The organism is Avibacterium sp. 21-594 (genome assembly GCF_026226815.1).
GTDB lineage: Bacteria > Pseudomonadota > Gammaproteobacteria > Enterobacterales > Pasteurellaceae > Avibacterium > Avibacterium avium.
Window position 1 is genome coordinate 461373 of record NZ_JAKKOC010000001.1, and the last position, 57671, is coordinate 519043.

The window sequence follows — 57671 nt, forward strand, 5'->3', positions numbered from 1 at the left end:
GCAGCCTGAAAAACTGGTGAATGCTTATGCTGCTTATGCGGGGGTGGCTCCTGAAAATGTACTTGTTACACGTGGGGGCGATGAAGGCATTGAGCTGATTATTCGCGCCTTTTGCGAAGCAGACGATCAGGTGCTTTATTGTCCGCCAACTTATGGAATGTATGCCGTGAGCGCAGAAACCTGTGGTATCACAGCAAAAACCGTGCCATTAACGGCAGATTTTCAGTTAGATTTAGCTAATATTGCAAATAATCTTGCCAAGGTGAAAATTATTTTCGTTTGTAGCCCAAATAACCCCACAGGCAATCTTTTAGGCCGTGCGGATTTAATCCAATTATTAGAAATGACCCAAAACCGTGCAATCGTAGTGGTGGACGAAGCCTATATTGAGTTTTGCCCTGAAAGCACGATGGTACAAATGCTGACAAACTACCCACATCTTGCCATCATTCGCACCCTTTCCAAGGCCTTTGCTTTGGCAGGATTGCGTTGCGGTTTTACGCTTGCTAATCAAGAGCTTATCGGCGTATTACAAAAAGTTATCGCCCCTTATCCAATTCCCGTGCCGGTTTCGGATCTTGCCACGCAAGCCTTGTCTGCACAGGGTTTGAACGAAATGCAAAATAATGTCGCGCAAGTAAAAGCTCAACGCCAATGGTTGATTGAACAATTAAAACCATTGCCACAGGTAGAGGATATTTTCCCAAGCGAGGCCAATTATATTTTAGTGAAATTTAAAAATGGCAACGACATATTTAGATCACTTTGGGAACAAGGCATTATTCTACGCAATCAAAATAACGCCTTAGGGCTAGAAAATTGTATCCGAATTACCGTGGGAACAGCCGAGGAAAATTTACGGGTGGTTGAGGCGATTAGCTCGCAAAAATAATAAAAAAACCACCGCACTTATTTATTACAAATAAAAGGAAAACCAAAATGACACAGCAATCAATCTTATTTATCGACCGTGATGGCACATTAATTGATGAACCGAAAACAGATTTTCAAATTGATCGTTTAGAGAAATTAAAATTTGAAAAAAATGTGATTCCTGCGCTATTAAAATTGAAAAAGAAATATCGCTTTGTGATGGTTTCAAATCAAGATGGCTTAGGCACGGATTCCTTTCCTAAAGAGGATTTTGATAAACCGCATAATGCAATGCTTGATCTTTTCCGTTCACAAGGCATTGAATTTGACGATATTTTAATTTGTCCGCACAAGCCTGAAGACAACTGCCAATGTCGCAAACCAAAAACGAAATTGCTGAAAAAATATATTGAAAAGCAGTTATTTGATCCTGCCACTAGCTTTGTGATTGGCGATCGCGCCACCGATGTGCAACTGGCAGAAAATTTAGGCATTCAAGCCTTGCAATATCACCCAGAAAAACTCAATTGGGATCTGATTGCCGAAAAACTGTTGAACGAGCCTGTAACCAATATTGGCGAGCGCCAACCGCGCTATGCTGAAGTGGTACGCAAAACCAAAGAAACCGACATTAAAGTACAAGTTTGGCTAGATGAAACAGGCGTAAATCAAATTCAAACAGGCGTGGGATTTTTCGATCATATGCTTGATCAAATTGCCACCCACGGCGGTTTTAGAATGAACGTAAACTGCAAAGGGGATTTACACATTGACGAACACCACACCGTGGAAGACACCGCTCTTGCACTTGGCACAGCATTAAAACAAGCCATCGGTGATAAACGTGGCATCGCCCGCTTTGGTTTCATGTTACCAATGGACGAATGCAAAGCAGAATGTGCGTTAGATCTTTCAGGGCGTCCTTATTTCAAATTCAAAGCCAAATTTAAACGAGAAAAAGTGGGCGATTTCAGCACGGAAATGACGGAACATTTTTTCCAATCCCTTGCATTTACAATGCAAGCCACCTTACACTTAAAAACCAGTGGCGACAACGATCACCACAAAATCGAAAGCCTGTTTAAAGTATTCGGACGGACATTAAGACAAGCTATTCGCATTGAAGGGAATGAAATGCCGAGTAGTAAGGGTGTTTTGTAATTATTACCTTAAATTTCAAGGAATTAGAAATGCTAACCAACACAACCATCATTACTGATATTAAACAAATCATCGCACAATCACGTGAAAATGCAGTGAGAGCGGTGGATTTTCAGCGTGTGCTGATGTATTGGCACATTGGCAAGCGTATTTTTGAAGAAGAACAGCAAGGACAAGAACGGGCAGATTATGGTACTTACTTAATCAAATATCTTGCCAAACAACTTGAGCCAGAGTTTGGTAGTAATTTTGGTCGCAGACAATTGGAATTATTCCGCCAATTTTACCGCACTTTTCCAATTGCGAACGCACTGCGATCGCAATTGAACTGGACACAATATCGCCAACTTTTACGCATCGGTGATCCTGATAAACGCGAGTTTTATATTGGTGAAAGCATCAAAAATAATTGGAGTTCTCGCCAGTTAGAACGCCAAATCAACAGCAGTTTATACGAACGTTTATTATTGAGTAACGATAAAGAAACCGTGCTTGCGGTGGCGAATAATCAGCTTATCCCTAGCGATCCGAAACAGATTATCAAAGATCCGATGGTATTGGAATTTCTTGGCCTGCAACGTGAAAGTGCCTATTACGAAAAAGATCTTGAACAAGCCATTATTACTCACTTGCAAGAATTTTTACTTGAATTAGGCAACGGCTTTTCTTTTGTGGCTCGTCAGAAACGTTTACATCTTGATGGCGATGATTTTTTCGTGGATCTCGTTTTATACAATCGCTTGCTGCAATGCTTTGTGATTATCGAAATCAAAACCCACAAATTAACTCATCAGGATTTGGGGCAGTTGCAAATGTATGTGAATTATTTTGATCGGGTTGAAAAACTGCCACGAGAAAATCCAACCATTGGCATCTTATTATGTGCAGATAAAAATGATAGCGTGGTGAAATTTTCTTTACCTGAAAATCAACAGCAAATTTTTGCTAGCCAATATCAACTTTATCTGCCGTCAGAAGAATTATTACTGACAGAAATACGCAAAGAAATCGAAAATTTTGAACAAAAACAACAAGAAAGCTAGGAAATTCAGAAAACGATGCAAACCATTACTATCATCAACACAGGCTGCGCTAATCTTTCTTCGGTGAAATTTGCGTTTGAGCGCTTGGGCTATCAGGCGGAAATTACCGATGATTTAGCCAAAATTCAAAGTGCAAAAAAACTTATTTTACCGGGGGTGGGAACTGCGTCAGCCGCAATGCAAAGTATGCAATCTCGACAATTAATTGAAACAATTCAACAGCTTACTCAGCCTGTTTTAGGCATTTGTTTGGGAATGCAGCTAATGACCGATTATTCCGCTGAAGGTGAAATAGAAACCCTTAAATTGATTAACGGCAACACGCAACGCTTGCCAAATAAAGGGCTGCCATTGCCGCATATGGGCTGGAATAAGGTGCATTATCAGAATAATCACCCGCTCTTTAGCGATATTCCTCAAGATAGTTATTTCTATTTCGTGCATAGCTATGCGGTGTTGCCGAATGAAAATACCATTGCCACTAGCGATTATGGCGTGCCATTTTCGGCAGCGATTGCAAAAAATAATTTTTATGGCGTGCAATTTCACCCCGAGCGTTCAGGTAAGGTGGGCGAGCAGTTATTGCGGAATTTTATGGAAAATCTGTAATGAATAAAATCAAAAGTGCGGTGAAAAATCTACTCATTTTTGCCTTATTATTTGGCGCGATCTCTTTCGCAATGGATTATTGGCAGCGACCTAATGCCCCAGAAAATGCTTTGCAACAGACTTTGCTTGCATTGAATGAGGAAAGCGTTCAGTTAGCTAAGCTCAGCAAAGAGAAACCTGTCCTACTCTACTTTTGGGGCAGTTGGTGCAGCATTTGCTCGCTCACTTCGCCAAGCATTGCAAGCCTTGCCAACGATGGCGTGCAAGTGGTGAGCGTGGCTTTAAAATCAGGCAATGATCAAGCGGTACAAGACCACCTACAGCAACACCAATATGATTTTTTGACCGTAAATGATCCACAAGGGACACTTTCCGCCCAATGGCACATTCAGGTTACGCCAAGCATTATCATTATTAAAAACGGTAAAATAGTTCACACTACCACAGGATTAAGCAGCCCGTGGGGCTTGAAATTACGCTTATGGCTTAGTTAATAAAAACAAAAGAGAACACAGCAATGAAAAAAACATCACAAATTATCCCCGCACTTGATCTGATTAACGGCAAGGTCGTGCGCTTATATCAAGGGGATTACGCGCAGCAAACACAATACAGCGACAACCCCATTGCACAATTTCAACATTATTTATCGCAAGGGGCAAAGCAGTTGCATTTGGTGGATTTAACAGGGGCGAAAGATCCAAGCCAACGCCAAACTAAACTTATTGGCGAAATCATTGCCGCCACACAAGCTAATATTCAAGTGGGCGGTGGTATTCGCACAGAGCAAGATGTGGCAGATTTATTATCCGTTGGGGCAAATCGCGTGGTGATTGGTTCAACGGCGGTCAAACAGCCTGAAATGGTGAAACAATGGTTCGCTAACTATGGCGCGGAAAAATTTGTTCTCGCCTTAGATATTCATATTGTGAACGGTGAAAAACGCATCGCCATTCACGGCTGGCAAGAAACCAGCCCGCTAACGTTAGAACAAGTGATTGACGATTTCCGCCAAGTGGGCTTACAGCACGTTTTATGCACCGATATTTCTCGTGATGGCACATTGCAAGGCTCAAATGTCGCCTTATACCAAGAAATTTGCGCTGCTTTTCCGCAGATTGAATTTCAATCTTCAGGCGGCATTGGCTCACTCGCCGATATTGTGGCATTAAAAGAAACTGGCGTGGCTGGCGTGATTGTCGGGCGCGCTTTATTAGAAGGAAAATTTGATGTCAAGGAGGCAATTCAATGTTGGCAAAACGCATAATTCCTTGCTTAGATGTTCGTGATGGACAGGTGGTGAAAGGCGTGCAATTTCGCAATCACGAAATTATTGGCGATATTGTTCCCTTGGCGAAACGCTATGCGGAAGAAGGCGCGGACGAGCTGGTGTTTTACGACATCACCGCCTCATCAGACGGGCGCACCGTGGATAAAAGCTGGGTGGAACGTGTGGCGAAAGAGATCAATATTCCGTTCTGTGTGGCAGGTGGCATCAAAACCATTGCAGATGCCGAGCAAATTTTCACCTTTGGTGCAGATAAAATTTCGATAAATTCCCCCGCACTTGCTGATCCTGATTTAATCTCTCGCTTGGCGGATCGCTTTGGTGTGCAAGCCATTGTGGTGGGGATCGACACTTGGTATGATGCCGAACAAGATAAATACTGGGTCAATCAATACACTGGTGATGAAAAACGCACCCGCCAAACAAACTGGCAAACCCTCGATTGGGTGCAAGAAGTGCAAAAACGCGGTGCAGGCGAGATTGTACTGAATATGATGAACCAAGACGGCGTGCGTCAAGGCTATGATTTAGTGCAACTAAAAAAGGTACGGGAAGTCTGCAACGTGCCACTGATCGCTTCAGGAGGAGCGGGCGAAATGGTGCATTTCCGTGATGCCTTTATTGAAGCCAATGTGGACGGTGCGCTAGCCGCGAGTGTATTTCATAAGCGGATTATTGATATTGGCGAATTAAAACGTTATTTACGCAATAAAAAAATTGAAGTGAGAGGTTAGGAATAAAATGAGCAATAAATTATTAACAGAACAAATTAATTGGCAAAAAGTGGGCGGTTTGCTCCCTGTTATCGTACAAAATGCAAACACTTGCGAAGTGTTAATGCTGGGCTATATGAATGAGGAAGCTCTTGAGAAAACCCTTGCAGAGCGGAGAGTTACCTTTTATTCACGCACCAAACAACGCTTATGGACAAAGGGGGAAAGCTCGGGGCATTTCCTCAATGTGGTGGATATGAGCTTGGATTGTGATAATGATACCCTATTAATTCTTGCCTATCCAATTGGTGAAACTTGTCATACAGGGGCGGAAAGTTGCTTTCATCAATTTGAAAAACAAAGCGAGCCTGATTGGATCTTTTTTAGCAAATTAGAACGTTTGATTGCTAGCCGTAAAGGGGCAAATCCTGAAAGTTCTTACACCGCGCATCTGTATTCCCGCGGCACGAAACGCATTGCGCAGAAAGTGGGGGAAGAAGGCGTGGAAACTGCGCTGGCGGCAACTGTGAAAGATCGCGAAGAAACTATTTGCGAGGCGGCGGATTTGGCCTATCACTTAACCGTGTTATTGCAAGATGCCGACTTGAGCTGGGCAGATATTATCGCTAAGCTGAAAGAACGTCATCAAAAATAAGTCTAAAAAATGGATTTTGAACGTTATCGTCAATTACTCGCTCGCCCTGATTGGCAAACATCAGGGCATTTTGCTGCACCTGAAATTGCCCAGTGGGTGCAATATCACGGCTCGCTAACACAGAAATTACAGCAAGCCTGCCAGCAACTTAGCGTAGGAGTGATTTATCAAGGCTGGCAAAAAAACTTAAGCGAAAAAATTTCGCCAAAAAGCACCGCACTTGAAAAAATTTGGCTACGCGAAGTATTGCTGAAAGGCGATGGCACACCGTGGATTTTTGCACAAACGACACTTCCTGAAACCACCGTGCAGAATGTGGCGCAATATGTGCTTCAACTAGGTGAACAGCCTATTGGTTTGTGGTTATTTAAACAACCTATGCAGCGTGTTTCACTATATTGGCGGCAAGATCCTGAAACGGGGCTTTATGCGCGCTATTCTGATTTTGATCTCAAAGGGTATCCTTTACAAATCAAAGAGTTATTTCTCGCAGAGTTTCCTTTTCCCGCCTAATTTTTCCTTTATATAAAAAAATCAGTGAAAGCACACCGCACTTTTTTCACTGATTTTGCATAATTTCGCTGTTCATTTTCATCACTTTGATTTAGAATTTGTCGATTTTATTTTTACGGGTCGAAATAAGGGGTTACAGATGAAAATTGTTGAAGTCAAACATCCATTAGTCAAACACAAACTCGGTTTAATGCGTGCCGCTGATGTTAGCACCAAAGATTTCCGTGAATTAGCCACGGAAGTGGGTAGCTTACTCACTTATGAAGCAACGGCAGATTTAGAAACGGAAAAAGTCATCATTGACGGCTGGTGCGGCCCTGTGGAAGTGGATCGCATTAAAGGTAAGAAAGTAACCGTTGTACCTATTCTGCGTGCAGGTCTAGGAATGATGGACGGCGTGTTAGAGCATATCCCAAGTGCGAGAATTAGCGTGGTGGGTATGTACCGTGATGAAGAAACGCTTCAACCTGTGCCTTACTTCCAAAAACTCGCCAGTGATTTAGAAGAACGCTTAGCGATCGTGGTAGATCCAATGCTGGCAACAGGCGGTTCAATGATTGCAACCATTGATTTGTTAAAAGAAAAAGGCTGTAATCAAATCAAAGTGTTAGTGCTAGTGGCAGCACCTGAAGGGATTGCGGCGTTAGAAAAAGCACACCCTGATGTGGAATTATACACTGCTTCCATCGATCAAAAATTAAATGAGCAAGGCTACATTATCCCTGGCTTGGGTGATGCAGGCGACAAGATTTTTGGCACAAAATAACCTTTTTTAGAAACGGCATTTATGCCGTTTTTTTCCGCGCGTTTTATGCAAATAAAGCGTTTTTTAAAGTTAATTCAGACAGAGAGTTGAAACTTAAAATGACAAAAACCAATCCAAATGCACCTGTCGAGGTGGAAAGTAAAGCGAAGCAGGCATTTGTCGGCTTGCAAATGTTGTTTGTGGCCTTTGGCGCGTTAGTGCTTGTGCCGTTAATTACAGGGCTAGATGCCAACACCGCCTTATTAACCGCTGGCGTAGGGACATTACTTTTCCAATTATGCACAGGCAAACAAGTGCCAATTTTTCTGGCGTCTTCCTTTGCATTTATTGCACCAATCCAATATGGCGTGGCCACTTGGGGCATTGCGGTAACAATGGGTGGACTTGCCTGCACGGGCTTGGTGTATTTCGCACTGAGTACCTTAGTTAAACTAAGAGGTGCAGAAGCGCTGCAAAAAGTGTTCCCGCCTGTAGTGGTGGGGCCTGTGATCATTATTATCGGTATGGGCTTAGCGCCTGTGGCGGTAGATATGGCGTTAGGCAAAAATTCTGCCTATGAATACAATGATGCGGTACTCGTTTCAATGGTTACCTTGCTGACTACCCTTTCTGTTGCGGTGTTTGCGAAAGGCATTATGAAATTAATCCCGATTATGTTTGGGATCACCGCAGGTTATGTGCTGTGCTTATTTTTAGGCTTAATCAATTTCCAACCTGTACTAGATGCACCTTGGTTCAGCCTGCCAAATATCACCACACCAGAATTTAAACTGGAAGCGATTTTATATCTCTTACCTATCGCTATTGCACCTGCGGTTGAACACGTTGGTGGTATTATGGCGATTAGCTCGGTAGCAGGTAAAGATTTCCTAAAAAAACCAGGGTTACACCGCACTTTATTGGGTGATGGCGTGGCAACCACTGCGGCTTCATTATTAGGTGGACCACCAAATACCACTTATGCTGAAGTGACTGGCGCGGTGATGCTAACACGCAACTTCAATCCAAATATTATGACTTGGGCAGCCGTATGGGCGATTGCTATTTCTTTCTGTGGAAAAGTGGGCGCATTCCTTTCCACCATTCCAACTATCGTGATGGGCGGCATTATGATGTTGGTGTTCGGCTCGATTGCTGTTGTGGGAATGAGTACCTTAATCCGTGGTAAAGTTGATGTTACCGAAGCGCGCAATCTGTGCATTATTTCCGTGGTGATGACCTTTGGTATCGGTGGAATGTTCGTGAACTTCGGCGAAATTTCACTAAAAGGCATTAGTTTATGTGCGGTTGTGGCGATTATTCTTAACTTGATTTTACCGAAAGCGAAAGATCAGGTCGAAATTCAAGAATAAAATTCCACCAAATTCAACGCAGAAAATAGGGGTAGGCTTTATTTATCCCTATTTTTTTTGTATATTCTTACCGCACTTTAGTTTACGAACACATTGGTTATTAGATTTGCAGTTACCGCTTCCCATTCATCAAATTGATGAAGAAACCCTTGAGAATTTTTATGCCGACAATAATTTATTGTTGCTGGATTCCTTGCATAAAAATTTTGCAGATCCGAAACAGCAGTTTTTCTACGTTTGGGGATCGGAAAGTAGCGGAAAAACGCACTTGCTAAAAGCCTGCTCAAATGAATTTTTAGTGCAGCAACGCCCCTCTATTTATGTGCCATTGAGCAAATCGCAATATTTCTCCCCAGAAGTGCTAGAAAATTTAGAACAGCAAGATTTAGTTTGCCTAGATGATATTCAATCGGTGATCGGCAATGATGAATGGGAACTGGCCATTTTTGACCTGATTAACCGTATGCGCGAACAAGGGCGTGGCATTTTGCTCATCAGTGCCAACCAATCTCCCAATGCATTGCCCGTGAAATTACCTGACTTGGCTTCACGCTTATCTTGGGGGGAAAGTTACCAGCTTGCCTCATTAACGGATGAACAAAAAATTAATGTATTACAACAAAAAGCTCATTCTCGTGGCATTGAATTGCCTGATGAAACGGCTAACTTTCTGCTTAAACGCCTTGATCGCGATATGCACACCCTATTCCAAGCGTTGGCAGATTTAGACAAAGCTTCTTTACAGGCACAACGTAAACTCACCATTCCTTTTGTGAAAGAGATTTTGCAGCTATAAATTTGCCACAAAATCTCACCGCACTTTTTGTTTCAGCGTGCTTTCCGCATTTTTAGGCTTGTACCCTTTCTTTAAGATCCACAGCAAAACGTTTTGGCACTAAAAATAACGCAGGAATAACAAAAATTGCCATTAGCACAAAACTCATTTGTGCCGAATAAGGATAAACAATACCTGAAATAAAGGTAAATAACGCCATCATAATACAGCTGGAACTCGCAAAATAAATACTTTGCAATTTTGGAATCATCTCACTTGGTTGAGAAGTAATATAGCGAATGATAGCCAAATGCCCCATTGCATAAGTGAATGCGTGCAGAATCTGCGCAAACATCAACAAACTGAGATCCGTTGTATAAGCAATGGTTAGCCAACGAATAATGGCGGCGGTTGCGGAAAAAATCGTTAAATAATGGATTTTCCAATTTTTCAGTAAGCCTTTAGAAAAATAGAAAAAGATAATTTCCGCAATCACCCCTAAACTCCATAGCAAACTAATTGATGACGTGCTAATACCATTCCCAGACCAATAAATCGTACCATAAGCATAGCAAGCCGCGTGAGATCCTTGAATTAACGCGGTGGCAATCACCATTCTCAACGTGGTTGGATTTTTTAATAGCTCTAAATAGCGTACTGACGAAATATTTTTTTCCTGCTGATCTTCTTGAAAGCGCTGAGTAGGATTAAGGCTAATTCCCAATCCCCAAAATACCAAATAGCCAATAATAATACCGATAATCGCACTCTCACCTAGCCAACCAAGCAAATAGCCTGCAGTCATTGATCCCACCACAAAGGCAAAAGATCCAAAGAGTCGGCTTTTTCCATAATCCATTCCTAACTGGCGATGCCAGCTTGCGGCAATGGTATCGCACACGGGCATAATCGCACCATTTAACATATGAAATACGGCTAAAATCGGCAACAATAGCCAAACAGACTTCACCGCCCAACTCACCGCAAGCAACACCGCCACACTCAACCAAGTAAGCAAGCGTGTTAATGGAATAAGTTGGTCGAGATGACGTAAATTTTTGGTAAATGCGATCGCGCCAGCAAAACGGCATAAATACCCCAATGAAATCAAACTACCAATTAATTCCATATCATAGCCGTATTGCTGCAACCAAATCGGCAAAAACGGAACAATCACGCCATAAGCGCAATAAAAACCAAAGAAATTAAAAGATGACCACTGAAAAGGTGTGAGTTTCAACATAATTCATTATAAAAAATCCAACGTACGCTTATTATACGTTCGACTACGGGATATCTAAAGGGGATTATGATAAGAAAAAAGTGCGGTGAAATTTTTTGCATTTTTTCACCGCACTTTTGCTTTATTATTTAGAAATGAATTAACGCCACGCTTTGTATTGGTTGATTAAGCCGTTGGTTGAGCTATCGTGGCTGGTGATTTCGTTGTTGTTTTCAAGCTCTGGTAAAATGCGGTTGGCGAGCTGTTTGCCAAGCTCTACGCCCCATTGGTCAAAGCTGAAAATGTTGAAGATTACACCTTGAGTGAAGATTTTGTGTTCATACATTGCAATTAATGCCCCTAAGCTAAATGGCGTGATTTTTTGCAATAAAATTGAGTTGGTTGGTTTGTTACCAGTGAACACTTTAAATGGTACAATCTCTTTCACTTCATCAAGGGATTTACCCGCTTTGACAAATTCCGCTTCCACTTCTTCTTTGCTTTTACCGAAAGCAAGAGCTTCAGTTTGGGCGAAGAAGTTAGACAATAATTTCAGGTGATGATCTGAAAGTGGGTTGTGAGTTTGCGCTGGAGCAATGAAATCACAAGGAATTAAAATTTTCCCTTGGTGAATTAATTGATAGAACGCGTGTTGTCCATTTGTACCCGGCTCACCCCAGATAATTGGGCCAGTTTGGTAATCCACCACTTTACCATCACGCCCTACATATTTTCCGTTTGATTCCATATTACCTTGTTGGAAATAGGCGGCAAAGCGGTGTAAATATTGGTCATAAGGCAAAATAGCTTCTGTTTGCGCGCCAAGGAAATTGGTGTTCCATAAGCCCACTAAGGCTAATGTTGCAGGAATATTTTCTGTAAGCGGGGCATTGCGGAAATGTTTATCCATTTCGTGCGCCCCCGATAACAAGGCTTCAAAGTTTTCAAAGCCGATAGAAAGGGCGATAGATAAGCCAATCGCTGACCATAAGGAATAGCGTCCGCCAACCCAATCCCAAAATTCAAACATATTTGCCGTATCAATGCCGAATTTTTCTACTTCTTTTGCGTTAGTTGAAAGTGCGGCGAAATGTTTTGCAATATGCGCTTCATCTTTCGCACTGGCTAAGAACCAATCACGCGCAGAATTTGCGTTGGTCATTGTTTCTTGCGTAGTGAAGGTTTTTGATGCAACTAGCACCAGCGTGGTTTCTGGATTCACTTTTTTCAATGTTTCAGCGATATGTGTGCCATCTACATTAGAGACAAAGTGCATTGTCAGGTGATTTTTGTAAGGGCGTAAGGCTTCAGTAACCATATAAGGCCCTAAATCTGAACCGCCGATACCAATATTAATCACATCAGTAATGGCTTTGCCTGTATAGCCTTTCCATTCCCCTGAAATAACACGATCGCAGAACGATTTCATTTTAGCAAGTACCGCATTCACTTCTGGCATCACATCTTTACCATCCACCAAGACAGGGGTATTTGAGCGATTACGCAATGCGGTGTGTAACACAGCACGGTTTTCAGTGCGGTTAATTTTTTCCCCGCTGAACATCGCTTCCGTTGCGGCTTGCAAGCCACATTCTTCCGCTAATTGACGCAATAGTCCTAAGGTTTCTTGAGTAAGATTATTTTTTGAATAATCCACTAAAATATCCTGATTAAAGGTTAAAGAATAATCTTTAAAACGGTTAGGCTCTTGCGCAAATAATTGTTGAATAGTGGTTTCGCCTAGATTGTTTTTATGTTGTTCTAAGGCTTTCCACGCTTGCGTGCTGGTTGGGTTGATGTTTTTCATTTGAGTTTCCTTTTATTAAGTTTAATTAAAAAATTAATCAATATATTCCGTCAAAACTCGTGGGGTGAGTTTTGTTATTAATTCATAACTTAAAATGCCACTTATTGCTGCGATTTCTTCAATAGGTAATTCCTTACCCCATAAGATTACTTCGTCCCCCACTTGATCCTGGCTGTCTTGACCAAGATCCACAGTGAGCATATCCATTGATACTCTGCCCACAATTGGCACACGACGTCCATTAAGATAAACCGGAGTACCTTGTGGCATATCTCTTGGATAGCCATCTCCATAGCCAATGGCAACAACACCAATTTTGGTATCTTGTTCGCTCACCCATTTTCCACCATATCCTACGGGTTCGCCTTTTTTATGATTACGCACGGCAATCAGCGATGAAGTGAGTGTCATCACAGGCATTAAGCCGTATTCTTGACTTGGTACGTTATTCGGTGAAATGCCATATAAAATAATACCGGGGCGAATCCAATCTAAATGCGCTTCGTGCCAAAATAAAATGCCACCTGATGCCGCAATACTACGCTCCCCTGCTCTATTTTCGGTAGCTTGAAGAAAGGCGTTAAGTTGTTTTTTCGTGTAATCAGATTCTAATTCATCAGCACGGCTAAAATGGCTGACAAAACCAAAGTGCGGTTCAATATTTGGACATTTTTCAAGGGCTTGGCAAAATGCTTCCACTTCATCTAAGGCAACACCAAGGCGGTGCATTCCTGTGTCAATTTTAAGCCAGACTTTAATCGGGTTAGGTAAATCGGCTTGCTGTAAGGCTTCTAATTGTTCTTTGTTATGCACGATAGTTTGGATATTATTTACCGCAATAATCGGCAAATCTTTGGCGCGGAAAAAGCCTTCTAATAATAAAATGGGCTTGGTAATGCCGTTGGAACGCAGCGTCAACGCTTCTTCTAAACGCGCCACACCAAAGCAATCGACCAATTCTTCCAACACGGGCGCCACAAACGCCACGCCGTGTCCATAGGCATTGGCTTTTACCACTGCGATCACTTTGCTATGTGGCGCTTTTTGTTTGATCACTTCGATATTGTGTCTTAATGCGTGCGAACTAATTTTTGCTGTTGCAGGTTTTACATCAATCATAATGCCTACTCGTGAATATATTCTGGTTGATCTTTAAGGTTGTCAAAACGGGAAAATTGTCCGTTAAATTTCAACCGCACTTTACCAATTGGGCCATTACGTTGCTTACCGATAATAATTTCCGCAATGCCTTTTTCTTCCGAATTATCGTTATACACTTCATCGCGATAAATAAACATAATCAAATCCGCATCTTGTTCAATGGAGCCTGATTCACGCAAATCCGAGTTTACTGGGCGTTTATCCGCGCGATTTTCCAAGGTACGGTTAAGCTGAGAAAGGGCTATCACTGGCACTTCCAGCTCTTTGGCTAAGGCTTTCAAAGAGCGTGAAATTTCTGCAATTTCTAAGGTACGGTTATCAGAAAAGGCTGGCGCACGCATTAACTGCAAGTAATCCACCATAATGAGGCTCAAGCCACCGTGTTCACGGTATATCCGTCTTGCACGAGAACGTAATTCAGTTGGCGTTAGGCCTGAAGAATCGTCAATATACAAATTTGGGTTTTGCTTAAACAAACCAACACTGCTAGCGATTTTCGACCAATCTTCATCATCTAATCCCTGTCCAGTACGAATTTTGGTTTGATCAACGCGTGAAAGAGAAGCGATTGTACGCATCATAATTTGTTCTGATGGCATCTCTAAACTAAACACCAACACAGGTTTATCCGATTCTAACGCCGCATTTTCGCACAAGTTCATTGCAAAGGTGGTTTTCCCCATTGATGGACGCGCGGCAATAATAATTAAATCAGAAGGTTGCAAGCCTGCTGTTTTGCGATCGAGATCGAAAAATCCTGTACTCACCCCTGTTACCCCATTATTGTGTTCAGATTGGCTTAAAAGCTGAATTTTTTGTACTGTTCCGCGTAAAATATCCACCACATTTTCTGGCCCTTCACCTTGCGTGGTACGCTTTTCTGCAATGCTAAACACTTCGCGTTCGGCATCATCAAGAATTTCTTTAACATCTCGCCCTTTGGTTTGATAGCTCATTTCAGCAATTTTGTTACTGGACGCAATCAGCTCACGCAAAATGGCTTTTTCGCGTACAATATCCGCATAAGTCAGCACGTTCGCTGCACTTGGCGTATTTTTTGAAAGCTCGGCTAAATAGGCAAAACCGCCCACTTCTTCACTCACGCCAGCGGCTTTCAAGGTTTCATCTAAGGTTAAAAGATCCACAGGTTTATTGTTGCGGATCAAATTCATTATGTGTTGAAAAATTAAACGATGCTCAAAGGTATAAAAATCTTCGGCAATAATACGCTCAGATACGGCGTCCCAATGGGCATCTGTCAGCAACATACTGCCGATGACCGCTTGTTCTGCTTCAATGGAATGAGGGGGAATGTTAATCTGCTCAACTTTTTTATCTTTCGAGCTTGAGGGGTATTGTTTCGCCATAAATCCGTTTTTGATTACGATAAAAATTTATGCCTATCATATACCAAATTGCGGGGAGAATTAAGAAAAAGAAAAGGGGATTTTATTTCTGATCAAAAGAAAACCGCAACCTTGGCTGTTCGCTCAAAGTGCGGTTATTTTTTCTCAAATTTTTATCGTTTGCTTTTTAAGCGAAAGCAAAATGATGGATTATTCCAACGCCAACAAGGCAAAGGTCGCAAGCCAATGCGCGCCGCTGTAATGGCTGCCGACAACGTGATCTAAGCTTGCTTGAAGATGCTCTTGAATGGCATTTTTAAGCATAGTTTGTAAGGCGTGATCCGCTGGTAGCGCTTTCGCGATGTGTTTGAAACACCACGAACGGCTGAGATTTAAGCCATCTAAATGGGCAATTTTTGGATCAGCGCGATCGCTCACTTCTGCTGGACTTAGCAAGGTGTTGAGCTGTTGTTCAGGCAAGAACTCGGCAAACCAAGCTGGGAAATCCGCTAACACTTTGCTCATTAATAAGGCTTCCGTTAATGCGCCTGAAAGATAATCGTCCCCTGCGGGTTCATAATTGGCTGGGTAATTTTTATCTTGGCGATAATAACGTTCAGTTGCCTGTAAAATGGCATTTTCCAATTCTTGATCCTGCATTGCTCTTGCATAATCCAACGCCAAAACAAGCGCAAAGGCGGTGTTAAAATGCGTTCCAACACGAATTGGATAGCTTAATTTACCTAGATAATCGAGTAATTTTTGGCGAATATCCAAGGTGAGCGGTTGCAATAATTCATACCATTGCTCTGCTTGCGGTAAGTCGGATTGTTTAAGCTCTTGAGCAAGTGCCAAGATCCACGCATAACCATAAGGACGTTCAAAAGACGCACGGAATGGTGCGTGAAAATAAGCCAACTCGTGCGCTACATTTTCCACCGTGAAATGTTCGGCGAATAATTTTTCGATCTCCGCTTTGCTGTCTAAATTAGGATAAATTTTTACACAGCGTAATAAAAGCCAATAACCGTGTACCGCGGAATGCCAGTCAAAACAACCGTAAAAAATCGGGTGTAGCTGACGCGGCGATTGCACATCGGCTTCAGAATTAAGCAGGTGCATTATATGATTTGGATATTCTTGACGTAAAAATTGCAAGGGCATATTGGCAAATTCAGCCGCCTGTTGTTGAGTGAGTTTCATACTTGCTCCCTAAAAAATAATGAAATACATCAGAATAATATTGGCAATCAAAATAGATACCGCAGAAGGAATCTGCACTTTGATCACTTGATATTTATCTTTTAATTCTAACAATGCAGCAGGCACGATATTAAAGTTTGCAGCCATTGGGGTCATTAATGTACCGCAATAGCCCGCATACATACCAATCGCAAACAACGGTGCTGGATCAGCATTATGCATCGTCACTAAAAATGGCAAGGCAATCCCCGCACTTAGCACTGGGAAAGCAGCAAAGGCATTACCCATAATCATTGTGAAGAGAGCCATTCCTAAGCAATAAGTGGCAACGAGTAAGAAGCGATTGTTTGGATCGATAAACAAGCTCACCACTTTTTGCACCGATTCTCCAGTGTTCGCCGCCACGAATACGCCGCCTAACATTGCCAACATTTGCGGTAAAATTGCTGCCCAGCCAATGGTGTCCACCAAACGTCTAGATTGGCTAACTGCTTGCAATGGTGAACCGCCGGTAAGTTTCCAACCTGCTAATAATGCGGTGATACAAGCTAAACATAAGGCGGCAAGGGTGAGATATTTTTGATCAAGCAAGAATACCCCACCGATAGACACACCTTTCAGGAAGATCGTTCCGATTACTGTGACCACAGGAATCAACACTGCAGGCAAGAATAACCAGTTTTTCAATTTATTTGAAGAAGCTTCACGTTGCGCATCAGTTGCCATTGGGTATTCCCCTTTACCAACCAAGCCAAATCCAGCCAATAACGCAATAACAATCACAACGGCGCCAACAATGCGGTAAGTGAGAGCTTTTCCTAAGGTTGCGATCATTAAATCGCTAAATAAGAAAATACTACCAAATAAGAACCAGAAAAGTGCGGTGGTAAATCGTTTAGCATTTGCTTTATCGCGTAATGTCATTACCACAAGCATCATCACAATAATGCCAATTAAATAATAAACGGAATTAATGCTGATTAAGGTCATTTGCTCGCCTCCTCTGTTGCTTTACCTGTTTGGGCTTGCCACGCCAATACATCGCGATGAATACTCGCATCAAGGCGTACAAGGCGGAACATATGAATCACTAATGCCGCAATCGCCGTTGGAATTGCCCATAATCCAATGTGTAATGGTTCTACACTGGTGATACCGTTTTCTTTCAAGAAAGCATCAATCAGCAATACCGCACCAAAGGCAATAAAAATATCTTCTCCAAAAAATACGGCAATATTGTCGCAAGCGGCGGAATGGGCTTTGATTTTATCGCGAATATGTTGTGGTAAATCACCATATTTATTGACCGCTGCCCCTTCTGTCATCGGTGCAAGCAAAGGACGAACGGTTTGCGCATGTCCCCCTAAAGACATCAAACCTAATGCTGCGGTGGCTTCACGCATAACAAAATAAAGCATTAAAATACGTGCTGAAGTAACACTTGCCATTTTCGCCACCCAAGCCTGAGCGCGTTCTTTCAAGCCGTAATATTCTAATAATCCAATAACCGGCAAAATAAGTAGAAATGTGGCAAGAGAGCGGCTGTTGATGAATTTCTCACCGAAGGTTTCTAGCAACAAACCAAAATCCATTCCCACCATTAAACCTGTGGCTAAACCTGCAGCAACCACCACAAGCAGGGGGTTAAAACGTAAGGCAAACCCAATAACAACAATGGGAATACCTACAAGAGGAAGTAGCGTTGCGCTATCCATAAATCAGACCTCCATAACATAGGATAAAAAGAAAAAAACGATGAATAATCAATCGTTTCTCAAGCAATATATGGAAATGTAAAAAAATTGTAAACAAAGATTAATGAAATTAGCGATCTAGATCACATTTTTAAACAAAAAAGTGCGGTGAAAAATCACCGCACTTTTTACGATTAAGGCGTATAGTAAGTGGCAGAACCTGGGCCAACAGGTAAGCCAAAGACAAATACCCATACGAAGAACAAGGCTGACCAAGCAATTAAGAATGCAATAGAATATGGTAACATCATTGAAACGATAGTTCCCACGCCCGCATCTTTTCTATATTTAATCACTGTAGCCATAATCAAGCCGAAATAGCTCATCATTGGTGTGATAATGTTGGTAACAGAATCCCCAATTCGATATGCAGCTTGAATCACTTCTGGTGCATAACCTGCTAGCATTAACATTGGCACAAAAATCGGTGCAGTTACCGCCCATTGCGCTGATGCCGATCCAATCATTAAGTTAATGAAAGCACAAATTAAGATAAAGCCGATAAATAATAAACCACCGTGTAAACCTAATTCATTCAAGAAATTAGCGCCTTTAACTGCGATGATCTGACCAATGTTTGTCCAGCTAAAGAAGGCGATAAATTGTGCGGCAAAGAAAATAATTACTAAATAAAGGCCTAATGAACTCATTATTTCTGCCATTGCATTGACGACATCTTTATCGCTACGGATTGTTTTTACCACCACGCCATAAACAATACCCGGAATGGCAAATAATACGAAAATAAATACAACAATAGATTTTAAGAATGGGGAACCCGTCACTAAGCCTGTGGTTGGATTACGCAAAATACCATTTTCTGGCACAACGCTTAACGCAAGTAATACGCAGCAGACTAAGAAAGCTAAACCAGCAAATAATAGCCCTTTGCGTTCTAATGGGGTAACGCTAGCTGAGCGTTGTTCATCAATTTCATCTTGACTTAATGAACCTTTATATTCACCAAGTTGTGGTTCAACCACTTTTTCTGTAATAAGATAACCAATAATCGCAATGATGAACGTACTAACAAACATAAAATACCAATTAGCTTCTGCGCCTACCGTATAATTCGGATCAATTATTTGCGCTGCTTGTTGCGTAATCCCAGCTAATAATGGATCGATGGTACCTAATAGCAAGTTGGCAGAATAGCCGCCCGATACCCCTGCAAAAGCAGCAGCCAGACCTGCTAATGGGTGACGCCCTAAAGAATGGAAAATAATCGCCGCTAATGGAATTAATACTAAATAGCCTAATTCCGCTGCCATATTCGACATAATCCCAGCAAAAACTACCGCTAATGTGGTGAGTTTGCGTGGTGCTTTTAATACCACCAAACGCATTGCCGCAGAAATTAAACCTGATTTCTCCGCAATACCCACACCAAGCATTGCTACTAACACCGTACCAAGTGGTGCAAAGTTGGTAAAGTTTTTCACTAAATTAGTGAGAATTTTGATTAACCCTTCTTGGTTTAGCAAACTCACCACATAGATGACTCCATCAGCACTACGGCCTTTGGCGCCCTCAGGACGAGGATCTAATGCAGAAATGCCAAAATACTCCCCTAATGCGGAAGCGAGCAATAATAAAGTAATTAAAATAACAAATAATGTTACGGGGTGAGGCAGGGCATTCCCTAGCCATTCAACGGTTCGTAGAAACTTACTTCCCTTGGGTGGAGTTTTCGCTACTGTCATATCTTACCTCATCTAGGTTATTAACAAAAAATCAACAATCTTTAACTTAATGATTTTTGAATAAAAAATCTACCCCAATTATAGAACAAAATGGCATAACATATAAAACTAGGGGCTGTAGTAGATTAGCAACAATGCTATACTACAAAAATGAAGATAACATATTGTAAATTAAAGAAATCCATACAGAAAAAACTGCTTGAGTTTTTTGTCGCAGAAGTTACTGCAAGAACAGCAGCAAATTTGCTAGATATTCAACCGAATACAGCCGCTTTGTTCTACCATAAAATCAGGCTTGTGATTGGCTATCATTTATCCCTTGAAGTTAACGAGATTTTTGAGAGGGAAATTGAACTAGACGAAAGCTATTTTGGTGGTCATCGAAAGGGAAAACGAGGACGAGGAGCGGCTGGAAAAGTTGCTGTTTTTGGGTTACTAAAACGACAAGGAAAGGTATTTACTGTTGTGGTTGAAAACACCAAGAGTGAAACATTACTCCCTGTTATTAAAAGAAAAATCAAGCCTGATAGCTGGGTTTATACGGACACTTATCGCAGTTATGATGCGCTTGATGTGAGTGAATTTCACCACGAACGAATCAATCATTCCGAGCTATTTGCGGTGAAACAAAATCATATTAATGGCATTGAAAATTTTTGGAATCAGGCGAAGCGGATACTGCGAAAATATAATGGAATTAACCGAAAAAACTTTCCTTTATTCTTGAAGGAATGTGAATTTCGGTTTAACTTTGGGACACCAAAAGAGCAGTTAAAAATATTGCGAAAATGGTGTGAAATTTAGGGCTAATCTACTACAGCCCCTAAAACTAATATAATATTTAAGAATTTAAAAGCGCTAAACAACAAAAAAGTGCGGTAAAAATTACCGCACTTTTTTCCGTTTAGTAGCCTTCACTTAACATATTTGGCAAAAATTGTTTTTGCGTAATACGTTTAACGCGAGTTTTGATTTGGCCATCAGAATATAACTCTAACTCGCGCCAGCCCGGCTGTAATGTGTCTAGCGCAAAAGTATTACTATCTGGCTTAAATTGAATGCTAGTGGACGGGGTAGCCATTACTTGGTAGCCTTGCCATTGACTATCAACCGCTTGATGAATATGGCCGTACAAAATCCCCTTTACATTCTTAAATGGCAATAGCACATTGGCAAGCTCTAAGGCGTTGCGTAAATTATGCTGATCCAACCAAGCAGAATTAGTCGATAAAATATGGTGGTGCAACACAATTAATGCATAACGTTGTGGGTATGCCTTTAATTTTTCCACTAAAAAATCTAACTGCGCAGGTTCTAATTGTCCGTGTGGAACACCAGATACTTGACTATCAAGCATAATAATCTGCCAATGTTCACCCAATAAAAGATGTTTCGCGGGACTTAGCTGTCCATTATTATGATTGAGTATCTCGAACATTTTCGGCTGAAAATCGTGGTTGCCCGGTATCCAAAATACGGTTTTGCCTAGTTTTTGTACGCTTTGACAAAATCTTAGATAGCCTTCATTACTGCTATCTTGCACTAAATCGCCTGTGGCTAGCACAAGATCGTAATTGAACTCACTTTGTTTAATTTCCTCCAAGACTTGATTAAAACTAGCCTGCGTATTAATCCCTAGTAATTCTCCATTTTCATCATTAAATAAGTGAGGATCTGTGATCTGAATCAAACGTACAACGTCTTCGTTTGTTGAATGTGTATAAGTATCGATCAAAATACCTTCTCCTCTTTGTCAAAATAAATGCAAAAGCATTAATAAGTTACGGATTTGAAAAAAAATTGCACTATAAAAATCCTAAAAATGCTTAGCGGATCATATTTTATGCTGAAATTTCTGTTAAAAACTCGATCCAGCTCACATTTTTTCCCATTCTTTTTGCAAAGAGAGATAATTTAATTGCAACCAAAGTAATCCGGTAACCGCTAATCCGTTATCAATCTTGCCATTACAAACCCACTCGTAAGCAGTTTGACGCGGAATAACGTGAACACGAATATCTTCATTTTCATCAGCCAAGCCGTGAATACCCTGTGCTTTTTGGCTATCTACTTTGCCGACAAATAAATGAATGCGTTCCACAATGCCCCCAGGGCTATCCCAAAAGCTCATCACTTCACGCAAATGTTCTACTTGTACGCCTGCTTCCTCTTGGCTTTCACGCTGCGCCACTTCATCGGGCTGCTCGCCTTCTTCCACCATACCTGCGATCAGTTCTAACAACCAAGGGGATTGGCTAAGCTGTGGATTATAAGCACCAATGCGCACCTGCTCCACCATTACCACGCTGTCGGCATCAGGATCATAAGCCACCACCACAGAAGCTGCGCCTTTCACCAGCAATTCACGGGTTACTACACCGCTTTCACCGCCAGCAAACAGCTTATGTTTAAAATAGACTTTCTTTAAATTAAAAAAACCGTTATAAAGCGGTTCTTCCTTGATAATTTCAATATCCTGTTGGGTAAATTGCTGTAAGTCAGACATCATTTTTCCTCGTATAAAATTTTGCTAAGAATACGCCAGTTTTTTACAAAAAAAAATGTAATTTTTCTGATTTTTGTTGAAAAATTTGACCTTGTTCACAAAACCTGTGAAAAATCGGCTAACTTTTCTTCAGGCGATCTGAGCTAACCAAGAATAACGCGATTACCATTAGCAAAATCGATCCAGAAAAGAGCAAAGTATTTACTGGGCTAGAATGATCCACAATGATTAAGCGCACCATTGCGGTGATCCCAATATATAAAAAATAACGCAATGGAAAGTGATAATCGGTTTTGAAGTATTTCACAATCAAAGCTAAAAACTCAAAATAAAGGAAATACACCACAATTTTTTCCACCAACAGATAAGAGGCTTCTTTTGATTGCTCAAATAACACAAGGGCTAGACCATAAGTTTCTTTCGCTAAAAACACGACCAAAATCAGTGCAAGCACTAAGAGAGAAATATTCAGCACCCATTGCAATAACGCCGAGATGCTTTGTGGAAAGAAACGTTTTTCACTCATTTTATTTTCCTTCTAAATAAAAAATCGCTCGAAAATTTCAGGTAATTGCTTGATTAATGTTGCTTTGCCTGCCACTTCTTGGTCTTGCCAAGATTGCACTAAAATCTCAGGGTTGAAATGCGCGCGCGCCTGCTCTGCCATTGGTAAATAGCTGATATGCCAAGGCTCATAACCAATTTCTAATCTCGCTGGCATTTGTGAAAAAGGAAAGGAAAAATCAAATTTCGCCACATTTTCTTGCAGCCACCCGCTGAGTTCAGCAAAATAACCGCCTTGCGTATATTCCCAAGGCTCAAGTTGTAATTTTTGATCTGCGGGCAATAAATCAGGATCAAAAATATCCACTTCCGTTCCCCAATGATGACGGCTGCCCCCTGGTAAGGCTGACCAACGTAAAATCGCTTGGCATTTTTCCCAATCAGAACAACAGGATAAATCAAGCGCTTGCCCTTCATCATTATGCACTTTACGTTTGCCGGCAAATTTATCATTCCAGATCATTTGCTGACGTTGGAAATCACGAAAGCTACTCGCAGGCTGTAAATTAAAGCCATTTTTCACCGCACTTTGTTGCAAGCCTTGAAATGCCTTTAACGCAGTGACTTCAAGAAAATGCTGATGAGAAAAAGGGCAAGGCAACGCCACTAAATGCTCACGGGATTTTCCCGTGAGTGTCGCTGCGTTAAATGGGCTTTTCATTCGCTATCCTTATCTAATAAATTCACGAGCATTTGCTGATATACTTCGCCTAGCGTAGCCAGATCTTGGCAACTTACACATTCATTGACTTTATGGATTGTGGCATTTAACGGCCCAAGTTCCACCACTTCCGCCCCCATTAAGGCAATGAAACGTCCGTCTGACGTGCCACCCCCCGTTTCAAGTGCGGGGGTAATTTTGGCAATTTTTTCAAGACTATCCACCACGGCATTCACCAGTTTACCCGGTTTTGTTAAAAATGGCTTGCCCGATAAATTCCATTCAATACGATAATCAAGCTGATGTTTTTTCAACATTTGTTCTACGGTTTGCTTGATTAGCTCGTCTGTTACTTCGGTGCAATAACGCAAATTAAACTGCACATAAAGCTCCCCAGGGATTACATTATTACTGCCTGTACCAGCTTGAATATTAGCAATCTGCAAACTGGTTGGCGGGAAGAATTCATTGCCCTGATCCCATTGGTAAGTGGTTAATTCTTTTAGGAAATCAACGGATTTATGAACAGGATTATCGGCTAAATGTGGGTAAGCAACGTGGCCTTGCACGCCTTGAATATGCAGATTGCCTGTAATGGAACCACGGCGGCCATTTTTCACAACATCGCCTAATTTCTCAGCACTTGAAGGCTCGCCAACCAAACAATAATCAATCGGCTCACCGCGTGCCATTAAGGTTTCCACTACCCGCACTGTGCCATCTTTTGCCGCCGCTTCTTCATCGGAAGTAATGAGCAAGGCAATCGTTCCCGCGTGATTTGGGTTAGCTTTCACATAATTTTCTGCCGCCACAACCATTGCTGCTAGCGAGCCTTTCATATCCGCCGCACCACGTCCATACAACATATCATCGACAATCTGGGCTGAAAACGGAGGATATTGCCATTGGCTCTCATCGCCCACTGGCACAACATCGGTATGCCCTGCAAAAGCCACCACGGGGCCTGTTGAGCCGCGCTTCGCCCATAAATTTAACGTATCATTAAAAGGCAACCACTCAATTTGAAACCCGAGTTTTTCTAAACGATCGGCAATTAGTTTTTGACAGCCTTGATCATCAGGGCTAATCGAAGGACGTTGGATCAGCTGTTGCGCTAAGGTAACGATTGTTTCTTTCATTGCTTAACCTTTCTTACTTACCAAAAGCTTCATCGTATGCCGTGGCATCAAAGCCGATTAACGCAATGTTCTCTTGTAAAATAATTGGGCGTTTAATCAACGTTGGCTGTTCAAATAACACCTCAAGTGCGGTGCTTTTTGACAGATTTTTTTTCACTTCATCAGTTAAATTACGCCAAGTCGTACTGCGTTTATTGACTAAATTTTCCCATCCAAATTGGTTTTCAGCCTTTTCCAACCAAGCCTTATCCAAGCCATCTACACGATAATCGTGCAAACGATGTTCAATGCCATTATCCGCCAACCATTTCAACGCTTTTTTCACCGTATCGCAATTTTTAATGCCATAAACTGTAATCATTTTTTGTCCTATGTTCTTTAATTAGCCAACGGGCGGACACACCGGCCCGCCCCTATATATTCATTATACTGATATAAAATTTATCTAAATGCTCCGTAGCTCCGTAGGGTGGGCTTTAGCCCACCAAAGGACGAAATCTCATCAAATGGTGGGCTAAAGCCCCCCTACTTCATATCCGCTTATTTCAACAAATACGCCTTTAACGTTGCAAAATCATTATCCATTTCATCGGAAAGCAATGGCAATTTGTTGTGCTTATCCAAAGCTTCTGGCAATGGTAATTCGGTGGATAAAATTCGCTCTACGCTTTCTTTGAATTTTGCTGGATGTGCGGTGCAAAGGAATAAGCCTGTTTCACCAGCTTGTAAATCTTGTTTTAACACGCCGTAGGCGATCGCACCGTGCGGTTCGCATAGATAGCCTTGCTCGTTCATTGCTTGCAAGGTGTGTTCAGTTTGCTCATCACTCATTGCGGCGGAATGAAGCTCTGACAATGCCCAGCCGTTGCGTTTGAAGAGTTCTTCTACACGAGGCCAGTTATTTGGGCGGCTAACGTCCATTGCGTTTGATAGGGTTGCCACGGTGTCATTTGGCGACCATTCGCCCGTACTTAAATAGCGTGGTACGGTGTCATTGGCGTTGGTAGCTGCGATGAAACGTTTGATCGGTAAGCCCATTGTTTTCGCGATAAGCCCCGCTGTGAGGTTGCCGAAGTTACCACTTGGCACAGAAACCACGATGTTTTCACGCTCGGCTTTAGGGAGTTGTGCCACCGCTTCAAAATAATAGCAAACTTGGGCTAATAAACGGCTAATATTAATGGAGTTGGCCGAATTTAAGCCGATAGCTTGGCGAAGTTCTGCATCATCAAAGGCTTGTTTAACGAGGGCTTGGCAGTCGTCAAAATCACCGTTAATGGCAACAGTTCGGATATTTCCGCCTAGGGTGCAGAATAATTTTTCTTGTAATGGGCTGATTTTACCTTTTGGATACAAAATCACCACATCGATGTTTTCTAAACCATAGAATGCGTGCGCCACTGCTGCACCAGTATCCCCTGATGTTGCCGTTAAAATAGTGATTTTTCCATCGCCACGCACGGCAGCAAGGGCTTGTGCCATAAAACGTCCGCCAAAATCTTTAAAGGCAAGAGTTGGGCCGTGGAATAATTCTAAGGCGTAAATATGATCTGCCACTTTTTCTACTGGTGCAGGGAATGTAAAGGCATTTTTTACCAGTTGAGCCAGTTTATCCGCTGGAATTTCATCACCAATTAATGCCCCTAGGATTTTCTCGCTACGCTCAACCAAAGGTAGCTCAAGCAAGGCGTCAATGTTATCTAAGTGCGGGATAATTTCAGGGAAAAATAGCCCTTGATCTTTGCCTAGCCCTTGACGTACTGCTTGGGCGAAATTGACTTGTTCTTCGGGGTGTTTGATGTTGTATAAATTCATAGTTGTTCCGTTTTGGGGTTGGTTAATATTCTTTGTTTAAAATTCTTTCATTTTTAATGATGTATAACAAGTTTCGCTCGTTGAGCGACCTACTTTCTTTTGCTTGCTCAAAAGAAAGTAGGCAAAGAAAAAAGCACCCGACCAACCCGCTTTTTCCTCATTCCAATAAAATTTTCTTAACGAAAAGTAAGCCCATACTCGCTACGCTGCGTTCAGGCGTTACTTTTCTAAAAATTTTATTTTCATTCGGGCGGTTTGCACGGGGATTTTAATCCTTTTACCTATAACGAATTTTGCTCGTTAAGCAACTTATTTTCTTTTGTGTTCCCAAAAGAAAGTAAAGAAAAGGGAACTCCGATCAAATTACTCTTCCTCATTTCGACAAAATTTTTTGACGAAAAGTAAGCCTGATGTTCACTTCGCTCTCGCTCGGCGTTACTTTTCTAAAAATTTTATCTCCATTCGGGCGGTTTGGACGGGGATTTTTACTCCCTTTCACTTTATTATCTGCTTTACAAAAGCGGTAAAAGTTACCTTGTTTTGCAGATAATATTGCTTTTATAGTTTTACTTCCATTTGGGCAATTTTTAACCCAATTCTCTTGCACCTTGGTTATCTACTTTACAAACGTGGACGAAGCCTTCGTTGTTTTGTAGATAATGGTTTTCCAAATAGGTGGCCACTTTGCTGGCAGTGTTTAAATCTGGTGCGATGGCGAACATTGTTGGGCCTGATCCTGAAATGCCAGAAGCCAGTGCGCCAAGATCGCGTACCGCTTGTTTAACTTCAGCGAAATTTGGTAATAGCGCTTCACGATAAGGTTCTGCAATCACGTCTTTCATCATATAGGCAGCCAAAGCTTCTTGTTGCGTGTGGCACGCGTGAACGAAACTGCCTAAATGACGGCCGTGTGTAATTACATCTTGACGTGTGTAGCTCTTCGGCAAAATGGCTCGTGCCTCTGAGGTGGAAACCTCAATTCCTGGGTAAGCTAACACCCAATACCAGTTATCAAAAAATGGCAACTGCTGACAAATATTGCCGAGCGATTGTACCATTAATTGCACGCCACCTAAATAACAAGGGGCGACGTTGTCATAATGGATTGAGCCAGAAATCCGCCCTTCCAGTTCGCCCATCATTTCCAATAATTCCATTTTGGAAAAAGGTTCATCGTGGAATTTGTTTAATGCCACCAAAGCAGCCACAATGGAACAAGCACTTGAGCCAAGCCCTGAGCCAATCGGCATATTTTTTTCGAGCGTGAGGCGGAGAGGCTTCACGGTGCCGTTGCGTAATTTTAAGCGTTCGCTAAAAAGCACATAGGCTTGATACACAATATTTTTTTGCGGCTCTTTTGGCAATTTACGCACAAAATAGCCCGCACTTTCTAGCTCAAAGCCTTGGCTGATCGCCTCCACTTGCACCACATCGCCCAATAATGAGCCATCAATTGGGGACACCGCCGCCCCCAATGTATCAAAACCAACACTGATATTCGCACTAGATGCAGGGGCGTAAATTCGTAACATAAATGCTCCTTAATGATGTAATGTTCTTAAAATATCAGCGAAAATTCCTGCCGCTGTAACGGCATTGCCTGCCCCGTAGCCACGCAATAATAATGGGATTGGCTGATAGTAGCGAGTATAAAATGCTAAGGCATTTTCACCATTTTTTACTTTATACAGTGGATCATCTTGCCCTACCTCTACAATCGACACTTTGCATTTGCCGTTTTCAATTTGTCCAACATAACGCAGTACTTTGCCCTCTGCTTTCGCTTTTTCCACGCGAGCTTTAAATTCTGCATCAAGCTGTGGCAACATTGCCATAAATTCGTTAACTGATTTGCCTTCCGCAAAACCTTTTGGCAGCACGCCCTCCACTTCCACATCACTTAATTCGAGTTGTAATCCCACCTCACGGGCTAAAATTAACAACTTGCGTGCCACATCTTGCCCAGACAGATCATCACGAGGATCAGGTTCAGTAAAGCCTTTTTCCCGTGCTAGCGTGGTAACTTCGGATAATGATAAACCTTCTTCCAATTTGCCAAAAATAAAGGAAAGTGAGCCTGATAAGATCCCGCTGAAGCGGATTAACTCGTCCCCTGCGGCAAGCAAATTTTGCAAGTTCTCAATTACTGGCAATCCCGCCCCCACATTGGTTTCATACAAGAATTTATGTTGGCTTTTACGCGCATTTTCACGCAATAAATTATAATAAGCGAGTTCACGCGTGTTGGCTTTTTTATTTGGCGTAACCACGTGGAAGCCCTCACTTAACGCACGGGCATACAAGCCTGCAACACTTTCCGCCGAGGTGCAATCCACAAACACAGGATTAACAACGTGATGTAATTTAATGAAAGAAAGTAGCACATCAAAATCCGATGGCTGAGTGGCGTTTTCTAAATCTTCCTGCCAGTGATCGAGATTTAACCCGTTCTCATCTAACAGCATTTTATTCGAATTTGCTATCGCACAAACTCGAATTTCAATGTCCTTTTTTGCTAAATAATCTCGCTGATTTTTCACCTGCTCAATTAATTCGCTACCTACACCACCTACCCCAACGAGAAAAATATCCACCACTTTTTTGTTATTAAAAAGGGCTTGGTGCGTTGCTTTCACCGCTTCAATGGCTTTATTTTGTGGCACGACGGCAGAAATAGAACGCTCAGAAGATCCTTGTGCAATCGCCACAATGCTGATATTTGCTTGTGCTAATGCGGAAAAGAAATGGGCGGCAATCCCTTTCGCTTGACGCATTCCCTCGCCCACTACGGAGATGATGGAAAGATCTTTGATCACTTCGATTTCTTCTAAATCTTGATTTTTCAGTTCTTGGGCAAATTCCACTTCCAACGCATTTTTTGCCACCTCTGCCGCTTTCACTGGCACACAGAAACTAATGCTGTATTCAGAAGAAGATTGGGTAATTAAAATCACCGAAACGCCAGCTTTTGACATTGTAGAGAACACGCGAGCGGCCATTCCCACCATTCCTTGCATTCCCGGCCCTGACACATTAAACATCGCCAAATTATCAAGGTTGGTGATCCCTTTTACTTGTAATTGTTCTGATTGTGCATTGCTGTCAATGATTGAGCCTTTGGCATCTGGATTGCCCGTATTTTTAATTAAGCAAGGAATATTGGCTTGTGCTAATGGCCCAATGGTGCGTGGGTGAATCACTTTCGCCCCGAAATAAGAAAGTTCCATTGCTTCACGGTAAGAAAGACTTGGCAATAAACGCGCATCAGGCACAAGTCGTGGATCACAGGTAAATACGCCGTCCACATCCGTCCAAATCTCACACACTGAGGCATTTAAACAGGCAGCAAGGCACGCGGCGGAATAATCCGAGCCATTACGCCCGAGTAAAACAAGTTCCCCTTTCTCATTGCCCGCAGTAAAGCCTGCCATTAACACTACATTTTTCGGCGGAATGCTTGCTGCATCAATGCGTTTGGTGGATTCTTCAATATCCACCGAAGATTCTAAATACCCACCCTGAGCCAATAATTTTTCCACAGGATTAATCAGGGTAACTTGGTAGCCACGGGCTTCAAACCAGGCTTTCATCATTGCAATGGATAATTTTTCCCCACGGCAATCAATGGTGGCTTTTACCGCATCGTCCAGCACACCTTTGGCACGAATTTCTGCTAATAATTCTGCAATTTGGGCAAATTCTGCGTCAATCACGGCTTTACAGCCTGCGAGATCAAAATTCTCATTTTCGGCATATAAGCCATTAATAATGGTATAGAAAATTTCAAGTGCTTGATTAAAATCGGTATCGGTCGGAAGGTTTTGACTGGCTTTTTCAGAAAGGGCGACAAGGTAATTTGTGATCTTGGCAGGGGCGGATAACACACCCGCTGCTTGCTCTTCTAAATGAGCCTTTTCGATCAATCTTGCCGCTTGCGAAAAGCGTTCTGGATTGGCAAGAGAAGTGCCACCAAATTTTAAAACACGCATAGAAATCTCCTAAATATAATGTTGTGAATATAAAAAATCCTTATAAAAAAACCCGCACTTTATAATGCGGGTTTTCTGTGATCCTGTTTTTAACGCACTAACCCGCCCCATTCATCATAATAATGGTAATCATGGTGGTGGTAATCATTGCGATTGTGCGTTGCATTGTGCTTCAATTTCCTTACAAAAATGAGTGCTGTTAGAAATACCGAAATTTTAACGGCTTGTCAAACAGAAAATGAATAATATAGAATAAATTTCTGTATTTTTTCCAAATTAATAAAAATAGGTCATCATTCAATGGATATTCAACAAAATCTGCAACAGGTTCAGCAACAAATTCAACAAGCCTGCCAACAGGCCAATCGCACTATTTCAGAGGTTAGCCTACTGGCGGTGAGCAAAACCAAGCCCGTTGAGGCTATTTTGCACGCCTACCAAGCAGGGCAACGGCAATTTGGCGAAAACTATGTGCAAGAAGGCGTAGAGAAAATTCAGCATTTTGAGGGACAAAACGTAGATTTGGAATGGCATTTTATCGGGCCGCTACAATCGAATAAAAGCCGTTTAGTGGCGGAACATTTTGATTGGATACAAACACTTGATCGCGCCAAGATTGCCGATCGTCTTAATGATCAGCGTCCCCATTACAAAAAACCGTTGAATGTGCTGATTCAAATTAATATTAGCGATGAAAGCAGTAAATCAGGTATTCAACCTGCGGAAATGCTCGATTTGGCAAAACACATCAAAAACCTACCGCACTTATGTTTGCGTGGGTTAATGGCAATTCCTGCGCCAACAGATGATATTCATCAGCAAAAACAAGCCTTTATGCAAATGCAGCAGCTTTTCCAACAGCTTAAACGCGCGCTGCCTGAATGCCAAATTGACACCCTTTCAATGGGAATGTCTGATGATCTCACCAGTGCCATTGAATGCGGTGCGACAATGGTACGCGTTGGCACGGCGATTTTCGGTGCAAGGGACTATAGCAAATAAGCGAAATTTAAGACAAAACTCTGTAATGCTTTTTCCCCCTAATTATGGCATAATGCCTAGAATTTTTGATGATTGGAGATGATTATGCGAATTTTACATACAATGTTACGCGTGGGCGATTTAGATCGTTCGATTAAATTTTATCAAGATGTGTTAGGTATGCGTTTATTACGTACCAGCGAAAACCCAGAATATAAATATACCCTTGCCTTTTTAGGTTATGACGATGAAGACAAAGCTTCTGTGCTTGAATTAACCTACAACTGGGGCGTACACGAATACGATCTGGGCAATGCTTATGGGCATATCGCTATCGGCGTGGACGATATTTATGCCACTTGCGAAGCCGTTCGCCAAGCAGGCGGAAAAGTTACTCGTGAGCCGGGTCCAGTAAAAGGCGGCAAAACAGTGATTGCCTTCGTGGAAGATCCTGATGGTTACAAAATCGAGTTTATCGAAAATAAAAATGCGCAAGCTGGATTAGGCAACTAAGCTAAAATAATTTGTTAAAAAGTGCGGTGGAAATTTTCGCAAATTTTACACCGCACTTTTTATCTCACCTTTGATCTGATAGTCCATAATGTTATGACAACAAGCGAACCAATTAATTATAATTTGCTGAAAAACCGCTTTCGTGGCTACTTGCCCGTGATTATTGATGTAGAAACCGCAGGCTTTAACGCAAAAACTGATGCGTTGCTCGAAATCGCCGCTATTACGGTAAAAATGGACGAAAATGGGTTCTTATTGCCCGATCAAAAGTGCCATTTTCATATTCAACCTTTTGAAGGGGCGAATATCAATCCTGATTCTCTCAAATTTAACGGCATTGATATTGATAACCCCTTACGCGGTGCGATTTCGGAAAATATCGCCATTAGCGAATTATTCAAAATGGTGCGTCAGGCGCAAAAACAAGCGGAATGCCAGCGTTCCATTATCGTGGCGCATAATGCCACCTTCGACCAAAGTTTCTTAATGGCGGCGGCTGAGCGGGTGCAAGCCAAACGCAATCCATTTCACCCCTTTGGAATGTTTGACACCGCCACATTAAGCGGATTTATGTTCGGTCAAACGGTACTGGTGAAAGCCTGCCAAGCGGCGAACATTCCTTTTGATCATAAACAAGCGCATTCCGCTTTATATGATACAGAACGCACCGCAGAATTATTCTGTTATATGGTGAACCATCTCAAACAATTAGGTGGTTTTCCCCATCAAATAGCAGAATAAGTGCGGTAATTTTTTTATAAATTTTTCTTTTTCTCTTAAATAAGGACAATGCAATGTTACTTTCCAATCCTGTTGTGATTTCTATCATTGTATTGCTTGCGTTAAGTTTATTGCGCATTAACGTGGTGATTGCTTTGATCATTTCCGCGCTAACCGCAGGCTTATGCAGCAATTTAACAATGAGCGAAACCATTCAAACCTTTACGGGTGGCTTAGGCGGCGGTGCTGAAGTGGCGATGAACTACGCCATTTTAGGGGCATTTGCTGTGGCGATTTCTAAATCAGGCATTACTGATTTGCTCGCTTTCAAAGTGATCCAAAAACTCGGCCATTCGCCAAACGGGCTTTCAATGGCGACATTTAAATATTTCATTTTGGCAGTGTTGGTGATTTTCTCCATTTCATCACAAAACTTATTGCCTGTGCATATCGCCTTTATTCCTATTGTGATCCCACCACTGCTCGCCATTTTCAATAAATTGAAAATTGACCGCCGCGCCGTAGCTTGTGTGCTGACATTCGGTTTAACCGCTACTTATATGCTCTTGCCAGTGGGATTCGGAAAAATCTTTATCGAAAGCATTTTGGTAAAAAATATCAACCAAGTGGGCGCGCCACTCGGCTTACATACCAGCGTTGGCGAAGTTTCCCTTGCTATGATGTTACCGGTGATTGGAATGATTTTAGGCTTACTCACCGCTGTGTTCATCACCTATCGCAAACCAAAAGAATATGCCGTTTCAGACAACAACCTCAGCACGCAAGAAATTGAACAGCATATTGCGAATATCAAACCGTTCCACGTTATCGCCAGCATTGTTGCGATTGTGGTTACTTTCGGTTTACAACTTTTCACTGATTCCACCATTATCGGCGGTTTAGCAGGTTTAATCATTTTCGCTGTTTGTGGCATTTTCAAACTCAAAGAAAGCAACGATATTTTCCAACAAGGCTTACGCTTAATGGCAATGATCGGCTTTGTGATGATTGCTGCATCAGGCTTTGCAGCGGTGATTAACGCTACTGGCGGCGTAACCCAATTAGTGGATACATTCAGCCAAGGTTTAGGCGCAGACAACAAAGGATTAGCCGCATTATTAATGTTAATTGTGGGCTTGTTCATCACAATGGGGATCGGATCGTCTTTCTCTACGGTGCCAATCATCACCTCTATTTATGTACCACTGTGTTTAACCCTTGGATTTAGCCCATTAGCCACGGTTTCTATCGTAGGCGTGGCAGCCGCACTTGGTGATGCAGGATCCCCTGCTTCCGACTCCACACTCGGCCCAACATCAGGCTTAAATATGGACGGCAAACACGATCACATTTGGGATTCTGTCGTGCCGACCTTTATTCACTACAACATTCCATTAATTATTTTCGGCTGGCTAGCTGCAATGTATTTATAAGCAATGTTAGATAGAAGATAGACAGAAAAAGGACATCACAAGATGTCCTTTTTTATGCGATAATTTCCGCGCTACCCAATCTCACTAAATCAATATTGAACGGAAAAATGAACAAAACTCAACTCATTCAAGCGTTACGCCAAAAAATTACGCAATGTTATCAGCAATATCCAATGCCTGATACAGAGAAAATTTATGCAAAATTTGACCGCACTTTATTTAGTGAAGATTTCCAGCTATTCAAATTTTATCGTGCCGAATTAGACAACACCCTTGCTCAAATCGCACGTTTGCAAGAAAACGAACAGGCTCAATGTCAATTTTATAGCGAAAAACTGCTTGCCCAATTACAAGCCCTGCTAGATGCCATAAAACAACAGAAATCAAGAAAAACAACGCAGCGTAATCCCACAAAAGCGCCACTCAGCGCAAAGGATAAGCAGCAACACGCCATTCATCGCCTGCCACCAAGGGAACGCTTAGAGAAATATTACGAAGCCCTACAAGCCTTAAATGCGAAAATTGAGCAGCAACAAGATCAGTATTTTCAAGCCCAAGAAGAATTGGAAAAACAACGGCTCCAACAGCTCATCGCACACACCCAACAACGCCGCGCACGTTGTTTGGAAGCCATTGAACTATTAGAACAATACTTAGCATTGCAACAAAAAGAAAAGGCTGATCACACTGATCAGCCTTAGCAAGGATAGATAACTACGATTATTTAACCTCAATGGTTAAATCATATTCAGCACTTTTATCTTTTCTTGCTGAGTTACGCGGTTGAGCGACGCGCACTTCGTATTCTGTGGTTTCAGGCAAAGTGAATGACTCGCCATAACTATAATCATCATAACCGAATAAGAACGCTTCAGCATCGCCCTTGGTGTCTAACGTTAATGTTAATACTTCCCCTTTTTTGCCTGGGAATTTATAAGAGTCAAAATCATACCCTGTAATTTTGCCTTTTACGTGCTGAACAAAGCCAGAAGACTGCGTTGATTTTTCCACCACGGATGGGGCTTTTTGCTCTGCAGTTTGCTCAGTTGCAGGCGCTTGTGCCTTCGCTGATGTAGTAGGTTTAGGATCTGAACAACCTGCTAATAATACCGTTGCACTTGCAAATAAGGTGGTTAAAAATAAATTTGTTTTTTTCATTATGTTCTCCAGTGTAAAATCCTTAAGGATATGTCTATAAATATGCTGTCCATACTCAGACAACAAGAAAAATAAAAAATTCAATGTTAATGCACAAAAACAACTTGCACCAAAAACATATAAAGCCCTGTGCCCGCAATCATTGATAAAAACATATTCTTTTTCCAAAAATGTAACGCTAATACAATCCCCCCTGCAATAAAATCAGGTGCGCCAAAATAGGCCGTATTCATATCAATATTTTTATAACAATATACGACAAGCATACCGAACATTGCTGGCGGTAATACTTTGCCTAAATAACGAATATATTCAGGAATAGGACGCTCAGCAGGAAAGATCCAAAAAGGTAACCATCTTGTTAATTGAACGGCTAACACAGCAAGAGAAATCGTAATAATTTGTTGAGTTAATGTCATTTTTCCACCTGTTCTAAGGTTACATTCAATTTTGCTCGCCATAAGGTTAAAACTAACCAAATAATCGCTAATGTAGGAAGAAGAAAATAATTTTTACCGACGACGAGCAAGCACAACGATGCAACACCAATACCTAATAACGAACTCTTATGTGATTTTTCCTTAAGCCAATTTTCTGCAAAAATCACTAAAAATAGTGCGGTCATTGCAAACTCAATGCCTTTGAGATCAAAAGGAATAATATTGCCAAAAACATTTCCTAACAGTGCGCCTAACACCCAATACATATGAAGATAAAGGCTGACAAAAAACATATACCATCCTTTATCTAAATGCGAAGGAATAGTCGCAACATAATTCAGTGAAAAACTCTCATCAACCAGTGAACTAATCAGATACCAACGTTTTTTACCTACGCCACTGCCATATTTCTCCAACATAGAAATACTATAAAAAATTTGACGTAAGCTCACCATCAAGGTTAATAAAAAAACATAAACGGGCGTGAATACCCCCATCAATGCCCCAGCAACAATAAACTCCACAGAGCCTGCATAAATCAGTAATGCCATTAAAAAAGGATACCAAGCATTAAAACCTAATCCTTTCATATAAAGCCCGTATGCAAACCCTAAAAATAAAAAACCAACCAACATAGGTAAAGAATAAGGGAATGCCGCTCTTGCGCTTTGCCAAATCTTATTTTGCGTTGCAATCATACTTATCTCGCTACTCTTCTAAAATGGATAATCCGGGCAAGGTTGAAAAACTTTGGGCTTTCACTGTCTCATAAAAATCCTCAACAAAGGCAACCTCTGTATCAGCTTCACGAAATGCCCCATAAAGATTACTATATAGCCCTTGTGAAGTGATCTTTCTCGCGACAATATAGCCTCGATCTAAATAAGGTTTTGCTGCCCAAAAAGGTAATGCTGCCACCCCTCTTTTACTCGCTACAAGCTGAATAATCGCAATGGTCAATTCACTTGTTCTACGAGTAGGATTGATCCCCGCAGGCTGCAACACTTTTTTCAGCAAATCTAACATATCATCAGGAACAGGATAGGTAATTAATGTTTGATCAAGAAAATCCTCCGCCTGCCAAACCGCTTTATTGGCAAGAGAATGATCCTTCGCACATAATCCCACCATCTCATAAGAAAATAACGGTTTATAGGTAATACCGACAGTCTCTTCAACCTCCGAAACCACCGCCCAATCTGCACGATGGGTTAATAATAGCCCAACAGGATCAGTATGAAAGCCAGAAACAATATCTAACTCCACTAAAGGCCAATGTTGGCGAAAACTATCCATTGCGGGCATTAACCAGTCAAAGCAAGTATGACATTCTACTGCAATGCGCAGCTCCCCCGCTTCCCCTTGCTTCACTCGTGAAAGATCTCGCTCGGCCTCAATAATTTGTGGTAACACTTCATTTGCTAATTTAATCAAACGCTCGCCAGCCGCCGTAAAGCGTAAAGGCTGACTTTTTCGCTCAAATAGCGCAAGACCATATTGATCTTCCAATAACTTTATCTGATGAGAAAGGGCTGATTGCGTTAAATAAATACGCTTCGCCGCTAAAGAAACACTCCCCGTTTCTTTTAATGCAATCAGTGTTTTAAGATGTCGAATTTCTAAAAATGTGGGTTTCATTAAATGGATTCATAGATATAAAACAAGATAATGAAAATTATACAACAAAAAAGCACCGCACTTTAATGATTAATATAAAGTGCGGTGCTTTTTATTTAAAAATTTATTAATTCTTATCTTTCATCATTGTTGGCATAACGAAATTTGTATATGGAGGAGAAATCTTTAAATATCCTTGATCCCCAGTTAGATCATTATTATTCACATACCCTAACTTACACGAACTGATCTCCTGCTTATAGCCAAAAAGATTGAGTAATAAAGTTGAAATTTGTTGATGAAATAAGCGATCACATTGTGAAAAATCTTGTTGTAATTGTTGTTGAATTACGCTATCTGGGCTATACAACACTGTTGGCACAAGATAGTTATCTTCATCCATTGTTGCCTGAATATGGCGCTCAGGCGTAACAAATTGTCCATGATCAGATGTGTAAACAAAAAGCCAATCTTGTGTCGGTTGCTGCGCTAAGTAATGAATAATCTCTTTCATTAGCTGATCAGTCGCGTAAATAGTATTATCATATTCATCATTCGCAGTTTGATCGCCAAATACTTTTTGTTCCGCCGTTAAAATCTTACCATAGGGCATATGCGAACCGCGCTGATGTAAAATAATGAAATGATTACCACCCTGTAAATCAATTTTCTTTAATAACGGTAATAATTCCCTATCTGACATATGCTGTTTAAACCCAAAACCAAGATCCGTAGGATATTTCAATTCATCAATCCACGTTTTTCCTAATAAATTAAGCAGATCCATATCCTCTTGCGACTGTGCAGTATAAAAATAAGTTTGATAACCTTGCTGTTTGGCTAAACGAAACAGATTTGTTGTACCTTTAGAAATTTGAGCTAATCCATTTGGATATTGAATCGCATTAAATAATGAAGGGAGTGTAATCGCAGTAAGCAAGCCGGCTGAATAAGTTTCTTTTACAAGAGGCTGTGCATCAGATTGAGCGAATTGTGTTAAAAATGGTGTAGTCTGTCTATCCGCAAAATTATAGCCAAAGTAACTGACGTGTTTAGCACTTTCACTCTCACCAAGTAAGAAAATAATATTACGAACTTTAGGTTTACTTGCGACTTGTGGCTCTGCCATTTGATAATCAGTCACCACACTTAAATGCAAAAATTTATAGGGTAAAGTATGCCCTACAAATGAACTTAAACTAAGATAGTTTGTTTTAATTCGGCTATAAGAAAGTTTTGGAGAAATGATACTTCTGCTTTCATCTAAAGCAACACGCGCAAGACCGAATATGATTAAGAGAAAAAATGCCCCATCTGCAATCCAAGAACGCTTACGTTGGAAACATAAAATAGAGCTTATCAAAATCACTTCTAGCAATCCCCATAATGCGGGAAATAACGTCTTTTCAATTAATGAGCTACTCGCCCCTACCACTTCATGCCATTCTTTAAAAAGCAAATATAAATTCATTGGTGTAATCCATCCCTGGTAAGCAGCATAATGGATATTATTACCAATGAAACTCATTGCAAAGAAAGCAAGCAGTAAGCACTGCACTATTCTTGATTTAACAAAATATAATAATGCAACAAAGACTAAAATAAACGCATAATTCTCCGCTAACTTACCCATAGGCAAAGCTGGAACAGCAAACACAATGCGATAAAGTAATTCACTTCCGAGTAATAGCACACTGTATAACACAATGAGTGATAGGGCTTTTTTCATTTTGATGATCCTAAAAGATTAAAATGAGCGAGATTGTAGCACAACACAATGATTTATATAAACAAAGCACGCTAGCTAAAAAGTGCGGTGCTTTTTGAATAAATTTTTGCCATTATATGAATATTAATTTTATTCATACAAAATGTGAAAATTATGACGTTGCATAATATAGAGCCTTTCGGCATTATTAGACGCAAGAAAGACGTTTAGACGTCTATTTGGTTAATAATAAAAACAGGAGTTCGATTATGACAACATTTCATCTTTTAGGTTTTCCGCGTGTTGGCGCGAAACGTGAGCTTAAATTTGCCCAAGAGCGTTATTGGCGTGGCGAGATTGCAGAGCAAGATTTATTAGATATTGCCAAAGCTTTGCGTGAGATTAACTGGAAACACCAAGCGGCAGCAAAGGCAGATTATGTGGCAGTGGCAGATTTCACCTTTTACGATCATATTTTGGATCTACAAGTGGCAACAGGGGCAATTCCTGCGCGTTTCGGTTTTGATAGCCAACAATTAACGCTTGATCAATATTTCCAACTAGCACGCGGTAACAAAGAGCAATTCGCCATTGAGATGACAAAATGGTTCGACACTAACTACCACTATTTAGTGCCAGAATTCCACAAAAACACCGAATTTAAAGCCAATCCAGCTCATTATGTACAACAAATTCGTGAAGCAAAAGCACTCGGTTTGAACGTTAAACCAACCATTGTTGGGCCATTAACGTTCTTACATTTAGGTAAGGAAAAAGGTGAAGCCTTTGATCGCTTTGAATTATTAAACAAACTCGTGCCTGTTTATGTGGAAATTCTCAATGCGTTAGCGGCAGAAGGCGTGGAATGGATTCAAATTGACGAGCCTGCCCTTGCGGTAGATTTACCTGCTGAATGGGTTGCGGCGTATCAAGCGGTTTATGCGGAGTTAAGCGAAAAAGTCAACGCAAAATTATTATTGGCGAGCTATTTTGGCTCGGTGGCAGAACACGCTAACTTATTGAAATCCTTACCAGTGGACGGCTTACACATTGATTTAGTGCGAGCGCCTGAGCAACTGGCTGCCTTTGCCGATTATGACAAAGCGCTTTCAGCTGGTGTAATTGACGGACGCAACGTATGGCGTGCGAATCTCAACCAAGTGCTAGATGTGCTTGAGCCGTTAAAAGCGAAATTGGGCGAGCGTTTATGGATTGCGCCAAGCTGCTCGTTATTGCATAGTCCTTACGATTTATCGGTGGAAGTGCAATTAAAAGAAAATAAACCTGAGCTTTATAACTGGCTGGCGTTTACGCTTCAAAAAGTGCAAGAATTGTCCGTCATTAAGACCGCACTTGAACAAGGGCATGCTGCCGTGCAAGCAGAGCTTGATGCAAGCCAAGCAGCGGCTGATTCGCGTGCCAACAGCAAAGAAATTCATCGCCCTGAAGTGGCAGCACGTTTAGCTAGCTTGCCAGAAGGTGCGGATCAACGCAAATCGCCATTTGCTGAGCGTATCGCCAAACAAAATGCGTGGTTAAATTTACCGTTATTACCAACCACAAATATCGGCTCATTCCCGCAAACCAGCGAAATCCGCCAAGCTCGCGCCCAATTCAAAAAAGGTACGCTGAGCCTTGAAGATTACGAAGCGGCGATGAAAAAAGAAATCGAGTTGGTGGTGCGTGAGCAAGAAAAACTCGACCTTGATGTCCTCGTTCACGGTGAAGCAGAACGTAACGATATGGTGGAATACTTTGGGGAATTATTAGACGGTTTCGCCTTCACCAAATTCGGCTGGGTGCAAAGCTACGGTTCACGTTGCGTGAAGCCACCAATTATTTACGGTGATGTAGTACGCCCTGAACCGATGACAGTACGTTGGTCGCAATATGCCCAAAGCCTCACCAACAAAGTGATGAAAGGAATGCTCACTGGGCCTGTTACAATTTTACAATGGTCTTTCGTGCGTAACGATATTCCGCGTGCGACCGTATGTAAGCAAATCGGCGTAGCATTGTCTGATGAAGTGTTAGACTTGGAAAAAGCGGGTATCAAAGTCATTCAAATTGACGAGCCTGCGATCCGCGAAGGCTTACCTCTCAAACGTGCGGATTGGGACGCATATCTCCAATGGGCAGGCGAAGCGTTCCGTTTAAGCTCAATGGGCGTGCAAGATGATACACAAATTCACACTCATATGTGTTATTCCGAGTTTAACGACATTCTGCCAGCCATCGCCGCCCTTGATGCAGACGTGATCACCATCGAAACTTCACGTTCGGATATGGAATTGTTAAACGCATTCGCTGATTTCAAATATCCAAACGACATCGGCCCAGGCGTGTACGACATTCACAGCCCACGCGTACCAAAACCAGAAGAAATTGAACACCTGCTACGCAAAGCCTTGAAAGTGGTACCAAAAGAGCGCTTATGGGTGAACCCAGATTGTGGCTTAAAAACCCGCGGCTGGAAAGAAACCTTACAGCAATTAGAAGTAATGGTTGATGTGACGAAGAAATTACGCGCTGAACTGGCTTAATAAAAGCTAAAAAGTTGAGAAAAAATCACCGCACTTAAGTGCGGTGATTTTTTTATTATTTGTAGAAATTGGGGGGGGTGGTAATAAACAAATTGTGTCTTTAGCCTGACTAGCTTTTTTATTACTTTATAAAATCTCTGCTTGCTCAAGCACAACTTTCTGCATCACGTTAATCCCTGCTTCAATGTCTTTCCAATCCGTAAATTCTAATGGATTATGGCTAATACCATTTTTTGATGGAACAAAAATCATACCTGTTGGGCAAATTGTTGCCATATGCATAGCATCATGCCCTGCACCACTTGGCATAAGTTCGTAACTGTAACCCAAACTTTGAGTCGCATTCATGATGGAATTAACCATACTTTCTGCTAATACAATCGGCGTGTCTTTTGAAATAACTTGCAACTCAATATTTAATCCGCGTTTTTTACTCACTTGCATGATCTGATTTTCTAATGCGGTAAATACAGATTCTCGAGCTTGTTGGTGAATGCCACGAATATCGACTAATAATTCACAATAACCTGGAACAACGTTCATTACACCAGGTTTCGCTGTTAAATTTCCAACGGTAGCAACCGTTGAATGTCCTGCTTGAATTGCAGCTTGTTCTATCGCTAAAGCAAGTTCTGCCCCACCTAATAAAGCATCGTGACGGTAATGCATCGCCGTTGCGCCAGAGTGGTCGGCTTGCCCTTTAATTTTAACAATACAACGGATTGGTGCAGCAATGCCTACCACGATACCAATGGTTTTATTTTCATTTTCCAAGCGTGGACCTTGCTCAATATGCAATTCAACAAAACATTTAAATTCATCTCCATTGCGTCTGGCATATTCAATCTTATCGAAATCTAAGCCAACTGATGACATTGCTTCCGCTAAACTATGACCTTGTTTATCAAGCAATTTGCTTAAGGTTTCTTTATTAGTTATGCCGCACATTACTTTGCTACCCAAAGTCGCATAATTAAAGCGGCTTGATTCTTCACAAGTAAAAATAATTAACTCAAGCGGATAACGTGTTTTGATATTTTGTTCGCAAGCTTGGAACAGAATTTCAAGACCCGCAATAGCTCCCAATGGGCCATCAAATTTCCCTGCATTAATCACTGTATCAATATGTGAACCAAAACTGACCGCAGGTAAACTATCATTTTCACCTTTGCGACGAATAAATAAATTACCAATTTCATCACGGTGGATTTGTAAATCATAATTTTGGCATAACTCAATGATATAATCATAAGCAGCGTTGTCTTCAGCAGTAAAGGCTAAGCGCGTTAGCTCACCTTCAACACTAGTCATTAGTGCGAGTTTTTCAATTATGGTTTTGACGCGTTGCATATCAATTGTCATATTGTTACCCCAATAAACGTGCTAATAAGTCGCTATAAATATTTACACCAGTTAGGAGTTGATTCTCATCAAAATCAAATTCTGCTTGATGATGCTCTGCCATACGATCAGCCCCAATAATAAAGTAAATGGCTTTACCGCCGTGTTCCTGCACGCGTCGTCCTAAAATTGTAGCATCTTCACTGGCATTAAAAGCATATTCTCTATCAACACTATGAATTTCTGGTTGTTGCTGAGCAATTTCACGAACCAATGAAACCAATTCGTCATCATTATTCATATCCACCGCTTCGCCCATAATTTCCGTTTCATAATCAACATCAAAACTCACGGCAATCCCTTTTGCGATCTGCATTACTTGATCAACCATATATTGATTAATCTCTTTATTTTCACCGCGTACTTCAAGTTTTAATTCCGCATCAGATGGAATTACATTTCGTCCAGAACCTGCATTAAACACACCTACATTAATGCGAGTCATACCTGAACCGTGGCGCGCAATACCTTGTAATTGGGTAACAGCGTGCGCACCAGCTAACAGTGCGTTATGCCCTAAATGTGGTGCAGCACCTGCGTGCGATGGTTTTCCTTTATAACGAATATCAATTTTGGTGGTAGAAAGGAAGTTTTTTGGATTGGCTAGCACAGTGCCTGTGGTCGCACAAAAACTAATATGTGAACTGGCAAAATAATCTGCATCATCAATAATACCACTTGCGGCAATCGCAGCAGCACCACGAACCCCTTCTTCCGCAGGTTGGAACACAAGTTTAATTTTACCTGTGAGCTTATCTTTGTTTTGCATAATCCAATGTGCCACACCAAGCCCGATACTAATATGTCCATCATGGCCACAAGCGTGCATTTCACCCTCATTAATTGAAGCAAAATCCAGTTGATTTGGACGATGTTCTGGACTATTGCTCTCCTGCACGTCCACACAATCAATATCAAAACGCAAAGCGATAGTTTTTCCTGCTTTGCCAGAATCAAATACTGCGACACAGCCTGTATAACCTTCCATTTTTTCAATCCATTGTGGATTAGCTCCTTGCGCCAAAGCTCGTTGAATACCTTTTTCTACAATGGCTTTATTACGTCCACGCACGGAATCAAGATCAATAATTTGTGTACCTAGGAAAATTTCAAAGCCGATCTCAGATAAATAATCGGCAATTTTGCTTGTGGTTAAAAACTCACTCCAGCCCGTTTCAGGCGTACGGTGAAACTCCCTGCGCCATGCAATTAACTGTTCTAATGAAATACTCATAAATCCTCCTTAAAAACCAAGCGTACTGTAAAGAATAGCAATGCCTAGAATAAACTATTTCTAGGACAATACGTTTTTATGTTCTGTACAAAATCTGTTGGAATCATTTAGAGTATAACCACTTAGGGTTATCTTAACTATGACTTTAATCACAAAATTGAATAAAGTGAGATTTGAAACAAAAAAGAAGATGTTGCTTTTAGAGAATTGTGGGATAGGTGCTTTAAGCTCAAATTAACCTGACAGCCTCGAGCCTCTCCCACAATTTGTGTAAATGCCTGTTTCTGAGATAATACATTAGATACAGGTATTTTATTATGAACGAAAAACAACTCCACGCCTTGGCAGCAGAATTTGCCAAACACCTCAAAACGCCGGAAGACCTTAATCAGTTTTCTCGAATGCTCAAAAAAATCACGGTCGAAGCAGCCCTAAACGCGGAACTGACTGACCACCTTGGTTATGAAAAACATCAGCCACGAAAAGGCAAAAATGCGCGTAACGGCTATACGTCCAAAACTGTGATGTGTGATGAGGGTGAAATGGAAATTGATACCCCTCGTGACCGTGAGGGCACCTTTGAACCGCAGCTTATCAAGAAAAACCAAACCCGAATTACCGGAATGGACGAGCAGATTATCGCCTTATATGCCAAAGGCTTAAGCAATCAAGAAATCGTCGAAATGTTCAAAGAACTCTATGATGCTGATGTGTCAACGAGCTTGATTTCTCGCGTGACAGATTCGGTTAAAGAGCGCGTCTTGGAATGGCAAAATCGCCCGCTTGATGCGGTGTATCCGATTGTTTATTTGGATTGCATCGTGGTCAAAGTGCGTCAAGACGGGCGGATTATCAACAAGTCCGTCTTTGTGGCGTTGGGTGTGAATTTGGAAGGGCATAAAGAATTACTCGGACTCTGGATTGCCGAAAACGAAGGCGCGAAGTTCTGGGCAAACGTGCTAACAGAGCTGCAAAATCGCGGTTTAAAAGACATTTTAATTGCGTGTGTGGACGGTTTAAAAGGCTTTCCTGACGCCATTAATGCCGTTTATCCCCAAACCAAGATTCAGCTTTGCATTGTGCATTTGGTGCGTAATAGTTTGAAATATGTGTCATGGAAAGATTACAAGGCGGTGACTGCGGATTTAAAACAGGTGTATCAAGCCCCGACGGAGATGCAAGCACGCGAGAATTTGACCGCACTTTCGCAAAAATGGCAGGAAAAATACCCGCTTGTAGCGAGAGGTTGGGAGGAGAATTGGGCGAATATCGCGACATTTTTTGATTATCCGTCGGATATTCGCAAAGCGATTTATACCACCAATGCGGTGGAGTCACTCAATAGCGTGATTCGGCGAGTCATTAAAAAACGCAATGTATTCCCGACGGATGAGTCGGTGTTCAAGGTAATATGGCTGGCGATGAAAGATGCGTCAAAGAAATGGACAATGCCGATTCAAAACTGGAAACAGGCAATGAATCGTTTTATGATTGATTTTGGTGATCGCCTCGACGATCACCGTTAAGTTGAAATGGGTGTTTACACAGAATTTGGGATAGGGTCTTTTCTATAAATTATTTTTCCACTAAACGCTTAACTAATCCAATCACTTGCTGAATTTGTGTAGGGGATAATTTGCCTTCTTGCACAAATTTTACTTTGCCATTTTTATCTAACACGACAATCAGGCTTTCTTTTTCTTTTAATTGCCACGCATTTTTTACCGCACTTTTTTCATCAAGCACCACTTGGCTGTGTGGATTTTGTTGTTTTGCGTCTTTTACGCTACTTCTTACAAAAGCGCCTGTGCCAAATATGGCGTCATCAGCATTGACAATGTTAGTAGTTTGGTAAAGTGCGGCATTAAATTTCTGTTTTTTGATTGCGTCCATTAACGGCAAGTTTTTTTCCTTCACCGCACTGCGCCCTGCAATATGTTGTAACACTCGAACCTTGCCTTTTAATTGGCTGGCTTGCCAAGGTTGATAACTAATATCTTGATTCTTCAGGACTAATTCGCCTTTTTGCGAAACGTTTACATTGGGTAAATCGGCATTTAGTTGAATATTATGGGCGTGGCTCACTACGGCAGTGGAAAGTAAGATAGCACCTAAAAGTGCGGTTGTTTTTTTCATTATTTTTTCCTTTTTTATAAAAAAATTGAGTTTACTAAAAATTCCAGAATAAGCAAATATGACCACTGAATTCTGTGCGTTTCTTTGCTATACTTGCGGTTTATTCAATGAAATAAAGGAAATGATATGGAACAACCAATCTGCCCTAAATGCCAAGGGGAATATGTCTATCACGATGGCCTTAATTTCGTTTGCCCTGATTGCGCTTACGAATGGTCTGGTGATGAAGAAAATGAAAGCGAAGAAAAAGTGGTGAAAGACAGTAACGGCAATCCATTGCAAGACGGTGATAGCGTTATTTTGATCAAAGATTTGAAAGTGAAAGGCTCTTCCATCGTGTTGAAAAAAGGCTCAAAAGCGAAAAATATCCGTTTAGTTGATGGCGATCACGATGTTGATTGTAAAATTGATGGGCAAAGTTTTTCGTTAAAATCTGAGTTTTTGAAAAAAGCTTAAGCCGTAAATTTGATAAGAAAAAAGGCGGAAACTTTCCGCCTATTTTATTTATTTGCTTGCCTTAAGGCTAATCATAGCAAATTCAATGCAACCATTCGGCTTGGTCGGATAACGTTGTTTTTATCCACTTCTGCCACACCAAGAAATTGATTTTCGGCAGAAAACAACCGCACTTGGCCATAAATGCCTTGTGGATTATCAAACTTCACGCGCTGCCCAAAACCAACGGCTCGGCTCTGTTCGGCACTTAATGCCAACGCAGGCAAGGATTTCACCGCACTGTCCATTGGCAATAAATGCTGATCTAACAGGCTTAAATCCTGCTGTTCACTTAAGGCTTTAAGCTCTTCTAAACTCATCATTGCGTGTTGTGGATAATCCGCCACCGCAAGACGGCGTAACATCGTAACGTGCGCGCCGCAGCCTAGCACTTCGCCTAAATCATCAATTAACGTGCGAATATAAGTGCCTTTTGAGCAATGCACTTCCAAGGTTAAATAAGGCGCTTGGTAATCAATAAATTTCAGCTCAAAAATGGTAATTGGACGGGCTTCACGCTCCACAGTGATCCCTGCGCGGGCATATTCATAAAGCGGTTTTCCCTGATGTTTTAGGGCTGAAAACATTGTTGGCACTTGCATAATTTCACCACGGAATTGCTCAAGTGCGGTTAAAATTTGCGAAATTTCCGACCGCACTTCTCGGCGCTCAACCACTTGTCCGTCTGCGTCAGAAGTGTCAGTGCGCTCACCCAATTTTGCCGTAACCAAATAACGCTTATCAGAATCTAGCAAATATTGCGAAAACTTGGTGGCTTCACCTAAACAAATGGGCAACATTCCTGTAGCAAGGGGATCTAACGCGCCGGTATGCCCTGCTTTATTTGCCTGAAAAAGCCGTTTTACTTGTTGCATAATTTGGTTAGAACTCGCCCCTTGCGGTTTGTCTAACAAAAAAATGCCGTGAATATGACGGCCTTTATTTTTTGCCTTACTCATTGTTTTCTTTGCTGTTTTCTTTATTGTTTTCGTGGCTTTCTGCATCACCTTGGTAGCGTTTTTCATCATCACGAATCACTTCGCTCACCAAGTTAGACATTCTCATTCCTTCCACTAAGGATTTGTCATACACAAAGCGTAACTCTGGCACGATACGCAAGCGCATTGCTTTAGCCAATAAAGAACGAATATAAGGCGAGGCTTTTTCCAGCCCTTTCATTCCGCTTTCAATAACGCTGTCATCTTGATCAAATAAGAAAGTCACGAACACTTTTGCGTAAGCCAAATCGCGCGAAACTTCCACATCTGACACGGTAACCATTCCAATACGCGGATCTTTCACTTCGCGTTGCAAAATCACCGCAATTTCTTTTTGTAATTCTTGTGCGACACGATCTGAGCGTTTAAATTCTCTTGCCATTTTATTTTCCTATAAATAAAAACAGGATAATGATGTGATCGCGCGGCATTTAGCCTACGGCGAAAATCCTATCCTATTTACATTTGTGTGATTAATTTTTTATTAATAAGGAAAAGTGCGGTCAAAAAACACCGCACTTTTTGCCATTAAATTGAACGTTTAATTTCAACCACTTCAAAGACTTCGATTTGGTCGCCGACTTTGACATCGTTGTAGTTTTTCACGCCAATACCACATTCCATACCACTGCGCACTTCGGCTACGTCATCTTTAAAGCGGCGGAGCGATTCCAATTCCCCTTCAAAGATTACTACGTTGTCGCGTAATACACGGATTGGGTTATTACGTTTCACCACGCCCTCTGTCACCATACAACCTGCGATTGCACCAAATTTCGGATGACGGAACACATCACGCACTTCCGCAAGACCGATAATCTCTTGCTTGAATTCAGGTTGGAGCATACCGCTCATCGCCGCTTTGATTTCGTTAAGTAATTCATAAATGATTGAATAATAACGTAAATCAATATTTTCATTTTCAATAATACGGCGTGCAGAAGCATCGGCACGAACGTTAAAGCCAACAATAATCGCGTTAGATGCAGCGGCTAGGGTTGCATCAGTTTCGGTAATTCCGCCCACGCCAGAACCAACCACATTCACTTTCACTTCTGGGGTTGAAAGCTCTTGTAAGGCTTGAACGATCGCTTCTACCGAACCTTGAACGTCCGCTTTAACAATAACGTTCAATTCTGCTACATCGCCCTCTGCCATATTGCTGAACATATTTTCCAGTTTCGCTTTTTGCTGACGAGCTAATTTCACTTCGCGGAATTTACCTTGACGATACAATGCCACTTCACGCGCTTTTTTCTCATCACGCACCACGGTAGCTTCATCACCCGCAGAAGGCACGCCAGATAAACCTAGCACTTCTACTGGAATTGATGGGCCTGCTTCGCTAATGTCTTTACCGTTTTCATCACGCATTGCACGCACACGGCCGTATTCAAAGCCACAAAGTACAATATCACCACGGCGTAATGTGCCTGATTGAACGAGGATTGTTGCCACTGGGCCGCGGCCTTTATCAAGGTAAGATTCAATCACCACACCCGTTGCCATTCCGTCTTTCACTGCACTGAGTTCTAACACTTCAGATTGTAATAAGATGGCTTCTAGTAGTTCATCAACCCCTGTTCCTTTTTTCGCAGAAACATAAACGAATTGCGTATCCCCACCGAATTTCTCGGCGATCACTTCGTGTTGCAATAATTCTTGCTCTACGCGATCTGGGTTAGCTTCAGGTTTATCAATTTTGTTCACTGCTACCACAATTGGCACGCCCGCCGCTTTCGCGTGTTGGATCGCTTCGATAGTTTGTGGCATCACGCCGTCATCGGCCGCCACCACAAGCACCACAATATCTGTGGCTTTTGCACCACGCGCACGCATTGAGGTAAAGGCCGCGTGTCCCGGAGTATCTAAGAAAGTGATCATTTTGCCGTCATCGGTTTCAACGTGGTATGCACCAATGTGCTGGGTAATCCCACCCGCTTCGCCTGCTGCCACTTTCGCTTTACGAATGTAGTCAAGTAAAGAGGTTTTACCGTGGTCAACGTGTCCCATAATGGTAACCACTGGCGCACGATTTACTTTTTCCGCATTCACATCACGATCGCCTAATACAGATTCTTCTAGCTCATTTTCTTTACGCAGGATCACTTTGTGTCCCATTTCTTCGGCTACAAGCTGTGCGGTTTCTTGGTCAATCACTTGGTTGATGGTGACCATTTCGCCCATTTTCATCATTGTTTTGATGATTTCGGTGGCTTTCACTGCCATTTTGTTGGCTAATTCCGCCACGGTAATGGTTTCACCAATCACTACATCACGGTTTACTGGTGCGGCTGGTTTTGTAAAGCCTTGTTGTAAGCTGCTGCCTTTTTTGCCTTGTTTGCCCTTAAAGCCTTTTCCGCCTTTAGCATCTTTTTGGTTACGGCGATTTGATTCACGCTCGTTTTTGTTGCTATCGTCTTCGCGTCCGCCTTTTTTCGCTTTGGCAACTTTATTTTTGCCACGACCACGATTTTCATTACGGCGTTCTTCTTCATCTTCCGCTTCACGCGCATAGCTTGAAGTGAGATGATAATCTGAATAATCTTCAGAATTTTCATTTTTTTCATCCGCACTTGCAAGATCTGCATAACGTTTTGCTTCTTCTGCGGCTTTGCGTGCTTGCTCTTCCGCTTTTTGACGAGCTAATTCATCAGCTTTACGGCGCAACTCGGCTTCTTCCGCTTTCAAGCGTTCTTTTTCTTCATCAACCGCTTTGTTGGCAGTTTCTTTTGCTGGTTTTTCTGCTTTTTCTTTCGCTTTTTGTTCAGCTTGACGTTTTACCTGTTCAGCTTTTTCCGCTTCTTTTTTCGCTTTTTCAGCTTCTTTCTGCGCTTTTTCTGCGGCTGCTTTTTCTTCTGCCGCTTTCTTTTCCGCTTCTTGTTTTGCTTTTAAGCGTGCTTCTTCTTCCGCACGGATAGCGGCTTCCGTTGGCACAGTACGTTTTTTACGCACTTCCACTTGTACAGTTTTATTTTTACCTGTACTGGTTGTGGTGCTTGCCGTGGTTTTCGTACGGCGCTGTATGCTTAATTTTTTCGGTGCATCCGATTTTTTTACTTCATCTACCATAATTTTACACCCCTTTTTACTCTTCGCTGAACCAACAAATGTTGCGTGCTGCCATAATTAAATCCGCTGCTTGCTCAGCGCTTAATTCTTCAATATCGGCTAAATCATCAACACCTTGCTCCGCTAATTCTTCTAAGGTGGTGATTTGTTTTTCTGCAAGTTTGAACGCAAGATGACGGTTCATTCCTTCAAGATTGAGTAGCTTGTCTTCAATATGCGCTTGTTTTAACGCTTCTTCTTCCGCTAATGCGGCGGCTGTTAGTGCATCTTTCGCGCGAGTTTGCAATTCTTCCACTAAATCTTCATCTTCTAAGCCATCAATCGCAGTAAGTTCGCTCACTGGCACATAAGCTAGTTCTTCTAAATTAGTGAAACCCTCTTCAACCAGAATTTGCGCGAATTCTTCGTCAATTTCTAAGGCATTCATAAAGAGTTTCAACACTTTGTTATCTTCAGCTTGATGTTTTTCATTTAGCTCTTCAGTGGTCATTACATTTAACGCCCAACCTGTAAGCTGTTTGGCTAAGCGCACGTTTTGACCATTACGTCCGATGGCTTGTGGTAAGTTTTCTGCTTCAACGGCAATGTCCATAGAATGGTTATCTTCATCAACCACGATAGACGTTACATCGGCTGGTGCCATTGCGTTAATCACAAATTGTGCAGGATTGTCGTCCCACAATACAATGTCCACACGCTCACCACCTAATTCATTGGTGATGGCTTGCACACGCGCACCACGCATACCCACGCAAGCCCCCACTGGATCAATACGTTTATCATTGCTTTTTACGGCAATTTTGGCACGCGAACCTGGGTCACGGGCTGCGCCTTTAATTTCAATTAGCTCTTCACCAATTTCTGGCACTTCAATACGGAAAAGCTCAATGATCATTTCAGGTTTTGCACGGGTAACAAAAAGCTGTGCGCCTTTGCTTTCTGGGCTAACACGGTATAACACACCACGCACACGATCACCTGGGCGGAAATTCTCGCGCGGTAACATATCTTCACGCAAAATCACCGCTTCCGCTTGCTGACCTAAATCTAAAATAATATTTTCACGGTTTACTTTTTTCACCGTTCCCGTAACAATTTCGCCTTCATTAGAGCGGAATTGCTCAACGATTTTATTACGCTCCGCTTCACGGATTTTGCTGCTGATCACTTGGCGTGCGGTTTGCATTGTAATACGGTCAAAGGCTACCGATTCGATTTGATCTTCGACATAATCGCCCACTTGCACATTTGGATCTTCAAATTGTGCCGCTTCAAGGGTGATTTCTTTTGTTGGGTTAGTCACTTCGTCCACCACTAACCAACGGCGGAAAGTGTCAAACTCACCAGTTTTTGGATCGATCACCACACGCACATCAATTTCTTGCTCGTATTTCTTTTTGGTAGAAAGGGCAATGGCACTTTCTAATGCTTCAAAAATCTTTTCGCGTGGTAATAATTTTTCATTTGATACGGCTTCTGCCGCCAATAAAATCTCTTTACTCATTTTTATTCTTCCTATCTAAAATTAAAATTTTGCTACCACATTGGCTTTTTGAATGTTGCCAAATACCAATACTTGCGGTTGCCCATCTACGAGCAAGGTAATCATATCATTTTCAATTTTTTCCAATTTACCTTGCCATTTACGGCGTTCCAACACAGGAATACGCAAATGCACCACAATTTCTTCGCCAATATAGCGTTGATATTGTTCAAGGGTAAATAATGGACGATCTACGCCCGGTGAGGACACTTCAAGGTTATATTTATCCGCAATCGGATCTTCCACATCTAAAATGGCGCTAACTTGACGGCTTACATCAGCACAGTCATCAACACTCACGCCACCTTCTTTATCAATATAAATACGCACGGTTAAAAAACGGCCTGCGCGCTGACATTCAATACCCCAAAGTTCGCAGCCTAAATCCTCAATAGAACCTTTTAATAAATCTGATAATTTCTCTTCTAAAGTTGCCAAAACAACCTCCTTAATCAAACTCGGGACGTAAAAAAAGGGCTAATCAGCCCAGTTCTACATCTAAATTGCTCGTACAAAAAAACCCCAAAATTGGGGTTCTTTCTACTGAACTTGTTATGAATTGGTTGCGGGGGCTGGATTTGAACCAACGACCTTCGGGTTATGAGCCCGACGAGCTACCAAGCTGCTCCACCCCGCGTCCGAAATATGTGGCGTATTATACGCATAGAAAAACAAATAGCAAGGCTTTATCAAAAAAACTTACAAAAAAAGCACCGCACTTATTTGTTTGGCGTGTTTTCAAACAAGCGATAAATGGCGATTAAATCCATTCTTGCAATAGGTTTGAAAGGCAATAATACATAATATAACCAGCGGTTTTTAGCAATAAAGGATTGTGTTTGTTGCCAAATTTCTGGCTCACAATATTGCTGATATTTTTCTACCGTTAAACGCATTTGTTCATCAGAAATGCAATCAGAACGCCCAAGGCTATGGATAAAAATCAGGCTATCTCGTACCTTTTGCCAATTTAGCTTGGCGTGATTAGAACGGGATTCAAAATCAATAAATTGCACCTTGCCATCGTGCCACGCCATATCACGTAGCGCTGGGCGGCCGTGAACTAAGCCTTTTTTATGCAAATCCGTTAAGGCCTTTGCGCCATCTGCTAAAATCGCCAATTTTTCATCAGAACTGAGATCAGGCTTATCCACCCAATAACTGATGGTTTTGCCAGCATCTTTTAGCACTAAAAAATCTTCGCCAAATGCCATTAATTGTGGCACAGGGGCATTTTTTTCGGCTAAAAATTGTAAGGTTTTCAATTCATTTTGAAAGGCCTTCTGCGGTTGCGGTTTGAGTAAACGCCACACGCCTTTGAGTTGTTCAGGTTGTTTGAGCCAATAGCGCTGATTGTCATAATCAAAGCTCACAATTCGCTCGCCTTTGTGCTGTTTAAGCAAGGCTTGCACCTTTTCTTGAAATTCACTATTTTGTGCCGACATCAAACAACCTCATTTCTACTCAAATCATTATTTCCAAACATCAGGATTCACGCCACGTTTAAGTAGCTCTGGATGTTCTTCAATTTTAAATTCTGGCTCACGAATACCAGCTTTAATTTGGCGTTGATAATCTTTTAATAACGTCCACACAATCGGTGAAAGTAGCACGATAGACACCAAGTTAATTAGCGCCATCACCGCCATTACGGTATCGGCAAAGTTCCACACCACATTGCCTGAATTCACCGCACCGAAGTACACGAAAAATAGCACCACTAAGCGGAAAATAAACACCACCACAGGGCGATTTTTCAGGAAGCGGATATTGCTTTCTGCGTAGGCATAGTTACCAATGATGGAAGAAAATGCAAATAACAATAAGATGAACGCAAGGAAATGCAAGCCAAACTCACCAACGTGATATTGTAACGCATTTTGCGTAAGGGAAATGCTTTTCAGCGTTTCGCCGCCGTAGTTGTCTGAGAGCAAAATGATGATAGCCGTACAAGAACACACAATAATGGTATCCACAAACACGCCAAGCATTTGGATTAAACCTTGGCTTACTGGGTGCTTAACATCTGCTGAAGCCGCAGCATTTGGCGCAGAACCCATACCCGCTTCATTGGAGAATAAACCACGCTTAATCCCCATTAACATTGCTTTAGAGAAAATCGCCCCGAACATACCGCCAGCCATTGCGTCAAAAGAGAACGCGCTATGGATAATATTGCTGATTACGGTTGGGATCATTTCAATGTTCATTCCCATAATGATCGCTGCCATAATTAAATAAAACAACGCCATTGTTGGCACAACTTTAGCGGAAACTTTACCAATACGCTTCACGCCACCGAAAATAATCAAGGCGGTTAAAATCACCAAACCCATTCCCACATAACTTGGATTCCATTTCCACGCATTGCCTGTTGCCTCAACAATCGCATTGGATTGCACCGCATTGAAAGCAAAACCAAAGGTAAAGATTAACGCAATGGCAAAACAAGCCGCCAACCAGCGAGATTTTAAGCCTTGCACAATATAATAAGCAGGGCCACCACGGCTCACGCCATCTTTATCTTTTAATTTATATAATTGAGCAAGAGAAGATTCCGCTACCGCACTGGACATTCCGATCAATGCCGTAACCCACATCCAGAACACCGCGCCTTCACCACCAATGGCAATCGCCGTGGCTACCCCACCAATATTGCCCACGCCCACACGGCTGGCTAAGCCTGTCGCAAAGGCTTGGAATGGCGTTAAAGAATCCCCCGTAGAGGCACGCCCAAACCACATTTCACGCAAACTTTGTGGAAATAAGCGTAACTGCACTAATCCTGTGGTGAGCGTGAAGAAAATACCCACACCTAATAAAGTGATGACAGTAATATCCCAAAGCGGGCCATCAAATGTTTCCACAAACCACGTTAGGGCTTGCTCCACATTGTTGATAATTTGCTCAATCATAAACTTCTCCTCATAATGAAAGGCTGCATTCTAATGGATTTTATATAAAGAGAGAACAATTAGGATAAAAAAGAGAATAAAAAATCAAGAAAGCACAAATTCTTAAAAATTTTTCAAAAAATCACCGCACTTTATTGAACAATATTTTATTGAATGACTAAAAAGAGTGAGAAAAGATTAAGCCTAGCACAAAGAGAAAAAGTGAAACTGTTGATTATTTGTTCACTTATTTTTGCAAAAACTCCATAAGGCGTAAAAAATTCTATGCAATTCGCAAAAATGTGAGCTGCATCACATTCTATTTTTCATAATCCGCTATAATAAAATTGAAATCACAGTTTAATAATTTTAAAATTAGTTTACCTGAATGATAAATTTCAATGACAACCTAATTTAACGAGTTAAAGGAGCAACTATGTCAAACATCTTAGATCAATTCTCACTGAAAGGAAAAATTGCTTTAGTTACAGGCGCATCATACGGTATCGGCTTTGCCATCGCTTCCGCATTAAGCCAAGCAGGGGCAAAAATCGTATTCAACGATGTAAATGAAGAAAACTTGAAAAAAGGCCTTGCCGCTTATAAAGAAGCAGGCATTGATGCGCACGGTTATTTATTTGATGTAACAGATGAAAACGCAGTAAAAGAACACGTTGCGAAAATCGAAAACGAAGTAGGCGTGATTGACATTTTGGTAAACAACGCAGGTATCATTCAACGTATCCCAATGCTAGAAACCACCGCTGCGGACTATCGCAAAATTATCGACATCGATTTAACTGGCCCGTTCATTATGTCAAAAGCCGTATTACCTTCAATGATCAAAAAAGGACACGGTAAAATCATCAACATCTGCTCAATGATGAGTGAATTAGGTCGCGAAACTGTGGTTGGTTACGCTTCTGCAAAAGGTGGCTTAAAAATGCTAACCAAAAACATCTGTTCAGAATTTGGTGAAGCCAACATTCAATGTAATGGTATCGGCCCAGGTTACATCGCCACCCCACAAACCGCACCATTACGCGAAAGACAACCAGACGGCTCACGCCACCCATTTGATCAATTTATCATCGCCAAAACCCCTGCTGCTCGCTGGGGAACCCCAGAAGATCTCGCAGGCGCTGCAGTGTTCTTATCTTCTGACGCCTCAAACTTCATCAACGGTCATATTCTATACGTTGACGGCGGTATCTTGGCATATATTGGTAAACAGCCGTAAATTGCTTATAGGTGTGGGTCTTCAGCCCGCACCTTTTTTATTATTCATACGGACTAAATAGGAGGAAAATATAAATAATCAAAATGCAGTACAAGCCTCATCGCCAGAATTTAATAAACAACTTCGGCGGGCTAAATTCGGTGCAGCCATCGGCACTTCTCTCGACCAGATGGAAATGACTCTCTTCTCTCTCGCTTCGGCATTATGTTTTGGCCAAGTTTTCTTCCCTAACGCATCACCTATTATTGGTTTAATCTCAGCTTTTGGTATTTATGGTGTAGGCTTTTTAGTTCGACCAATTGGGGGATTGATTTTCTCTCATTTAGGTGAAACTCGTGGACGTAAATGGGTATTATCCACAACCGTCTTATTAATGGGATTAGCGACATTTAGTATTGGTTTAATTCCATCTTATGACAGCATTGGAATTTGGGCGCCAATACTCTTGATTATCTGCCGTTGTGTACAAGGTGCAGCTGTTGGTGCTGAATATACATCTGGCACAACTTATCTTACTGAAATCGCACCAATTGGCAAACGTGGTATTACGGCAAGCTATGTATGGGCTGGCGCGAGTGCAGGAACAGTTGTTGGTGGTTTAGTATGGACAGTTATCCTTGTTAGCCTTGATCGTAATGATTTAATTGCTTGGGGCTGGCGTATTCCATTTTTATTAACGATCTTTGTAACTGTTTTCGCTATTTGGATGCGCTTAAAATTGCACGAGTCACCTGTTTTTGTCGAAAAACAGAAAGAGTTCAAAGAACGTGCCAAACAAGCAATGCCTCTTGTTCAAGCGTGGAAACATTCTCGTAAAAATATGCTACGCGTTTTCGGTTTCACTTTTCCTTGTGTTGGACATTCATTTATGTACCAAGCATTTTTAGGTGGCTATATTGTAAACTATGTCCGCTCAGATGGTGGAGC

At 41.7% G+C, this 57671-nt stretch carries 55 protein-coding genes and 1 tRNA gene (2 of these 56 cut by a window edge); 23 read left to right on the forward strand and 33 right to left on the reverse strand.

The genetic code is table 11. From position 1 onward, the window contains the following. The 12 genes from hisC to hda all read left to right on the forward strand — a co-directional run. Positions 1-892 carry the 3' portion of a histidinol-phosphate transaminase gene (gene hisC / locus L5B76_RS02145; protein ID WP_265754059.1) on the forward strand. The gene continues 164 nt to the left of window position 1, outside the view, so 892 of the gene's 1056 nt are visible here — the last part of the coding sequence; its start codon lies beyond the left edge, outside the window; its stop codon occupies positions 890-892. Between the two features lie 47 nt (positions 893-939). Then, positions 940-2034, forward strand: coding sequence for a bifunctional histidinol-phosphatase/imidazoleglycerol-phosphate dehydratase HisB (gene hisB / locus L5B76_RS02150; RefSeq protein WP_265754060.1), 1095 nt, complete (start codon positions 940-942; stop codon positions 2032-2034). Between the two features lie 29 nt (positions 2035-2063). After that, positions 2064-3077, forward strand: a complete 1014-nt coding sequence (locus tag L5B76_RS02155) for a PDDEXK nuclease domain-containing protein (protein ID WP_265754061.1) — start codon at positions 2064-2066, stop codon at positions 3075-3077. A gap of 15 nt (positions 3078-3092) precedes the next feature. Next, positions 3093-3686, forward strand: a complete 594-nt coding sequence (gene hisH, locus L5B76_RS02160; RefSeq protein ID WP_265754062.1) for an imidazole glycerol phosphate synthase subunit HisH — start codon at positions 3093-3095, stop codon at positions 3684-3686. Then, positions 3686-4180 carry a protein disulfide oxidoreductase gene (locus L5B76_RS02165; RefSeq protein ID WP_265754063.1) on the forward strand — a complete coding sequence of 165 codons (495 nt, stop codon included), beginning with the start codon at positions 3686-3688 and terminating at the stop codon, positions 4178-4180. Before hisH ends, L5B76_RS02165 begins: the two co-directional genes overlap by 1 nt. 23 nt (positions 4181-4203) lie before the next feature. After that, positions 4204-4953 carry a 1-(5-phosphoribosyl)-5-[(5-phosphoribosylamino)methylideneamino]imidazole-4-carboxamide isomerase gene (hisA, locus tag L5B76_RS02170; protein WP_265754064.1) on the forward strand — a complete coding sequence of 250 codons (750 nt, stop codon included), beginning with the start codon at positions 4204-4206 and terminating at the stop codon, positions 4951-4953. Continuing rightward, entirely contained in the window at positions 4935-5708 is a 774-nt protein-coding gene (hisF, locus tag L5B76_RS02175; RefSeq protein WP_265754065.1) for an imidazole glycerol phosphate synthase subunit HisF, read from the forward strand. Before hisA ends, hisF begins: the two co-directional genes overlap by 19 nt. Positions 5709-5715: 7 nt before the next feature. Beyond that, entirely contained in the window at positions 5716-6342 is a 627-nt protein-coding gene (gene hisIE, locus L5B76_RS02180) for a bifunctional phosphoribosyl-AMP cyclohydrolase/phosphoribosyl-ATP diphosphatase HisIE (protein ID WP_265754066.1), read from the forward strand. A gap of 9 nt (positions 6343-6351) precedes the next feature. Next, on the forward strand, positions 6352-6855 hold the full coding sequence (locus tag L5B76_RS02185; protein ID WP_265754067.1) for a chorismate--pyruvate lyase family protein: 504 nt from the start codon (positions 6352-6354) through the stop codon (positions 6853-6855). Positions 6856-6994: 139 nt separating this feature from the next. Continuing rightward, positions 6995-7621, forward strand: a complete 627-nt coding sequence (upp, locus tag L5B76_RS02190) for a uracil phosphoribosyltransferase (protein WP_103854208.1) — start codon at positions 6995-6997, stop codon at positions 7619-7621. 98 nt (positions 7622-7719) lie between these two features. Then, entirely contained in the window at positions 7720-8973 is a 1254-nt protein-coding gene (locus L5B76_RS02195; protein WP_265754068.1) for a nucleobase:cation symporter-2 family protein, read from the forward strand. A gap of 106 nt (positions 8974-9079) precedes the next feature. Continuing rightward, a complete protein-coding gene (gene hda / locus L5B76_RS02200) occupies positions 9080-9769 on the forward strand; it encodes a DnaA regulatory inactivator Hda (RefSeq protein ID WP_228516112.1) in 690 nt (229 codons plus the stop codon). 52 nt (positions 9770-9821) lie between these two features. On the opposite strand, the gene L5B76_RS02205 is transcribed toward hda, so the two are convergent. From L5B76_RS02205 to L5B76_RS02240, 8 genes are all read right to left on the reverse strand, one after another. Beyond that, positions 9822-10991: a 3-phenylpropionate MFS transporter gene (locus L5B76_RS02205; protein WP_265754069.1), complete on the reverse strand. Its 1170-nt coding sequence runs from the start codon at positions 10989-10991 to the stop codon at positions 9822-9824. 139 nt (positions 10992-11130) lie between these two features. After that, on the reverse strand, positions 11131-12777 hold the full coding sequence (gene pgi, locus L5B76_RS02210; RefSeq protein ID WP_265754070.1) for a glucose-6-phosphate isomerase: 1647 nt from the start codon (positions 12775-12777) through the stop codon (positions 11131-11133). Between the two features lie 33 nt (positions 12778-12810). Next, complete coding sequence (gene alr / locus L5B76_RS02215; protein WP_265755508.1) at positions 12811-13893, reverse strand: alanine racemase; 1083 nt, start codon at positions 13891-13893, stop codon at positions 12811-12813. A gap of 8 nt (positions 13894-13901) precedes the next feature. Then, positions 13902-15305, reverse strand: a complete 1404-nt coding sequence (locus tag L5B76_RS02220) for a replicative DNA helicase (RefSeq protein WP_194750087.1) — start codon at positions 15303-15305, stop codon at positions 13902-13904. A 189-nt stretch (positions 15306-15494) separates the two neighbouring features. Next, a complete protein-coding gene (locus tag L5B76_RS02225) occupies positions 15495-16487 on the reverse strand; it encodes a DUF2891 domain-containing protein (RefSeq protein WP_265754071.1) in 993 nt (330 codons plus the stop codon). A 9-nt stretch (positions 16488-16496) separates the two neighbouring features. Then, positions 16497-17477, reverse strand: coding sequence for a DUF979 domain-containing protein (locus tag L5B76_RS02230; protein WP_265754072.1), 981 nt, complete (start codon positions 17475-17477; stop codon positions 16497-16499). Next, positions 17474-18202, reverse strand: a complete 729-nt coding sequence (locus L5B76_RS02235; RefSeq protein WP_194750084.1) for a DUF969 domain-containing protein — start codon at positions 18200-18202, stop codon at positions 17474-17476. The genes L5B76_RS02230 and L5B76_RS02235 overlap by 4 nt, the downstream gene beginning before the upstream one ends. A gap of 173 nt (positions 18203-18375) precedes the next feature. Continuing rightward, entirely contained in the window at positions 18376-19944 is a 1569-nt protein-coding gene (locus tag L5B76_RS02240) for an AbgT family transporter (RefSeq protein WP_115249860.1), read from the reverse strand. Between the two features lie 150 nt (positions 19945-20094). Here L5B76_RS02240 and L5B76_RS02245 point away from each other — a divergent pair, with 150 nt between their 5' ends. Further along, entirely contained in the window at positions 20095-20748 is a 654-nt protein-coding gene (locus L5B76_RS02245) for an IS1595 family transposase (RefSeq protein WP_265754073.1), read from the forward strand. 100 nt (positions 20749-20848) lie between these two features. Here L5B76_RS02245 and cpdA read toward each other — a convergent pair whose 3' ends face one another. From cpdA to thrA, 9 genes are all read right to left on the reverse strand, one after another. After that, positions 20849-21679 (reverse strand): 3',5'-cyclic-AMP phosphodiesterase, encoded by an 831-nt coding sequence (gene cpdA, locus L5B76_RS02250; protein WP_115249861.1) that lies wholly within the window; start codon positions 21677-21679, stop codon positions 20849-20851. Between the two features lie 141 nt (positions 21680-21820). Beyond that, a complete protein-coding gene (gene nudF / locus L5B76_RS02255; RefSeq protein WP_265754074.1) occupies positions 21821-22450 on the reverse strand; it encodes an ADP-ribose diphosphatase in 630 nt (209 codons plus the stop codon). A 118-nt stretch (positions 22451-22568) separates the two neighbouring features. Further along, the gene (gene psiE / locus L5B76_RS02260) at positions 22569-22976 is read right to left on the reverse strand and encodes a phosphate-starvation-inducible protein PsiE (protein ID WP_103855565.1); all 408 of its coding nucleotides are present in this window, start codon (positions 22974-22976) and stop codon (positions 22569-22571) included. A gap of 12 nt (positions 22977-22988) precedes the next feature. Further along, positions 22989-23675: a M15 family metallopeptidase gene (locus tag L5B76_RS02265; protein ID WP_265754075.1), complete on the reverse strand. Its 687-nt coding sequence runs from the start codon at positions 23673-23675 to the stop codon at positions 22989-22991. Beyond that, complete coding sequence (gene dapE / locus L5B76_RS02270) at positions 23672-24814, reverse strand: succinyl-diaminopimelate desuccinylase (RefSeq protein WP_265754076.1); 1143 nt, start codon at positions 24812-24814, stop codon at positions 23672-23674. The genes L5B76_RS02265 and dapE overlap by 4 nt, the downstream gene beginning before the upstream one ends. Before the next feature lie 13 nt (positions 24815-24827). Next, a complete protein-coding gene (locus tag L5B76_RS02275; protein ID WP_265754077.1) occupies positions 24828-25175 on the reverse strand; it encodes an ArsC family reductase in 348 nt (115 codons plus the stop codon). A gap of 179 nt (positions 25176-25354) precedes the next feature. Next, positions 25355-26629, reverse strand: coding sequence for a threonine synthase (thrC, locus tag L5B76_RS02280; RefSeq protein WP_265754078.1), 1275 nt, complete (start codon positions 26627-26629; stop codon positions 25355-25357). 587 nt (positions 26630-27216) lie between these two features. Next, on the reverse strand, positions 27217-28161 hold the full coding sequence (gene thrB, locus L5B76_RS02285; protein ID WP_115249866.1) for a homoserine kinase: 945 nt from the start codon (positions 28159-28161) through the stop codon (positions 27217-27219). Positions 28162-28170: 9 nt separating this feature from the next. Next, positions 28171-30618 (reverse strand): bifunctional aspartate kinase/homoserine dehydrogenase I, encoded by a 2448-nt coding sequence (thrA, locus tag L5B76_RS02290; RefSeq protein ID WP_265754079.1) that lies wholly within the window; start codon positions 30616-30618, stop codon positions 28171-28173. Between the two features lie 300 nt (positions 30619-30918). Here thrA and L5B76_RS02295 point away from each other — a divergent pair, with 300 nt between their 5' ends. The 5 genes from L5B76_RS02295 (at position 30919) to priC (ending at position 34966) form a co-directional block, all read left to right on the forward strand. Then, entirely contained in the window at positions 30919-31620 is a 702-nt protein-coding gene (locus L5B76_RS02295; RefSeq protein WP_265754080.1) for a YggS family pyridoxal phosphate-dependent enzyme, read from the forward strand. Between the two features lie 84 nt (positions 31621-31704). Then, positions 31705-32112 (forward strand): lactoylglutathione lyase, encoded by a 408-nt coding sequence (gene gloA, locus L5B76_RS02300; protein WP_103852751.1) that lies wholly within the window; start codon positions 31705-31707, stop codon positions 32110-32112. A 93-nt stretch (positions 32113-32205) separates the two neighbouring features. Continuing rightward, on the forward strand, positions 32206-32853 hold the full coding sequence (gene rnt / locus L5B76_RS02305) for a ribonuclease T (RefSeq protein WP_103852759.1): 648 nt from the start codon (positions 32206-32208) through the stop codon (positions 32851-32853). Between the two features lie 53 nt (positions 32854-32906). Beyond that, complete coding sequence (locus L5B76_RS02310; protein WP_265754081.1) at positions 32907-34265, forward strand: Na+/H+ antiporter family protein; 1359 nt, start codon at positions 32907-32909, stop codon at positions 34263-34265. Between the two features lie 107 nt (positions 34266-34372). Further along, complete coding sequence (gene priC, locus L5B76_RS02315; RefSeq protein WP_265754082.1) at positions 34373-34966, forward strand: primosomal replication protein PriC; 594 nt, start codon at positions 34373-34375, stop codon at positions 34964-34966. Between the two features lie 19 nt (positions 34967-34985). Here priC and L5B76_RS02320 read toward each other — a convergent pair whose 3' ends face one another. The 5 genes from L5B76_RS02320 to L5B76_RS02340 all read right to left on the reverse strand — a co-directional run bounded on the left by L5B76_RS02320 (position 34986) and on the right by L5B76_RS02340 (position 39209). Next, complete coding sequence (locus L5B76_RS02320) at positions 34986-35423, reverse strand: PPC domain-containing protein (protein ID WP_115249870.1); 438 nt, start codon at positions 35421-35423, stop codon at positions 34986-34988. Positions 35424-35509: 86 nt separating this feature from the next. Continuing rightward, on the reverse strand, positions 35510-35842 hold the full coding sequence (locus tag L5B76_RS02325) for a branched-chain amino acid transporter permease (RefSeq protein ID WP_265754083.1): 333 nt from the start codon (positions 35840-35842) through the stop codon (positions 35510-35512). Further along, positions 35839-36561, reverse strand: coding sequence for an AzlC family ABC transporter permease (locus L5B76_RS02330; RefSeq protein ID WP_265754084.1), 723 nt, complete (start codon positions 36559-36561; stop codon positions 35839-35841). The genes L5B76_RS02325 and L5B76_RS02330 overlap by 4 nt, the downstream gene beginning before the upstream one ends. Before the next feature lie 10 nt (positions 36562-36571). Continuing rightward, complete coding sequence (locus tag L5B76_RS02335) at positions 36572-37501, reverse strand: LysR family transcriptional regulator (RefSeq protein WP_250350472.1); 930 nt, start codon at positions 37499-37501, stop codon at positions 36572-36574. Between the two features lie 106 nt (positions 37502-37607). After that, positions 37608-39209: a phosphoethanolamine transferase gene (locus L5B76_RS02340; protein ID WP_265754085.1), complete on the reverse strand. Its 1602-nt coding sequence runs from the start codon at positions 39207-39209 to the stop codon at positions 37608-37610. Between the two features lie 248 nt (positions 39210-39457). On the opposite strand from L5B76_RS02340, the gene metE reads away from it, so the two are divergent. Continuing rightward, positions 39458-41731: a 5-methyltetrahydropteroyltriglutamate--homocysteine S-methyltransferase gene (gene metE / locus L5B76_RS02345; RefSeq protein WP_265754086.1), complete on the forward strand. Its 2274-nt coding sequence runs from the start codon at positions 39458-39460 to the stop codon at positions 41729-41731. Between the two features lie 126 nt (positions 41732-41857). Here the strand turns inward: metE and L5B76_RS02350 are convergent, their stop codons facing one another. Beyond that, the gene (locus L5B76_RS02350) at positions 41858-43093 is read right to left on the reverse strand and encodes a Zn-dependent hydrolase (RefSeq protein ID WP_265754087.1); all 1236 of its coding nucleotides are present in this window, start codon (positions 43091-43093) and stop codon (positions 41858-41860) included. 4 nt (positions 43094-43097) lie between these two features. Continuing rightward, positions 43098-44366, reverse strand: a complete 1269-nt coding sequence (locus L5B76_RS02355; RefSeq protein WP_265754088.1) for a M20 family metallo-hydrolase — start codon at positions 44364-44366, stop codon at positions 43098-43100. Positions 44367-44683: 317 nt separating this feature from the next. Here L5B76_RS02355 and L5B76_RS02360 point away from each other — a divergent pair, with 317 nt between their 5' ends. Continuing rightward, entirely contained in the window at positions 44684-45892 is a 1209-nt protein-coding gene (locus L5B76_RS02360; RefSeq protein WP_013745008.1) for an IS256 family transposase, read from the forward strand. A gap of 49 nt (positions 45893-45941) precedes the next feature. On the opposite strand, the gene L5B76_RS02365 is transcribed toward L5B76_RS02360, so the two are convergent. Then, a complete protein-coding gene (locus tag L5B76_RS02365) occupies positions 45942-46502 on the reverse strand; it encodes a YtfJ family protein (protein ID WP_265754089.1) in 561 nt (186 codons plus the stop codon). A gap of 126 nt (positions 46503-46628) precedes the next feature. On the opposite strand from L5B76_RS02365, the gene L5B76_RS02370 reads away from it, so the two are divergent. After that, positions 46629-46958, forward strand: a complete 330-nt coding sequence (locus L5B76_RS02370; protein ID WP_265754090.1) for a zinc ribbon domain-containing protein YjdM — start codon at positions 46629-46631, stop codon at positions 46956-46958. A 71-nt stretch (positions 46959-47029) separates the two neighbouring features. On the opposite strand, the gene truB is transcribed toward L5B76_RS02370, so the two are convergent. From truB to L5B76_RS02410, 8 genes are all read right to left on the reverse strand, one after another. Continuing rightward, the gene (gene truB / locus L5B76_RS02375; RefSeq protein ID WP_265754091.1) at positions 47030-47956 is read right to left on the reverse strand and encodes a tRNA pseudouridine(55) synthase TruB; all 927 of its coding nucleotides are present in this window, start codon (positions 47954-47956) and stop codon (positions 47030-47032) included. Continuing rightward, a complete protein-coding gene (gene rbfA / locus L5B76_RS02380; RefSeq protein WP_265754092.1) occupies positions 47949-48377 on the reverse strand; it encodes a 30S ribosome-binding factor RbfA in 429 nt (142 codons plus the stop codon). The genes truB and rbfA overlap by 8 nt, the downstream gene beginning before the upstream one ends. 146 nt (positions 48378-48523) lie before the next feature. Next, the gene (gene infB, locus L5B76_RS02385; RefSeq protein ID WP_265754093.1) at positions 48524-51067 is read right to left on the reverse strand and encodes a translation initiation factor IF-2; all 2544 of its coding nucleotides are present in this window, start codon (positions 51065-51067) and stop codon (positions 48524-48526) included. Positions 51068-51083: 16 nt separating this feature from the next. Next, positions 51084-52571, reverse strand: a complete 1488-nt coding sequence (nusA, locus tag L5B76_RS02390) for a transcription termination factor NusA (RefSeq protein ID WP_103852568.1) — start codon at positions 52569-52571, stop codon at positions 51084-51086. 21 nt (positions 52572-52592) lie between these two features. Continuing rightward, positions 52593-53048 carry a ribosome maturation factor RimP gene (gene rimP, locus L5B76_RS02395; protein WP_115249882.1) on the reverse strand — a complete coding sequence of 152 codons (456 nt, stop codon included), beginning with the start codon at positions 53046-53048 and terminating at the stop codon, positions 52593-52595. A 122-nt stretch (positions 53049-53170) separates the two neighbouring features. Continuing rightward, positions 53171-53247, reverse strand: a tRNA-Met gene (locus L5B76_RS02400). Positions 53248-53329: 82 nt separating this feature from the next. Continuing rightward, positions 53330-54058 carry a phosphotransferase gene (locus L5B76_RS02405; RefSeq protein WP_423100496.1) on the reverse strand — a complete coding sequence of 243 codons (729 nt, stop codon included), beginning with the start codon at positions 54056-54058 and terminating at the stop codon, positions 53330-53332. Positions 54059-54082: 24 nt separating this feature from the next. Beyond that, positions 54083-55525 (reverse strand): alanine/glycine:cation symporter family protein, encoded by a 1443-nt coding sequence (locus L5B76_RS02410; RefSeq protein WP_115249884.1) that lies wholly within the window; start codon positions 55523-55525, stop codon positions 54083-54085. 415 nt (positions 55526-55940) lie between these two features. On the opposite strand from L5B76_RS02410, the gene L5B76_RS02415 reads away from it, so the two are divergent. Both L5B76_RS02415 and L5B76_RS02420 read left to right on the forward strand, forming a co-directional pair. Beyond that, on the forward strand, positions 55941-56744 hold the full coding sequence (locus tag L5B76_RS02415) for a gluconate 5-dehydrogenase (protein ID WP_103854843.1): 804 nt from the start codon (positions 55941-55943) through the stop codon (positions 56742-56744). 175 nt (positions 56745-56919) lie between these two features. Continuing rightward, positions 56920-57671 carry the 5' portion of an MFS transporter gene (locus tag L5B76_RS02420; protein WP_326938256.1) on the forward strand. Its footprint extends 481 nt past the window's final position, so only the first 752 of its 1233 coding nucleotides appear in the window; its start codon is at positions 56920-56922; its stop codon lies beyond the right edge, outside the window.

Bases quoted from the DNA above. Each gene is read 5' to 3' on its own strand.
- hisB (WP_265754060.1), top strand. From the start codon at position 940: ATGACACAGCAATCAATCTTATTTATCGACCGTGATGGCACATTAATT.
- L5B76_RS02155 (WP_265754061.1), top strand. From the start codon at position 2,064: ATGCTAACCAACACAACCATCATTACTGATATTAAACAAATCATCGCA.
- hisH (WP_265754062.1), top strand. From the start codon at position 3,093: ATGCAAACCATTACTATCATCAACACAGGCTGCGCTAATCTTTCTTCG.
- L5B76_RS02165 (WP_265754063.1), top strand. From the start codon at position 3,686: ATGAATAAAATCAAAAGTGCGGTGAAAAATCTACTCATTTTTGCCTTA.
- hisA (WP_265754064.1), top strand. From the start codon at position 4,204: ATGAAAAAAACATCACAAATTATCCCCGCACTTGATCTGATTAACGGC.
- hisF (WP_265754065.1), top strand. From the start codon at position 4,935: ATGTTGGCAAAACGCATAATTCCTTGCTTAGATGTTCGTGATGGACAG.
- hisIE (WP_265754066.1), top strand. From the start codon at position 5,716: ATGAGCAATAAATTATTAACAGAACAAATTAATTGGCAAAAAGTGGGC.
- L5B76_RS02185 (WP_265754067.1), top strand. From the start codon at position 6,352: ATGGATTTTGAACGTTATCGTCAATTACTCGCTCGCCCTGATTGGCAA.
- upp (WP_103854208.1), top strand. From the start codon at position 6,995: ATGAAAATTGTTGAAGTCAAACATCCATTAGTCAAACACAAACTCGGT.
- L5B76_RS02195 (WP_265754068.1), top strand. From the start codon at position 7,720: ATGACAAAAACCAATCCAAATGCACCTGTCGAGGTGGAAAGTAAAGCG.
- L5B76_RS02205 (WP_265754069.1), bottom strand. From the start codon at position 10,991: ATGTTGAAACTCACACCTTTTCAGTGGTCATCTTTTAATTTCTTTGGT.
- pgi (WP_265754070.1), bottom strand. From the start codon at position 12,777: ATGAAAAACATCAACCCAACCAGCACGCAAGCGTGGAAAGCCTTAGAA.
- L5B76_RS02220 (WP_194750087.1), bottom strand. From the start codon at position 15,305: ATGGCGAAACAATACCCCTCAAGCTCGAAAGATAAAAAAGTTGAGCAG.
- L5B76_RS02225 (WP_265754071.1), bottom strand. From the start codon at position 16,487: ATGAAACTCACTCAACAACAGGCGGCTGAATTTGCCAATATGCCCTTG.
- L5B76_RS02230 (WP_265754072.1), bottom strand. From the start codon at position 17,477: ATGACCTTAATCAGCATTAATTCCGTTTATTATTTAATTGGCATTATT.
- L5B76_RS02235 (WP_194750084.1), bottom strand. From the start codon at position 18,202: ATGGATAGCGCAACGCTACTTCCTCTTGTAGGTATTCCCATTGTTGTT.
- L5B76_RS02240 (WP_115249860.1), bottom strand. From the start codon at position 19,944: ATGACAGTAGCGAAAACTCCACCCAAGGGAAGTAAGTTTCTACGAACC.
- L5B76_RS02245 (WP_265754073.1), top strand. From the start codon at position 20,095: ATGAAGATAACATATTGTAAATTAAAGAAATCCATACAGAAAAAACTG.
- nudF (WP_265754074.1), bottom strand. From the start codon at position 22,450: ATGTCTGACTTACAGCAATTTACCCAACAGGATATTGAAATTATCAAG.
- psiE (WP_103855565.1), bottom strand. From the start codon at position 22,976: ATGAGTGAAAAACGTTTCTTTCCACAAAGCATCTCGGCGTTATTGCAA.
- L5B76_RS02265 (WP_265754075.1), bottom strand. From the start codon at position 23,675: ATGAAAAGCCCATTTAACGCAGCGACACTCACGGGAAAATCCCGTGAG.
- dapE (WP_265754076.1), bottom strand. From the start codon at position 24,814: ATGAAAGAAACAATCGTTACCTTAGCGCAACAGCTGATCCAACGTCCT.
- L5B76_RS02275 (WP_265754077.1), bottom strand. From the start codon at position 25,175: ATGATTACAGTTTATGGCATTAAAAATTGCGATACGGTGAAAAAAGCG.
- thrC (WP_265754078.1), bottom strand. From the start codon at position 26,629: ATGAATTTATACAACATCAAACACCCCGAAGAACAAGTCAATTTCGCC.
- thrB (WP_115249866.1), bottom strand. From the start codon at position 28,161: ATGTTACGAATTTACGCCCCTGCATCTAGTGCGAATATCAGTGTTGGT.
- thrA (WP_265754079.1), bottom strand. From the start codon at position 30,618: ATGCGTGTTTTAAAATTTGGTGGCACTTCTCTTGCCAATCCAGAACGC.
- L5B76_RS02295 (WP_265754080.1), top strand. From the start codon at position 30,919: ATGGATATTCAACAAAATCTGCAACAGGTTCAGCAACAAATTCAACAA.
- gloA (WP_103852751.1), top strand. From the start codon at position 31,705: ATGCGAATTTTACATACAATGTTACGCGTGGGCGATTTAGATCGTTCG.
- rnt (WP_103852759.1), top strand. From the start codon at position 32,206: ATGACAACAAGCGAACCAATTAATTATAATTTGCTGAAAAACCGCTTT.
- L5B76_RS02310 (WP_265754081.1), top strand. From the start codon at position 32,907: ATGTTACTTTCCAATCCTGTTGTGATTTCTATCATTGTATTGCTTGCG.
- priC (WP_265754082.1), top strand. From the start codon at position 34,373: ATGAACAAAACTCAACTCATTCAAGCGTTACGCCAAAAAATTACGCAA.
- L5B76_RS02320 (WP_115249870.1), bottom strand. From the start codon at position 35,423: ATGAAAAAAACAAATTTATTTTTAACCACCTTATTTGCAAGTGCAACG.
- L5B76_RS02325 (WP_265754083.1), bottom strand. From the start codon at position 35,842: ATGACATTAACTCAACAAATTATTACGATTTCTCTTGCTGTGTTAGCC.
- L5B76_RS02330 (WP_265754084.1), bottom strand. From the start codon at position 36,561: ATGATTGCAACGCAAAATAAGATTTGGCAAAGCGCAAGAGCGGCATTC.
- L5B76_RS02335 (WP_250350472.1), bottom strand. From the start codon at position 37,501: ATGAAACCCACATTTTTAGAAATTCGACATCTTAAAACACTGATTGCA.
- L5B76_RS02340 (WP_265754085.1), bottom strand. From the start codon at position 39,209: ATGAAAAAAGCCCTATCACTCATTGTGTTATACAGTGTGCTATTACTC.
- metE (WP_265754086.1), top strand. From the start codon at position 39,458: ATGACAACATTTCATCTTTTAGGTTTTCCGCGTGTTGGCGCGAAACGT.
- L5B76_RS02350 (WP_265754087.1), bottom strand. From the start codon at position 43,093: ATGACAATTGATATGCAACGCGTCAAAACCATAATTGAAAAACTCGCA.
- L5B76_RS02355 (WP_265754088.1), bottom strand. From the start codon at position 44,366: ATGAGTATTTCATTAGAACAGTTAATTGCATGGCGCAGGGAGTTTCAC.
- L5B76_RS02360 (WP_013745008.1), top strand. From the start codon at position 44,684: ATGAACGAAAAACAACTCCACGCCTTGGCAGCAGAATTTGCCAAACAC.
- L5B76_RS02365 (WP_265754089.1), bottom strand. From the start codon at position 46,502: ATGAAAAAAACAACCGCACTTTTAGGTGCTATCTTACTTTCCACTGCC.
- L5B76_RS02370 (WP_265754090.1), top strand. From the start codon at position 46,629: ATGGAACAACCAATCTGCCCTAAATGCCAAGGGGAATATGTCTATCAC.
- truB (WP_265754091.1), bottom strand. From the start codon at position 47,956: ATGAGTAAGGCAAAAAATAAAGGCCGTCATATTCACGGCATTTTTTTG.
- rbfA (WP_265754092.1), bottom strand. From the start codon at position 48,377: ATGGCAAGAGAATTTAAACGCTCAGATCGTGTCGCACAAGAATTACAA.
- infB (WP_265754093.1), bottom strand. From the start codon at position 51,067: ATGGTAGATGAAGTAAAAAAATCGGATGCACCGAAAAAATTAAGCATA.
- nusA (WP_103852568.1), bottom strand. From the start codon at position 52,571: ATGAGTAAAGAGATTTTATTGGCGGCAGAAGCCGTATCAAATGAAAAA.
- L5B76_RS02410 (WP_115249884.1), bottom strand. From the start codon at position 55,525: ATGATTGAGCAAATTATCAACAATGTGGAGCAAGCCCTAACGTGGTTT.
- L5B76_RS02415 (WP_103854843.1), top strand. From the start codon at position 55,941: ATGTCAAACATCTTAGATCAATTCTCACTGAAAGGAAAAATTGCTTTA.